Consider the following 57,671-nt stretch of genomic DNA (forward strand, 5'->3'; position numbering starts at 1 on the left):
AACCACCCTACACAGGGAAACTCATATCACCCACAAACCAGCATTTGTTGGGTAGCTTATCTTCCTGAAAAATGAAGAGTCGAATTTATTTTATCATTCGTCGGATCTGATCAAGCGATATCTCATAGTTGTTGTCTGCAGCAATTTTTTTTAAGTCTTCAAATTCAGCTTTTTCTTTTGTAACACCATATCCACAGCTTTTTTTAACCTGCACGTCACCGTAAAGGGTATGACGGTTTTCAATTTCAGAAGTAAGTTTGGCACGGTCAAACACCTGATAGCGCACGCCGCGCGTTGTGGTGTGCAAAAAGAATAAAGAGGTCATACGTTCCCGGTTCTTTGGCTCACAGATACAGGTCAGAAGAATACCGGGACGATTTTTTTTCATCTGTATCGGTATCGTGTATACATCTAAGGCACCTGCCTGTAAGAGAAGCTCTGTTGTAAATCCGACAGCCTCACCTGTCATATCATCGAGATTGCAGGAGATGGACAGTACAGAATCATCATAAGATGGCGCCGATTGGGAAGGCGCGGAGGATTCACCGAAAAATACACGTACACAGTTGGCGGCAGGAAAATCTTTTGTCCCCATGCCGTAGCCAATCTCGGTTACATTCATAGGCGGCATGGATTCAAACGATGTCACAAAATGCTTTAAAATGGCAGCGCCTGTTGGTGTGCAGAGTTCTCCTGAAATATCTCCACTGTAAAAAGGAATCCCTTTTAAAAGTTCAGCGGTAGCAGGTGCCGGAACCGGGAGTGTGCCGTGGGCACAGTGTACGAATCCACTTCCGACATGAACCGGGGAACAGAAAATAGTTTCCGGGGCAAGCATTGACAGAAGGTATGCACACCCGGTCACATCCACAAGTGCATCTATTGATCCGACTTCATGAAAATGGATCTGATCTAACGTGGAGTGGTGTACCTTTGATTCCGCTTCCCCAATCAGACGGTAGATCGCTGCAACAGAGTCTTTTACCGGTGATGGGAATGGGAGAGTGTGGATCTGATCTAAAATCTGAGTGTAACTGGTGTGTGCGTGATGATGAGGATGTTCATGTGAATGCTGTTGCATATCTTCATTATGAGTGTGTTTATGTAAATGCTGTTGCGTATCTTCATTATGAGCGTGTTCATGAAAATGCTGTTGAGCCCCCTCTTTATGGATATCCGCTTGTCCAAGTATATGCTCAGGGAGTACATCATGTGAATGTTCTTCATTTCCATCTACAGTTACTTTCATATGAGTACCACGGATACCACATTTTACCGCAGGTTCCGCAGAAAGCGTCACGCCATAAGTTGTAAAAGCGTGGTTCATGTCGGATAAAAATTTTTCTTTCTGATCGCAGAGTTCGTAAAGTGCGCCCATTAACATATCACCGGCAGCACCCATATTACATTCGATATAAAGTGATTTCATAGATAATACCTGTCCTTTTTATAAAATTCGTAGATTGATGCGGTTTGCCAGCCTCCAGGTTATGAACACCATTTGAGCGGGCGATTTATTTCATAAACAAACCAGCATTTAAGATGCCTGATGATTGATCATACTGGCAAGGTAACCTGCACCAAAACCGTTGTCGATGTTTACGACGGAAACACCACTCGCGCAGGAATTAAGCATTGATAAAAGTGCAGAGAGTCCGCCAAAACTTGCACCGTAGCCAACGCTTGTCGGAACACCGATGACAGGACAGTCTGTCAGACCACCGATGACACTCGCAAGTGCGCCTTCCATCCCGGCAACTGCAATGACTGCATTTGCTTTTGATAAAAGTTCCATATTTGAGAGCAGACGGTGCAGACCGGCAACACCGACATCATAAAGGCGGATGACATGATTGCCGAGTACTTCGGCGGTCAGTGCGGCTTCCTCTGCGACCGGGATATCACTTGTACCTCCGGTGGCAACAACGATCGTGCCGTCAGCAGAAAAATGCTCCGTGCGGTTTACGATACCGATCTTTGAGAGTTTATCGTAAAAGAGATCAAACCGCTTGGAGAGATATTCGGCAGATTCAGCAGAAAGCCTTGTGATCAGAATATTTTCTTTGCAGTGGAAGAGCAGGCTGTCTATGATGCCTTCCATCTGTTCCTTTGTTTTGGAGGCACCGTAGATCACTTCCGGTGCTCCCTGTCTGACTTCGCGGTGATGATCTACCTTGGCATAACCAAGATCCTCAAAAGGTGCCAGCTTTAGCTGGTCATAAGCATCAGAAGCAGTAAGTTTTCCTGATTCTAATTGTTCTAATATATGTTTGATATGGTCGTTTTCCATAGTATGAGTTCTCCTTCATTACAATCCACTGCCTATTATACTCACATCCTGCTATATTTGCAAAAACAAAATCTTAACGTGCCTGCATTTTATCGGAAATCCGTTACGGTTCACAGTTTACCTGCGAACTGTAACGGAAATTCCTGTTTTTTGGAAGAAATAGATAAAAAACGGAAACTATTTTTAGTAATTTAGTTTCTTGCGAACACGGAACCGGGATGATACAATATGGGAAACGGAAATAATAAAAATAGTTTCCTTGTACAAAAAAGAAACGGAGACTGTGATGGAATTAAGGGAGAGTATTTTAGAGGGAACGCTAAAGGCGTTTAATCAAAAGGGTTTAAAATTTACCATGGATGATCTGGCAGGAATCCTTGGCATGAGTAAGAAAACAATCTATACCGTATTTCGTGATAAGGAATCACTTTTTCTTGCGATGGTAGATTATTTGTTCGATTCGATCAAGGAGAGCGAGAGAAGTGTGATAGAGAATGAGAGCCTTTCCACTCTTGAGAAAATACGTGCGATCTTAGGCGTTCTGCCTGAGAGTTACAGGGAAGTTGATTTCAGACAGCTTTATCTGCTGCGGGAAAAGTACCCGAATATTTACAAACATGTGGAAGAACGGTTAGAGACAGGATGGGAGACCACTATTTCTCTGTTAGAACAGGGAATGAAAGAGGGTGTGATCAGACCGGTGCAGATTCCGATTGTAAAAATGATGTTAGAAGCAGCATTAGAGCAGTTTTTCCAGAGAGATATTCTGATTTCGAATGGAATTTCCTATCAGGATGGTCTTGATGAAGTAGTTACCATTTTAGTGCAGGGAATTGTTGCAGATGGAAAAATGTGATCAAAGGAAGTGAAAGGGACGATGGAAAAACGCATTTACTGGAATGATGGATGGAAATTTCATGAATCCTATGAAAAGCAGATGAGAGAGAATGTATATCCGGATGATGGATGGGAGAGTGTGAGACTGCCGCATACCTGCAGGGAGACACCATTTCATTATTTTGATGAGAGCAGTTATCAGATGCAGTGCTGTTACAGAAAACACTTCTTCGCACCGGAGGAATGGAAAGATCAGACTGTGATCGTAACGTTTGAAGGAATCGCACATGAGAGTGAGGTGTTTTTAAATGGAGAAAAGATCGGAGAACACCACTGCGGCTACACGGCATTTTCTATCGAACTCAGTGATAAGTTACGGATCGGGGAAGAAAATGTGCTTGCGGTTCGCGTAGATAGCAGAGAAAACCTGAATATTCCACCATTCGGATATGTGATCGATTATATGACTTATGGTGGAATTTACCGTGAAGTTTATGTGGATCTTAAAAATGAAAATTATTTAGCAGATATTTTTCTACACAGCGATATCGAAAAAAGTAAAATACAAAAAAACGGAGGGCAGATAGCAGATACTAAGCTGATCTCTGAAATAAATGTTTTTAGCAGCGGAAAAACCAACCGTCTGAAAGATCTGTTTATCCGGCAGAGCATCAGAGAGCACGGCACGGAAAACTACAGACTGCTTGGCGAGAACCCGGCAGCAGCAAAGACGCAGCTTTCCTTTCCGATATCGGACATAAAACTCTGGGATCTGGAAACACCGGTACTCTATGAAGTGAAAACAGAACTTTTGCAAAATGGAAATATTCTGGATGAGAACGTTACGCTGTTTGGATTCAGAACAGCGGTATTTTTAAAGGATGGTTTTTATTTAAACGGCAGGAAAGTAAAGCTGCGTGGTCTGAACCGCCATCAGAGCTATCCGTATGTCGGTTATGCAATGCCGGAATCCATGCAGAAGCTGGATGCAGATATATTAAAAAATGAACTGGGAGTCAATGCAGTAAGAACCTCCCATTATACGCAGAGTCAGTATTTTATGGAGAGGTGTGATGAGATCGGACTTCTTGTATTTACTGAAATACCGGGCTGGCAGCATATTGGGGATGAAAATTGGAAAAAACAGGCGGTAGAAAATGTAAAAGATATGGTGCTGCAGTACCGTAATCATCCGTCTGTGATACTGTGGGGTGTGCGGATCAATGAATCAGGTGATGATGATGCGTTTTACCGGGAGACAAACCGCATGGCACATGAACTGGATCAGACAAGACAAACCGGGGGTGTACGGGCACATAAAAAGAGCAGTTTGTTGGAGGATGTTTACACATACAATGATTTCAGCCACAACGGAACAAACCACGGATGCGAGAAGAAAAGTGCTGTTACGTCTGACAATGACAAACCGTATCTTATCAGCGAATATAACGGACATATGTATCCGACGAAAAGCTATGACTGGGAAGAACACCGTGTGTGGCATGCAATGCGCCATGCAAGTGTGCTGGATGCGGTTGCCAGGGAGGCGGATATCGCAGGAAGTTTTGGATGGTGTATGTTTGATTATAATACACATAAAGATTTTGGCAGTGGCGACCGTATCTGTTATCACGGTGTGATGGATATGTTCCGCAATCCGAAGCTGGCAGCGGCTGTCTATGCATGTCAGCAGGATAAGGAGCCTGTGCTGGAACTTAGTTCTTCCATGGATATCGGGGAACATCCTGGATGCAACCGGGGAACAATCTGGATCTTTACAAATGCAGACAGCGTGAGGATGTATAAAAATGACCGTTTTATAAAAGAGTATGACACATCCGGTTCACCATATAAAAATCTCTTGCATGGTCCGATCGTGTTGGATGATTTTATCGGGGATGCCATCGCAGAAGGGGAGCAGTTTAAACCTGCACAGGAAAGGGAAGTAAAGTATATCCTGAATGCGGCAGCACGGTATGGGCTTTCTGATCTGCCGAAAAGAGTATACCTTGCGGCACTGAAACTGATACTCATTTATCATATGAAACCGACCGATGCGGTGGCTTTATATAGCCGTTATATCGGCGACTGGGGAGGTACTTCGACGAGCTACCGGTTTGAGGCGCTAAAGGATGGAAAAGTGGTAAAAACGGTGAGAAAAGAACCGGTCACATCCATGCATTTATATGCAAAAGCGGATCATCAGAGCCTGTTTGAAGAACATACTTATGATGCCGCAGAAATCCGTATCCGTGCACTGGATCAGAATAATAATATCGTTAACTTTTATCAAGAGCCGGTTGTGTTATCCGCAGAGGGACCAATCGCAATTATCGGTCCGAAGATCATTTCCTTGCAGGGAGGCATGGGCGGTGCTTATATCAAGACGACAGGAGAAGAGGGCGTTGGTATTTTGAGGGTCAAAGCGGCTCAGATGGATGAACAGACTATTAAATTTGAAATCAAAAAAGGCAGATGACTGCCGGATATAAAAAATAACGACACAGTATGAAAAGAAAGGATAGATCGTACCATGACAGAACGATCAAAACAGATTTTTGGAAACAACATTGCACCGGGAGCTTATAAAAAAGCAGTCCGGTCAAAACAGAAATTTATTCGTAAATTCGGAGATGACAGCACAAAAATTTATCCGACCTCGATTCAGGCAAATCCGTATATCGGACCGGAGCTCGGTGTTTCAGATATCCGTGTAGGCGAAGAAGGCACAGCGGATTTTAATACGGAAAAAGGAATCATTGTCGGAAACATCCGTATGGGATTTGGTCATTACCGCATTTCCATGGCGATCGCTTCCGCAGCGCATGCGCTTGGGTATGAGCCATACTGGATGGATTTAAATTCTTATGGTCAGACAACCTGCACAAAGGTGATCAGTGCGCAGAATGATCTTTATTCCATGGGTTCCCGTTTGTCCCAGAAGAGCAGACTTTTTAACCGTCTGGTATGGGAGCCGATGAACTATGAGGGATTCCGTAAACTGACTTATAATGCCGCTGACCAGAAAAATGCGGAACTGATGGCTCCGGTGTATGCAAATATCCCAAAAGATATCCCGGTTGTCGCAACGCATGTATGGCCGGCACAGGCAGCACTTCACGCCGGAATGAAATATGTGGTCAATGCAATTCCTGACAACTGGCAGATGGCACTTCATCTGGCAGAAGGCAGTATCCACACAGTGCAGACACATTATGCATATCAGGGATACCGTATTTTAAACGGCATGCAGGAAAATGATGTGTTAAGTCCGATGCCGGAAGATGCACTTTTTTACACGGGACATTACATCGACCATGAGCTTGTAAGCAATATTGAAACAGACTGTGCTGCAAGAAAAAAGAGAAAAGAAGAAGGAAAGCCGATGCGTTTCCTTTTAACCATCGGCGGTGCAGGTGCACAGAAAGAGATTTTTGCAGAAATCATCCGTTATTTACTGCCACAGATCAAGGAAAAGAAAGCAGCACTTTATGTAAATGTCGGTGATTACCGCAATGTATGGGAAGAACTTTTAAAAGAGATCCCGGAGATGAAACATTATGCGAAGGAACATTTCAATGACTGGGAAGATACGAAAAAGTTTGCAGAGGATGCACTTACGGATGATGTTATTGGAATCCACGGTTTCTGGCATGAAAATATTTTTGAGGCAGTGTACTGCACGAATCTTCTGATGCGAAGCTGTGATGTGCTTGTCACAAAGCCAAGCGAACTTTCATTTTATCCGGTACCAAAACTTTTTATCAAACGTGTTGGCGGTCATGAACAGTGGGGTGCTATCCATTCAGCAGAGATCGGGGATGGCACATTAGAGTGCAGGGATATTCCACACACACTTCAGATGATGAAGCTGTTTTTAGAGGAAAAAACAATGTTCTGTGATATGTGTGACAACATTGTAAAAAATAAAGAAGCCGGAATCTATGACGGGGCGTATAAGGTCGTGGAACTTGCATTTTCGATGAAGCAGAAAAAATTTTAGGAAGGAAAAAAATCCTCTGCTCGCCAGAGGACTCGCATTTTCCTTCGGAAAACAAGGGAGGAAAATCCTCTGCTCGCCAGAGGGCTCGCATTTTTCTCCGAAAAACAAGGAGGATTTATGAAATTAACAGGAAAAGAGAAAGTCTCATACGGACTTGGGGCAGTCGGAAAAGATATGGTTTATATGTTTTCGGCAAGTTATGTTTTATATTATTATCAGGATGTTTTAGGGGTCAGTGCGATCGCGATGGGAATCATTCTTATGGCGGCACGTGTGTTTGATGCCTTTAACGATCCGATTATGGGTGTGGTGGTTGCTAAAACGCGTACAAAATGGGGGAAATTCCGTCCGTGGCTGTTTGTCGGAACACTGACAAATGCAGTGATCTTATATCTGATGTTTTCTGCTCCGCCAAAATTTGATGGAAACGGATTAGTGGCATATGCAGCAGTGACCTATATTTTATGGGGCGTCACATATACCATGATGGACATTCCGTACTGGTCTATGATCCCGGCTTTCACGGAGGGCGGAAAAGAGAGAGAAGGACTTTCCACACTTGCGCGTTCCTGTGCCGGAGTTGGTTCTGCGATCGTGACGATCATTACGATGAAGTGTGTCTATGTCTTAGGACAGGGAAATGAGCGAGTCGGTTTCAAATGGTTTGCACTTGTGCTTGCAGTTTTATTTTTCCTGCTTATCCTGATCACATGCTTAAATATCAAGGAAAAGTCTACTGTGGATGTGGAAGCACCATCGGTTGGTCAGATGTTCCGTTCCCTGCTGCAGAATGATCAGGCAATGACCGTTGTTGTAACGATCGTTCTGATCAACTGTTCGATTTACATTACATCAAATCTTGTTATTTATTTCTTCAAGTATGATTTTGGCGGTGACGGCTGGTACAACGCTTATACATTATTTAATACATTTGGCGGGGCAATGCAGATTCTTGCAATGATGCTGTTTTTCCCGTTACTGCGTAAATTTTTGGGAACGATCCAGGTATTTTATGCAAGTTTTGTGATGGCGATTTTAGGATATGCGGTTCTTCTGATTTTAATGTTTGTCAATATGTCAAACCTGTACTTGCTTTTCCTGCCGGCATTTTTTATCTTTTCCGCAAACGGAATGTTATCTGTACTTACAACAGTATTTCTTGCCAATACGGTCGACTATGGTGAGTGGAAGAATCAAAGAAGAGATGAGAGCGTGATCTTTTCCATGCAGACATTTGTTGTAAAACTTGCTTCCGGTGTGGCTGCTCTTGTTGCATCCATCTGCCTGACTGTCTGCAATTTAAGTCAGAATACGGAAGGGGCGGCAGTTGCAGCGGCAGGAAGCTCTGTGGCAGGGCTGCGTCTGACGATGACAGTATTCCCGATCGCAGGTTTACTTGTTGCAGTATTTTATTTTCATAAGAAATATATTTTAAGTGAGCAGAAAGTAGAAGAAATCGCAAAAGAGATCAAGGAGAGGAAAAAAGCATGATCAAAGTTGACAATCAGTTATTTTCCCTGCATACAAGGCACACTTCCTATTTGTTCCGCGTGATGGAAACCGGACATTTAGAGCATTTATATTATGGAAGAAAAATACATTCTGCAATAGATGGACTGACAGAGCAGCATGCATTTGCTCCGGGCAATACCAATATTTATGACAGCAGGCATCCTGAGTTTTCCTTAGAGGATGTCTGTCTGGAGATGTCTTCTTTCGGGAAAGGTGATATCAGGGAACCGTTTGTGGAACTTACGCTTTCAGATGGAAGCATGACATCTGATTTCCTGTTTGAAAAATTTGAGCAGGGAACCGGAAAGGATGAATTTGAGACGCTCCCGGGATCGTATGATGAAACGGGCGAAGTGGAGTGGCTTTGTGTAACACTGCGTGATAAAAACAGCGGCGCTGTATTAGAACTTCATTATTATGTTTATGAGGACTGCGATGTGATCACAAGATGTGCTAAACTGATCAATGAGAGTGAAGATACAGTAAAGTTAAACCGTCTCATGAGTTTACAGCTTGATTTAGAGCCTGCCGACTATATATTTACATCATTTCATGGAGCATGGGCACGTGAGATGGGGCATACAGATGTAAAACTGGTGCCGGGAAAATATGTAAATTCTTCTTATACGGGAACATCGTCAAGCCGTGCGAATCCATTTGTGATGCTTGGAACGGAACATACCACAGAGAACGAGGGAGAATGTTTTGGATTTAACCTGATCTACAGTGGCAACCACTATGAGGCTGCTGAGGTAGGAAGTTTTGGAAAAGTAAGAATTGTATCCGGAATCAATCCGCAGTCTTTCTGCTTTACGCTTGAAGCAGGGGAAAGCTTCGAAGCACCGGAGGCAGTGATGACCTATGCATGGAAAGGCTATAATGTCATGAGCCAGAATATGCACCGGTTCGTGCGGGAGCACATTGTAAGAGGTGTCTGGAAGAAAAAAGAGCGTCCGGTACTCTTAAACAGCTGGGAGGCTGCCTATTTTGACATCAATGAAAGAAAACTGCTCTCACTTGCAAAAGCAGGAAAAGAAGCAGGCATTGAGCTGTTTGTCATGGATGACGGCTGGTTTGCAAAACGTGATGATGATACAAAGTCGCTTGGTGACTGGCAGGCAAATTCTAAAAAGCTGCCGGGTGGTTTGAAAGGGATCGCGGATAAGATAAAGGCACTGGGCATGGATTTTGGTATCTGGGTGGAACCGGAGATGGTCAATACAGACAGTGATCTTTACCGCAGTCATCCGGACTGGGTGATTGAAATTCCGGGAAAGGCACATTCGGAAGGAAGAAATCAGAGAATACTTGATCTGACCAAAAAAGAAGTGCAGGATCATATCATTGAAGAGATGAGCCGTGTTTTTTCCTCCGCAGACATTTCCTATGTAAAATGGGATATGAACCGCACATTTTCAGACTATTTTTCCCAGAGTATCAGTCCGGAGAGGCAAGGAGAGACAGCTCACCGCTATGTGATGGGGCTTTACCGCTGTATGAAAGAACTGACGGCAAGATTTCCTGATATTTTATTTGAGGGCTGTGCAGCAGGCGGTAACCGCTTTGATCTCGGTATCTTATGTTATTTTCCACAGATCTGGGCAAGTGATGATACGGATGCACTCTGCCGTGCCGAGATTCAGACTGGTTACAGTTACGGTTACCCAATGTCGGTAGTCAGCGCACATGTCTCAGGCTGCCCGAACCATCAGACACTGCGCACAACGCCGCTTGAGACAAGATTTGCAGTGGCTGCATTCGGTGTGCTTGGATATGAGTGTAATTTCTGCGATCTGAAAAAAGAAGACTTAGAAGCTGTTAAAGCGCAGATAACTCTCTATAAAAAATGGCGCAGCGTACTGCAGCAGGGAACTTTTTACCGTGGCAGAAGTTTTACGGGAAATGGCAGTGCAGATACATTTGGAAAAAACAGCGTGCTATGGAATGATGACGGCAATGTGACGGAATGGACATGCGTTTCATCAGATCAGTCAAAGGCAGCCGGTTTTGTCATGCAGAAACTTGTCGTGCCAAACACGCAGTATGGATATTATAAACCACAGGGACTCTGCGAAGAAAAAGAGTATCATTTTTACAACCGTCCCCTGAAATATAATGTCAAAGATTTTGGAGATCTGGTCAATACCGTTTCACCGGTTCATATCAGACAGGATTCCATAGCACACAATCTGGTTGCAAAGTTTGTGAAAATGGATGGAGAGACAGAGAATATCACAGCATACGGAGATACCCTGATGTATGGAGGTGTGAAGCTGAAACCGGCATTTTCCGGCAATGGATATAATGAAAATGTGAGGTATTTTCAGGATTTCGGGGCACGGATGTATTTTATGGAAGAGGCTTTTGAAGAGAATCTGGAAGAGTAGCAGAGTTTTAAAAGGACAGCGGATCAGAATGTGAGTTCTGCAATTCATACGGCGATCGTTGTAGCGGTCACGAGCGGGCTTTTTGTTATGATCTTCGGTCAGTTTATTGCAAAACCGGTGTTACTTCGGATGGGAACCATGGAAGATGTGATCGAACTGGCAGTGCTTTATCTGCGGATCTATCTGCTTGGCATGTCGTTTATCATGCTCTATGATTTTGGTTCGTCGATCTTAAGGAGTATCGGGGACAGTGAGCACCCGCTTTACAGCCTGATCGCTGCGGTATGTAAGAGAGTGCACGAATTCTGGGTGCTGATGATCATTTACCCGATTTCGTGGGTTGTGACGGGAATTGCGATGATGATCGCGTATACGTTGCTGCGGAGAAAGATTTTGGCAAAAAGTAGTGTAAATCAGCTTGAATAAAAAAATGTAAGGGGAAAAAATGTCTTATATCATATCCTACGTCGGAGCCGGCGGAAAGACCAGCAGCATTTATCAGGATGCTGCAGCGTTTGTAAACGAGGGGAAAAAAGTCATGATCACAACTACAACGCATATGTATGTGCCAAAAGACCGGGTGTTCATTGATGGCAGGGAGAAAAGTTGTGAGAAGCTGCGAGAGGAAGTAGCTGGGATTTTGAAAAAAAACGGGCTCTGTGTGTGTGGCACAATTTTAAGTGATAATAAAAAAACAGAGATTTATGCGGTTGGAAAATGTGCCGGGAACGATGCTGTTGAAGAACAGCAGAAGATGGAACTGGAGAAGTTTAAAACTTTAAGCGTTAAACAGCTTACAGCAGTATGCAAAGAGGCAGATGTTGTCCTGATCGAGGCAGACGGCGCTGCACATAAGGCGGCAAAAGCGCCGGAAGCATGGGAGCCGGCGGTGTATGCACAGAGCAATAAAGTTGTGATCGTCATGGGACTTCACGCAGTCGGAGAAAGTGTGGATGAAGTGTGCCACAGACCAGAGTGCGTAAAGGAAGCATTAAACTGCGACGGAGCGCATCTTTTGACGCGTACGGATTTGGATGTACTGATGGCTGTCTATGAAAAAAAGATCGGACAGCAGTTTCCGGGGATGGAGACGGAGCGGAGATATTTTATAAAAAGTTCTTGACACTACCGCTTTACCATGCTAAAATCAAAACAATAAAAAAAACAAAGAAACAAAGAAACGTTAAATCGTTGAGCAAAGAGAGTACTTCATAGGATATCTCACAGAGAGTCCGTGGCTGGTGGAAACGGACAGATGAATATGAAAGGAATGGGTTTGCGAGAGCAAAGCGAACAGCGTACCAGATGGTATGGTCAGTAGCGGATGCCGTGTCCTCACGTTACAGAGGTAAGATATCGGACAGTAAAGAAAGATGGCTGTTTGTGTGTCGGATGAGGTCAGACATGATTGGTGGCGGATATTTCCAGTTTCTGGAAATATCCGTTTTTTCATTCATAGGAAATTACGTCCTATGAATGAAAAAGCCCTCCGGGTGGGACGCGCACCTTGCGGAGATGAAGTTTGCTGTAAACAGCACCGCTCGGGCGCGAAAGAGTCGCAAGCGACTCTTTGTCCTACATGGAATCATGAGGTCTGGCGAAACAGGGTGGCACCGCGTGAAAACGCCCCTGACTGGAAAAAAATTCCGGTCAGGGGCGTTTTTTAACAATAAAATTCGCCCAGAGTGTGAACTTTATTGTTTTGATAACATGGTTTTGCAACAGGTGATTCGAGAATGGAGATTGGGATGAAAAGAATTTACAGAGTTTACAAAAAGACAGTCAGTATTGTAAATGAGACAGCAAACGGGATGTACCGGAATCTGGTGGGAAAGAAAAAAGGATTTTTGTTAGAGAGTTATGACAAGAATTATGACCGCTATACATTTTTCGGCGTAGAACCGGAAGAGATCATTTCCTCGAAGGGACAGTCACTGGTGATTACAAAAAAAGATGGTACCGAGGATGTCAGGGAGGGAAATCCGCTTACATTATTAAAAGAATATTATAACGAATTTGAAATCCGGAAGGATAATGAGGAACTGAATTTTTCGGGAGGTCTTGTGGGAAGTGTCGGTTATGACTTCGTGAGATACAGTGAGGTACTGCCGGAAGAAAACCCAGATGAGATCGGGATTGAGACGGTTCAGCTTATGCTGATGAAAGAATTCATTGTGGTTGATCATGTGGCAGAAACACTGACCGCGGTGATCTTAGAATCCGATGATGAGACAGGAAAAGAAACGGCAGCGAAAAAAGCAGCAGAATTGATCAAAACTGCCATGCAGGAACAGAAAGAATCAGAAGTAAGACTGATTCCGGATGGAGTGATCACGAAAAAGTCAGATACTTTAGAGGAATACAGTGAAAAGGTAAATAAGATCAAACAGTATATCCGTGATGGACATATTTTCCAGACCGTGTTATCACAGCGCTGGACGATCGAGACGGGACAGGATGGATTTGATCTGTACTGCGAACTCCGTGAGCTAAACCCATCTCCATATCTTTATTATTTTAATTTTGGAGATTTTGAAGTGATTGGAAGTTCCCCGGAGATGCTGGTCAAACAACAGGGAAATAGGGTATTTACCTGCCCGATCGCCGGAACAAGACCAAGGGGAAAGACAAAGGAAGAAGATGACAGACTGCACAGGGAATTGCTTGCCGATGAAAAAGAACGTGCCGAACATGTCATGTTAGTTGATCTGGCCCGCAATGATATGGGACGCATCTCAGAGTTTGGTACGGTAAAAGTTACAGACTTTATGAGCGTAAAAAATTATTCACATGTCATGCATATCGTCTCGATGGTCGAGGGACGCAAGAAAGGCAGTTTTCACCCGTTTGATCTGCTGGCATCCTTCCTCCCGGCAGGAACTTTGAGCGGAGCACCAAAGATCAGGGCGATGGAGATTATCGAAGAACTAGAGAGTGTGAGAAGAGGCCTTTACGGTGGTGCAACCGGATATGTGGATTTTTCCGGCGATATGGATTTCTGTATCACGATCCGTACGATGATCAAAAAAGGAAAAAATGTTTATTTACAGGCAGGAGCCGGAATCGTTGCAGATTCTGTTCCGGAAAATGAATACAAAGAATGTTGTAACAAGGTCATGGCTCTGGCAAAAACCCTTGTGGAGGAGGAAAACTTATGATATTGCTGATCGATAACTACGATTCATTTACGTTTAATCTGTATCAATATATTGGAACTTTCACGCAGGATATCAAAGTTGTCCGTAATGATAAAATTACGATCGATGAGATAAAAGAGATGCATCCGGAAAAGATCGTTCTCTCACCAGGACCGAAAAGTCCGAAGGAGGCAGGAATCTGTATGGATGTGGTAAAAGAATTTTATAAAGAGATCCCAATTCTCGGTATCTGTCTCGGACATCAGTGTATCGGCGAGGCATTTGGAGGAACCGTGACATACGCAAAAGCATTGTTCCATGGAAAGCAGTCGGAGATCACACATACCGGAACCGGAATCTTTGCAGGAATTACATCGCCGGTTAAAGTGGCAAGATATCACTCCTTAGCAGTGCAGATGGATGATCTGCCGGAGTGTCTTACGGTTACGGCGCAGACAAAAGATGGCGAGATCGTGGCAATGCAGCATAAAGAATATCCGGTGATCGGTTTACAGTTCCATCCGGAATCGATTTATACGGAACATGGAAAACGAATGGTGGAAAATTTCATCAATGGAATCAGTTAAGAGGAGGAAGTCATGATACTGGATGTCATCGTAGAGGATAAAAAGAAACGTCTGCCGGAGCACAAAAAGAATATCAGTGAGATAAAAATGCGTGAGCTGGCAGAAATATATGAAGGGAAAAAACACAGTTTCCATGATGCGTTAAGTAAGAGCGGGATCTCCATTATCGGAGAATTTAAAAACGCATCTCCAAGTCTTGGTAAAATAAAAAGTAAGATAAATTTACTGGACCGGATTGATGAATACAATGAATCAGTGGATGCGATTTCCTGTCTGACAGAGGAAGATCATTTTGATGGAAACGTGGATTATCTGAAAAAAATTAGAACGATCACGGAGCTTCCGATTTTAAGAAAAGATTTTATGATCGATCCTTATCAGTTTTATGAGGCAAAGGCAATCGGTGCGGATGCGGTGCTTTTGATCGCAGCGATTCTGGATGATGCACAGATGAAAGATTTTTATCAGCTTTCGAAAGAACTGGAACTGGATGCACTGGTAGAAGTGCATGATGAGGCGGAACTGGAGCGGGCGCTGAAGATGGATGCGGATATCATTGGTGTCAACAACCGGAATTTAAAAGATTTTACGATCAGCCTTGACACGACAGTGCGGCTTTCAAAGCTGGTACCAGAGGATAAAGTGTTAGTGGCAGAGAGCGGCATCTTAGAGGATGCGGATGTAGAGCTTTTAAAGGAGTGTGGTGTGGATGCATTTCTGATCGGCAGGGCGCTGATGGAGGCAGAGCATCCAAAGGAGGTTGCAAAGCGCTGGAAGGCATGAACAATATCCTTGCTGGAAGATACAAATCTGAAGTGGTTTTGAAATGGAGATTAAAATAAGCTGCATTTTAGAAAAGAGGGGGTGCGTGATGCCGGAACAAAAAAGTGTGCAGATTAAGATCTGTGGGATCACAGGAAAAGAAGAAATTAGATGGCTGAATGAGGAAGATGTTTCTTATGCCGGATTTGTCCTGTATGAGAAAAGCAGCCGGTATGTTCCGATTCGTAAAGTAAGTGAGCTGTTTGAGGAATTAAATGAAAATATAAAAAAAGTTGCCGTCACGGTAAGTCCGGATGTAAAGCTGGTAGAACAGATCATGGATGCAGGATTTGATATCTTGCAGGTACATGGAAGTCTGACAGAAGAAGTCCTTACAGCGGCAGAAATTCCAGTCTGGCAGGCAGTCAATATGACGGATGAAGGTATATTTGAAAAAATTGCACGGGAATATACGAATCTGTCTTTGAATAGAAAAAGTCCTTTCACGCAGGAAAAAAAACTGATGGGGAAAGAAAAGATTACAGCGCTTCTTATGGATGCAAAAGAATTTGGAAGCGGAAAAACGTTTGGATGGGATGCCTTTTTGCAGGGAGAAGGAGAAGAAAAATTCAGATATTTCCGGCAGATACTTAAGGCATGGAATATCCAGTTTGTACTTGCGGGAGGACTGAACCCGGATAATGTCAGCCGTGGAATCCATATTTTTGCACCGGATATCGTGGATGTAAGTTCTGGTGTGGAAAAAGAACCTGGGACAGGAAACGGTAAGGATAAAGAAAAAATACAGAAATTTGTACAAAAGGTGCAAAGTGTTATATAAAGCAGATCAATCTAAGAAAGGAAATAAAACTATGAACCAGAAAGCATATTATGGAGAATTTGGAGGACAGTATGTAGCAGAGTCTCTGATGAATACATTAGAGGAATTAGACAAAGCATTTGAGGAGGCAATCCATGATCCAGAGTTTATGAAACAGTATTACTATTATTTAAAACAGTATGTGGGACGCGAGACACCTCTTTATTTTGCAGAACGTCTCAGTGAAAAATATGGCACAAAGATCTATTTAAAACGTGAAGATTTAAACCACACCGGGGCACATAAGATCAACAATGTCATCGGACAGATATTACTTGCAAAACGAATGGGAAAAAAGAAGGTAATTGCAGAGACCGGTGCAGGACAGCATGGTGTGGCAACAGCGACAGGTGCAGCTTTGTTTGATATGGAATGTACGGTTTATATGGGTGAGGAAGACATTAAGCGTCAGGCATTAAATGTTATGAGAATGGAAATGTTAGGCGCAAAGGTCGTCAGCGTCCGTTCCGGCAGCAATACATTAAAGGATGCCACCAATGAGGCAATCCGTACCTGGGCAAAGACAGCCGAAGATACATTTTATATCATCGGTTCTGCGGTAGGTCCATATCCATATCCGAAGATGGTCAAGGAATTTCAGAGCGTGATCAGTAAAGAGGCGAAAAAACAGTTCCTGGAAGTAGAACATAAACTGCCGGATGCTGTGATGGCATGTGTGGGAGGCGGTTCTAACTCCATCGGAATGTTTGCAGATTTTATTGAGGAGCCATCGGTAAAGCTGATCGGTGTCGAAGCAGCCGGAAAAGGAATCGAGACAGGGGAGCACGCTTCTGCAATGGCACTTGGTGAGCCGGGAGTTTTACACGGAATGCGTTCTTATCTCCTGCAGGATGAAGATGGAAATGTAAAACTGGCACATTCCATCTCCGCAGGACTTGATTATCCGGGTGTCGGACCGGAACACGCTTATCTCAGGGACACAGGAAGGGCAGAATATGTATCTGTAACCGATACAGAGGCAATGGATGCGTTAATGGAACTCTGTAAATTAGAGGGTATCATTCCTGCGATCGAGAGTGCGCATGCCGTAGCTTATGCATGTAAATATGCGAAAGAGCTTACCGAAAAACTGGGAGCAGAGGAAGCAAAGAATAAGACAATGATCATCTGTCTGTCAGGACGTGGAGATAAAGATGTCAATACGATCGCTGATTATCTTGCTGGAAAAGGCTACCTGAACTGATATAAAAATAGTAAATAATAGAATGTACGATTCGCAGACATTCTATTGTCATGGATCAGAGCGGAAATATAGAAACATGGTTTCAGAAAAGAAAGGAAAATAGCAGATATGAATCGTATTGAAGCAAAAATGAAAGCCTTACAGGAAAAAGGAGAAAAGGCATTTATTACCTATATCACAGCGGGACTTCCGGATCTGGAGGGCACAAAGAAACTTTTAAAAGCGCAGGAGAAGGCAGGACTTGATGTGGTGGAACTCGGAATCCCATTTTCCGATCCTGTGGCAGACGGCCCGGTTATCCAGGATGCGTCCTATAAAGCAATCTGTAACGGTATTAATCTGAAAAAGGTATTTGTGACGGTAGAAGAGTTAAGAAAAGAAGGCTCTGAACTTCCAATCGTTTTTATGATGTATTACAACACGGTACTGCATTACGGAGTAGAGGCGTTTGTAAAAAAATGTAATGAGGTTGGTGTAGATGGACTGATCATCCCGGATCTTCCTTTCGAGGAGCAGGAAGAAATAAACCAATATTTAAAACAGGATGATACGACGATATTAATTCAGCTTGTTTCACCTGTTTCAGGCGATCGTATTCCAAAGATATTAGACGGTGCAAAAGGATTTGTATACTGTGTGTCATCCATGGGAGTGACAGGTCAGGGAGCAGACTTTCATAAGGAGGTTTTAAGTTATCTTAAGAGAGTTAAGGAGGCATCAAAGATCCCGGTTATGATGGGATTTGGCATCCGTACGGCAGAGGATGTGAAGCCGATGAAGGATACGATCGATGGTGCGATCGTCGGAAGCCATTTTATCCGTCTGATGGAGGAAAATGATTACAGCACAAAAGTGGCAGCAGAATATTGCAGCACATTTAAGAAAGAATTAAATCAGCTTTAAAGAATAAAAAAATAAGAAGCATAAATGAAGGATGTACAAAGAATAGTGTCAAAACGAATTTGTCATGTCTGAAAAACAGGCAGAAATGGAGGATCATCATGAAAGAATACATAGCAAAAGTTGTAGATGGAAAAGATTTAACTGAAGAAGAAGCAAAAAAAGCAATGGAGATCATGCTCAGTGGAGAGGCGACACAGGCACAGATCGCAGCATTTTTAACAGCGTTGCGTATGAAAGGGGAAACATTAGAGGAACTGATCGGTCTTGCATCGGTATTGCGGGATAAAGCCGAGACGATCACACCAAAGGCAGAAAACTATGTGGATCTGGTCGGAACAGGTGGAGACTGTACCTATACATTTAATATTTCAACAACATCTGCCTTCGTTGTTGCAGCGGCAGGACTTCCGGTCGCAAAGCATGGAAACCGTTCGATTTCCTCGAAATCCGGTGCCGGGGATGTGCTTGAGGCACTTGGAGTCAATATCATGGCAGAACCTGCACTGGTTCAGAAATGTGTTGATGAAGTTGGCATCGGTTTCATGTTTGCCCAGCTTTTCAATAAATCCATGAAGTATGTCGGTCAGGCGAGAAAAGAGATGCGAGTCCGTACCGTATTTAATATTTTAGGACCGTTAGCGAATCCATCGCGTGCAAAAAATATGGTCGTTGGTGTATACAGTCCGGCATTGACGGAAAAAATAGCAAAAGCAATGAGTAAACTTGGTGTAGAGCGCGGATTTGTCATCAGTGGAAATGACAATATGGATGAATTTACATTAAGCGGCACGACTACCGTATCCGAGATCAATGGCGATGATGTTAAAACTTATGAAGTAACCCCGGAACAGTTTGGATTAAAGAGGGTTTCCTTAGAAGAACTGCGCGGTGGGGATGGTGTGCAGAATGCAGCCATTACGAAAGCAATTTTAAGTGGAGAAGAAAAAGGAGCGAAAAGAGATATCGTTCTTTTGAATGCCGGAGCTACTCTTTATATCGGAGGGGTTGCAGATTCCATAGAATCTGGTGTAAAATTAGCTGCAGAAACGATCGACTCCGGAAAAGCAATGAAAAAACTTGAGGAATTAGTCAGAGTTTCAAATTCATAATGAAACAGGAGAGAAGCAATGATACGATTTAACAGCGATTATACGGAAGGCTGCCATCCGGCAATTTTAAAAAAACTCGAAGAGACAAACATGGAGCAGACAGCAGGATATGGAGAGGATGAATATTGCAGAGAGGCGGCAGAACGGATAAAAGCTGTCTGCCTTGCACCGGATGCAGATGTGCATTTTCTGGTGGGAGGAACACAGACGAATGTTACAGTCATTGCATCCGCATTAAAATCATATCAGGGAGCCATCACGGCGACAACCGGACATATCAATGTACATGAAACAGGTGCACTTGAAGCGTGCGGACACAAATGTCTGACAATCGAGACGCCGGATGGCAAACTGACAGCAGAACAGGTTTTAAAATATACAAAAGCGCATTTTGCAGATGAGAGTTTTGAACATACAGTGCAGCCCAAAATGGTATATATTTCCAATCCTACAGAACTTGGTACTATTTATAAAAAGGCAGAACTTGAGACATTATACCGTGTGTGCAGGGAAAATGACCTGTATTTGTTTTTGGATGGTGCAAGACTCGGTTACGGTCTTGCATGCAGGGAAAATGATCTGACGATGGCTGACATTGCAGCGAATACGGATGTTTTCTATATTGGAGGAACCAAAGTAGGCGCATTATTCGGAGAAGCTGTTGTGATCACCAATCCGGAGTTAAAAAAGGATTTCCGGTATAACATCAAACAGCGTGGCGGTATGTTAGCAAAGGGAAGACTGCTGGGCATCCAGTTCCTGACTTTATTTGAAGAAAACCGTTATTTTGAGATATCGGCACATGCAGCACATCTGGCAGAAAAATTAAAAGATGAACTGACAAAAATGGGGGTAACATTTTATATTGATTCCCCGACAAACCAGCAGTTTCCGGTCTTGCCGGATGATGTGTTAGAGAAACTGGGAGAAAAATACAGTTTTGCATATCAGGCAAGAGTGGATGAAACACACAGTGCAGTCCGTTTTTGTACCTGCTGGGCAACGAAAGAAGAAAATATCGATGCACTTCTTGCTGACATAAGAGCGATCATATAGGAATGGAGACAGATAAAATGCCGGCAAAGAAAAAGATATTATTACTTGCAACAGGAGGTACGATTGCTTCTAAAAAATCTGAAAATGGTTTAAAACCGCAGATCACACCGGAAGAATTATTAGAGTACATTCCACAGGTAAAAGAATTCTGTGAGGTATCCGCGATACAGTTATTAAATCTTGACAGTTCTAATATGGAGCCAAAGCACTGGAAAAAGATCGTGCATGCGATCCGGGAATATTATGATGCTTATGATGGATTTGTAATTGCCCATGGCACAGATACGATGGCGTATACAGCAGCAGCGTTATCATATATGATCCAGAATTCAACGAAGCCGATCGTGATCACGGGAGCACAGAAACCGATTGATCTTGAGATCACGGATGCAAAGTCAAATCTGATTGATAGTTTTTTGTATGCGTCAGATGAAAAATCACAGGGTGTGCAGATCGTTTTTGATGGTAAAGTTATCGCCGGAACGCGTGCAAAGAAGGTCAGATCCAAAAGTTATAATGCGTTTTCGAGTATTGATTTTCCGTCACTGGCAGTCATTCAGGATGGGAATATTATGCGTTATCTGCCGATGCTCCCTTATGAGGATGAAGTACGGTTTTATGAAGAACTTGATGAAAATATTTTTTTGATGAAACTGATCCCTGGCATCAGACCTAGAGTTTTACAGAGTATTTTTGAAAATTATGACTGTATCATTGTGGAAAGTTTTGGTGTGGGCGGCATACCAAAATCAATAGCTGATGAATTTTACCGGTTATGCAGGCAGTACCCTGACAAACTGGTTGTTATGGCGACGCAGGTGGCTCATGAGGGAAGCGATATGACGGTATACGAGGTCGGTCATGATATGAAGAAGTACTGCCGTTTTTTAGAGTCCTATGATATGACATTAGAATCTGTGATCGCAAAAACGATGTGGATGCTTGGAAATTTTGATCTTTACAGCGTAGATCCGAACGATATTTTTTATAAAAATATTAATTATGATGTGATCTTTGGAAAAAACAGGAAGTGCTGAAGCTGTTTTTGCTGTGATCTGGTAAAATATAGTCTTTGGAGTATAGCTTGACAGCGATTGAACAGTGACCTGCAAATAATGAAATGTAAACAATGTATATGAAAAGGTTGACAATGAAAGAGAATCGGAATAGACTGTAAAGAAACAAAAGCGGAAAATGTTTTGTCCGCAGAAAAGAGGAGAAACATGAAAATTTCAACAAAAACAATCGTTACCGTTGGAATGTTTACTGCGGTTCTTGCAGTTCTTTCCATTCTTCAGATTCCGATGCCGACAGGTGTTCCAATCACGCTGCAGACATTTGCAATGGCGTTATGTGGGTATGTGTTAGGATGGCAGCTTGGAATTTCAGCAACATTGCTTTATATTGTACTGGGAACTGTTGGTGTTCCGATCTTTGCAGGAATGAGTGCAGGACCGGGCGTGTTATTTGGCTATACAGGTGGATTTATCTTTGGATTTATCTTTCTGACTTTATTATGTGGTATTTCTGTGAACAGAAAAAATGCAGCAGTAAAGATTGTCCTTGGATTGGCAGGACTGATCATCTGTCATCTGCTTGGTGCGATCCAGTATGCAGTTTTGGCGAAGATTACCCTTGGTGCATCTTTGGTTGCTGTGTCACTGCCGTATCTTGTAAAAGATGTGATTTCCGTGGTTGGTGCTTATCTGGTTGCGATCGCTGTGCGTAAGGCACTTCACGCAGGAAATATTTTGCAGGATGCAAAAGCAGCTTAAAGGCGACATATCTATGAAAAAGTTTCGCGTTCACCATATTTTATGCACCGTTCTTTACCAGGGGGAAGGGTATAGTGGGGCATTTTGTGATAATATGACACAGAAAGTGCATGAACTGAAAGATAATTTAGATGGAGCACTCATTCTTGTGACAGATCCTGATATGATCTGTGCGCGCTGCCCGAACCGGACACCGGATGATACATGTCTTGATGAAAAAAATCATGTGAAGATCAAAGATCTGGAGCTGTTAAAGTTATTCGGATGGGAAGAAAATAAAAGCTATTCTTATTACGAATTATTACTGGATGCAGCCGGAAAAATGGATGCAAAAGAGTTTACGAGAAGTTGTGGAAAATGTAGATGGTATAAGGAAGGATTATGTAGTTATGAAATGTGGCGGAAAAATGCAGAAGAAATATTACGCAAAAAATAGGCAGACGAGGTTCTGCCTGTTTTTGCGCTAGGCTATGGCATGGGCACTGATCGTTATGCTTGTTGTTTCCGGAATGGTGGGATGGCAGACAGAGAAAGTGCAGGCTGCAATCAGGAAACCGGTCAAAATTACATTAAGTAAAAAAGCGGTCAGTACTACGGTTGGAAGCAAAGTAAGACTGAAAGTAAAGAGTGTCATTCCCCAAAAAGCATCTAAAAATGTTACATGGAAAAGTTCAGATAAAAAATTGCGATCGTAACATCAAAAGGAGCCGTAAAAGCAAAAAAGCAAGGAACTGTTACGATTACCGCAACAATGGACTCTTGGATATAAGGCTTATATTACTTACAAGTGATCAATATACTTTAAAAATATTCTATATCGTCAATAAAAAAGGCAGATCAATTTTTCCAATGGATTGATCTGCCTTTTAAATATAGCGTTATTCCGTCCGCTTATTGATATAATTGGTCTTATATTTTGAATAAATGATCTTCTGGCTGTGATACAGTCCGAAATAGCCGGAAAGCATATAACTGAAAGCAACTGCAAGTAAAAAATATGGCATTCCATCATAACCAAACAGCTCAAAACTGATCAGAAGAGAGGTGATCGGGCAGTTGGTCACACCGCAGAAAACAGCGGCCATACCGACGGCTGTGCATAGAGTGGGTGAAAAACCAAGCAGGTTTCCAAACAGGCATCCAAAAGCTGCACCAGTGAAGAAGGAAGGCACGATCTCACCGCCTTTATAGCCGGCACCAAGTGTGGCGGCTGTAAAGATCATTTTCAGTAAAAACGCTTCCGGGCGTACGGTGCCGTCAATGCACTGTGCGATGATATTGACACCGGTGCCGTTGTAATTCTGGTTACCGACAAGCAATGTCAGCACGATCACGATACATCCACCAACGAAAACCCTTACATAAGGATTCTTGAAAAAATGTTTATAAAGAGCTTCGGACTGGTGCAGCATCACGCAGAACAGGATACTGATACCGGCGCAGAGAATTGCCAGCACGGAGATGCGGACGGCGTTGCCGATTCCGAAGGAAGGAATCGAATCAATGAGAAAAAGTTCCTGCGAAATCCCAAAAGAAACGGCAATCCCATGCGCAACAAGGGAAGAGATCACGCATGGAACCAGTGCAGCGTAATACATGATGCCGACACTTACAACTTCCATGGAGAAAATAGCAGCAGCCATAGGTGTGCCAAACAATGCGGAGAAACAGGCACTCATGCCGCACATGATCATAATATGTTTGTCCTTGTCGTCAAAATGAAACAGTTTACCAATTCCGTTACCGATGCTTCCGCCAAGCTGCAGAGCAGCACCCTCACGGCCTGCAGAACCACCGAACAGATGTGTGATCAGTGTGGAGATAAAAATTAACGGTGCCATTTTAAGCGGCAGATTATCGTCAGAATGGATCGCAGAGATTACGAGATTTGTTCCTGTGTCATGTTCGTCATGCAGCAGACGGTAACAGCCAACGATCACGAGACCTCCAAATGGAAGCAGAAAAATAAGCCATGGATGTTTGATGCGGATGAGTGTAACTAATGTCATACCAAAATAAAATAATGTTCCTGCACCGCCGGCAACAACACCGGAGATGATCGCAAATAAAACCCATTTAATAGAAGTTTCGATTCGTTTTAAATTATGCTTTATCTTATGTCTGATGATTTCTTTCATAGCTGTAAACTCCATTTTCTTTCAATGATTTAACAAAATCTTAACATTTTCCTTCCTTTTTTACAATATAAAACAATAACAAGTGCAATATGCACAAAAACAGGATGCAATATTTATATAAAACATTGAAAATGTCAAAATGGTATTGCGTTTTTTTGAATAGCGTCCTATAATCTGACTATCAAATGAAAACGTTACCGGAAGCATTACCGCAAACAATACCGGAAACGTTTCACGAGATATCATACACAATTTCAGGAGGGTAAAAAAGATGAAAAGAAAAGTTTTATCAGTGATGTTAGCATCCGCTATGTTAGCAACTATGTTTGCAGGATGTGGTAACGGAAATACGGGAGATGCTTCCGGAACAGCAAATGCGGGAAACAAGACAGAAGAGGCTGCAAAGACAACCGAGGCATCTGATGCAGAAAAGACTGCAGACAGTGCATCAGGAAGCGGTTCTGTATATTATCTGAACTTTAAACCGGAGCAGGATCAGGCATGGCAGGATTTAGCAGGTATCTATACAGAGCAGACGGGTGTGCCGGTAACAGTTATCACCGCAGCAGACGGTACATATGAGCAGACATTAAAATCTGAAATGGCAAAGAGCGAAGCTCCTACATTATTTCAGGTAAATGGACCGGTAGGACTTGCAAACTGGAAAGATTACTGCTATGACTTATCTGACAGCGAGATCTGCAAACAGCTTTCAAGTGAAGATTTTGCATTAAAGAATGATGCCGGCGAGGTTTCCGGTGTCGCATATGTGCTCGAGACATACGGTATCATTTACAATAAGAAGATTTTAAATGATTACTGTACCATGGATAACGCAGTGATTTCTTCTCCGGATGAGATCAACAGCTTTGACAAATTAAAAGCAGTGGCAGATGATATTCAGGCGAGAAAAGATGAGATCAACAGCCAGTTCGGATACGATCTTCAGGGTGCATTCACATCCGCAGGTATGGATGGATCTTCTGACTGGAGATTTAAGACACATCTTGCAAATCTTCCAATTTACTATGAATACAAAGACAAAGGCATCACAAGCACAGATGCGATCGAGGGAACATACCTTGATAATTACAAACAGATCTGGGATTTATACATCACAGATTCTACCTGTGAGCCGGGCGTCCTTTCAAGCAAAACAGGTGATGAAGCTGAGTCAGAGTTCGGTATGGAAGAAGCAGTATTCTATCAGAATGGTACATGGGAGTATGGCAATCTGACAAACGAGGATAATGGATATTTAGTAACAGCAGATGATATGGGCATGATGCCAATTTACATTGGTGCTCCTGGTGAAGAAAATCAGGGACTCTGCACAGGTTCCGAAAACTACTGGTGTGTAAACAAACAGGCTTCGGAGGAAGATATTCAGGCAACACTTGATTTCTTAAGCTGGGTAATTAATTCGGATGAAGGACGTGACTCCATGGCGCATGTAATGGGATTTACAACACCATTCTTAACATTTACCGGTGACTATGTAGCTGACAACGTATTCATTCAGGATGCAAACCAGTATATTGCAGATGGCAAGACTCCTGTTTCATGGAACTTCTCAACCATTCCTTCTGAGACATGGAAAGATGGTGTTGGTTCTGCATTACTTGAGTATGCACAGGGTACCGGTGACTGGGATGCAGTTGTAAGTGCATTCGTAGACGGCTGGGCAACTGAGTATGCAGCAGCAAACGGACAGTAAATAATAACTCCTCTTTTAGAAAATAGTAAATTTGTGGTTACTGTTCACTCGCAAGCTTGACACTTGCTGTCAAGCTGTGCGCCAAAGACTATAATATGCCAGATTACAGCCCCATGCATCGAAGATGCATTTAAAATGGGCTGTAATCGTTACTGCTCACACAGTATGTGTGAACAGTAACAATTTGTGCGGTATCTGTGCCGATACCGCACAAATCATATATAACAGAAATTTTCTGAAAGAACTGAATTTAGAGATTGAACGGATTTATGAGAGGTTAAAGACTATGGAGAAATCAATAAAAAAATATTTTCCAATTTTTGCGCTCCCGACTTTAGTGGCATTTACCATAGGTTTTATAGTTCCTTTTCTTATGGGTATCTATTTATCATTTTGTGAATTTACCACAGTAACGGATGCGTCATTTGTCGGACTGAAAAATTACCTACGTGTATTTACCGATCCAACATTTGTACATGCGCTGTGGTATACCGCATTATTTACGGTGGTATCAGTGCTTACGATCAATGTATTTGCATTTACCATAGCGATGCTTTTAACAAAGGGAATTAAGGGAACAAATGTGTTCCGAACTGTATTTTTTATGCCGAACCTGATCGGAGGTATCGTTTTAGGATATATCTGGCAGATCCTTTTAAACGGAATTCTGGCAAACTTCGGAAAAACATTGACCTATTCTTCCTCATATGGTTTCTGGGGACTGATCGTTTTGATGAACTGGCAGCAGATCGGTTATATGATGATCATTTATATTGCAGGTATCCAGAACATTCCGGGTGAACTGATCGAGGCAGCAAAGATGGATGGTGCAAACAGCTGGCAGCTGTTAAAGAAAGTAACAATTCCGATGGTTATGCCATCCATCACGATCTGTACATTCCTGACACTGACGAACTCCTTTAAGCTGTTCGACCAGAACCTTGCATTGACAGCAGGAGAACCGTCAAACAATTCACAGATGCTTGCGTTAAATATTTTTGATACATTTTATGGAAGAAATGGATGGGAAGGTGTCGGACAGGCGAAAGCGGTGATCTTCTTTATCATAGTGGCAGTTATCGCACTGGCGCAGAACCGTCTGACCAGAAGTAAGGAGGTACAGCAGTAATGGCAAAACAGACAGACAATCAGGTAAGTGCAGTAAGGCGTGCAAAACACGGATGGATACTGACACTGTTTTTCAGCATTTTAGCTGTATTTTATCTGTATCCGATTTTTTTGGTGTTGATCAACTCGTTAAAGAAAAAAGGATTTATTATGAAAAGTCCTTTTGCACTTCCGGATGAGCGTTCTTTCTTCGGTATGACAAACTTTGTAAAGGGAATTGAGAAGACGAATTTCTTTGCAGCGTTCGGTAACTCGGTTATTATCACGGTAGGTTCCGTGGCAGTGATCATATTCTGCACATCCATGTGTGCATGGTTTATCACCAGAGTACATAATAAATTTACCATGGCACTTTACATGTTATGTCTTTTCTCCATGATCGTGCCGTTCCAGATGGTAATGTTCCCGTTATCTAAGCTGGCAAACATGATGCATTTGAGCAACCCGATCGGTATTATATTAGTATATCTGGGATTTGGAGCAGGGCTTGCGGTATTTATGTTCTGTGGATTTGTAAAGAGCATTCCGTTAGAGATCGAGGAGGCCGCCATGATCGATGGCTGTACACCCATCCAGACCTTCTTCCAGGTCGTATTCCCAATCATGAAACCAACGGTTATCACGGTTGCAATCTTACAGGCAATGTGGATCTGGAATGATTATCTGTTGCCGTATCTGGTACTTGACCTGAAAAAATATAAGACGATCCCGATTGTAATCCAGTATTTAAAAGGCGGTTACGGTGCGGTAGACTGGGGTACCATGATGGCGATGCTGGTACTCGCAATCATCCCGATCATCATTTTTTATGGAATCTGTCAGAAATATATTATTGAAGGAGTAGTTGCAGGAGCGGTAAAAGGCTGATATATTATTAAGAAATGTATATTTTTTGTTGAAATTTGACAAAAATTCAAATTTTACGAAAAAATACGAAAAAATAGTAGACAGGAATGAAAAATATGGTTACGATAAAAGACATAGCCAGGGAATCAGGATATTCCGTCAGTACCGTGTCACGTGTGCTGAATCACAGAAATGATGTCAGTCCGGATGCAAAAAAGAAAATCGAAAAAGTAGTCGCAGCGTATAATTTTGTGCCAAACAATAACGCGAAACATCTAAAACAGAGTAATTCCAAATCCATTGGTGTGCTGGTAAAAGGTATCCAAAATATGCTTTTTGCCAGCATCGTCGAGGAAATCCAGCGGATGATCGAAAATACAGACTATACGCTGATCGTTTCCTATCTGGATGAAGATGCAGATGAGGTGGAGCAGGCAGTCCTGCTCTGCAGGGAGAGGAAGCCTCTTGGGTTGCTCTTTTTAGGAGGTAACCCTGAGTACTTTAAAAAAGAATTTGCACAGGTGGATGTACCGAGTGTACTTGTAACAAACCTTGCAGATCAGATGAACTTCCCGAATCTTTCTTCTGTTGCGACAGATGATATTGCTGCTGCAAAATGTGCAGTGGATGCATTATTTGATGCAGGGCATACAAAAATCGGTATTTTAGGTGGTGATATTGAAAAATCATACACCAGTCATCAGCGGTTTATTGGCTGTCAGCAGAGCTTTCTTGAGCATGATATGGTGTTTGTGCCAGAGAAAAGTTACGAAAAAGCACGATTTTCCTATGACAGTGCATATCGTGCGATGAAACGTCTGATTGCACGATGCCCGGATATCACAGCGGTGTTTGCTATGTCAGATGTCATGGCAATCGGTGCGATCCGGGCATTGCGGGATTTAGAATACCGTGTGCCGGAGGATGTGTCGGTTATCGGATTTGACGGAACTGCACTGGCAGAATATTACAATCCAAAACTTGCAACGATCAAACAGCAGTATCAGACGCTTGCAACCAGAAGTGTTGAGATCCTGTTTGGACAGATTGAGTTAAAAAGGAGTCAGATCCATGAGATCGTCTCGTTTGAACTGGCGAGTGGAGAGAGTATTCAAAAAATCAGGTAACACATATAGATAGTAGGAGGAACAAATATTATGAGGACCAGCGGTGTGCTGATGCACATATCTTCCCTGCCGTCTCCTTACGGAATCGGTACTATGGGAAAAGAAGCAAGAAAATTTGCAGATTTTTTGAAAAAGGCAGGTCAGAAATACTGGCAGATCCTGCCAATCTGTCCGACCAGCTACGGAGATTCCCCGTATCAGTCTTTTTCCAGCTTTGCAGGTAATCCTTATTTTATTGATTTAGAATATCTTTGCAAAGAAAAATTACTGACAAAAAAAGAATGTGAATCATTTTCGTGGGGAACCAATCCGCAGTATGTGGATTATGGTCAGATGTATGTCTCACGTTATCCTTTGTTAAAGAAAGCATATGACAGGTTCAGGAAAAATGAGCCGGAAGATTTTGCAGCATTCTGCAAGGATGAAGCAGAGTGGTTGGATGAATATGCACTTTTTATGGCATTAAAAGATGCTAACGGCGGTGTTGCATGGTTTGAGTGGGAAAAAGACTTAAAAACCAGAAAAACGGAAGCCTTAAAAGAAGCGCGGGTTACCTATGCAGAAGATATTGCGTTTTATAAAATGTTACAGTATCTGTTCTTTAAACAGTGGTGGGATTTAAAAGCGTATGTCAATGATCTTGGCATTGAGATCATCGGTGACGTGCCGATCTATGTTGCCGGAGACAGTGCTGATGTCTGGGCAAATCCGGGACAGTTTTATCTTGATGAGGAGTTAAATCCGATCGATGTGGCAGGATGCCCGCCGGACGCATTTTCCGCAGACGGACAGCTCTGGGGCAATCCGTTATTCCGCTGGGATGCTATGAAAAAAGACGGTTACAGCTGGTGGACGAAGCGTGTAAAAGCGATGTCAAAATTATACGATATCGTCCGTATCGATCATTTCCGCGGTTTCGATTCTTACTATGCGATCCCGGCAAAAGATGATACGGCGAGAAATGGTGAGTGGAGAAAAGGTCCTGGCATGGATCTGTTCCGTACGATGGAGAAAAAACTCGGAAAGTTAAATATCATCGTGGAGGATCTTGGTTTCCTTACACCTTCCGTTTTAAAACTGGTAAAAGATTCCGGATTCCCGGGAATGAAAGTCATCCAGTTTGCATTTGACTCGAGAGAGGGCAGCGACTATCTGCCGCACAATTATGAGAAACACTGTGTTGTTTATACCGGAACACATGACAATGATACGTTGATGGGTTGGATGAAGACGGCTCCGAAGGCAAGTGTCAAATTTGCAAAAGAGTACTTGAATCTCACGGAAGAAGAAGGGTTTAACTGGGGTATGATGCGCGGTGCATGGGCATCAGTCGGAGATATGGCGATCGTTCCGATGCAGGATCTGATCGGAATCGGTTCCGAGGGACGTATGAATACACCGTCCACACTCGGCGGTAACTGGGAGTGGAGAGCAACTTCAGACCAGATCACCGGAAAACTTGCAAAACGTCTCTATAAATATATGGAAATGTATGGACGACTGAACAAGGAGCCGGAAGAAGAGGCAGATGAAGCAGAAGTGCCTGCAGTGGAAAAATAATAAATCAAAATGTTTATAAGTGAAAAAGGTTTTTGGGGATCTCAGCATGTAGCAGGCTGTGATCCCCTTTTTATATTGTGGGTTCCTTTTTGTCGGAAAATGTTTTAAAATAACATTCATAAAGGCAGAAAATGCCATAAAAATATTATACGTGGGGGCTACATGCTGTATTTTATTGTCAATGAAAAGTCAAAGAGTGGAAATGCAAAGCAGATCTGGAAAGATATAGAGGAAGTGCTTAAGGTAAGAAATGTTTCTTATCAGGTATTTGTATCCGAGTACCGTGGACATGCCGGAAAACTTGCGGGCGAGATATGTGCCATGGATGATGACGATATCTGTCTGGTTGCAGTCGGTGGAGACGGAACGGCAAATGAGGTGATCAATGGGATCACAGATTTTGAAAAAGTACGTTTCGGAGTGATACCGACCGGTTCCGGCAATGATCTTGCCAGAGGATTAGCACTTTCGAAAGATCCGAAAAACGGAATTGTACATATTTTAAATGCAATGAAAAAAACACGTGAGGATACCTGGTGTATGGATTTAGGTGAGGTAATCTTTGGTGATGAAAAAAGACTGTTTGCCATCAGTTCAGGAATCGGGCTTGATGCCTTAGTCTGTAAAAAAGCATTAAAATCAACGATTAAAGATATTTTAAACAAAATCCGGCTTGGAAAGCTGACATATCTGGTTTTGACAGTACAGTCTTTATTTACGATGCAGACCGCAGATATGGAAATTGTTTTTGACAAAGAGGAAAGCATACAGAAAAAAAGAATGATATTTACCGCGGCAATGAATTTTAAGGCCGAGGGAGGCGGTGTGCCAATGGCACCGGCAGCATCTGCCTGTGATGGGAAACTGTCATTCTGTGAAGCAGCAGGAATCCCGAAATGGAGAACGTTTCTCTGCCTGCCATTTCTGGTGGCAGCGAAACATACCTCTATTCATGGGTTTTCAGTGACGGATGCAAAAGACTGCACGATACACTTAAGCCGTCCGATGGTTGTGCATGCAGATGGGGAATACTGTGGTGAAGTTGCGGAAGTCCATTTCCGTTGCCTGCCGGGAAAACTTTGCGTGCTCAAATAACGGGATTTGGTATGCTGCCGTCATAAACAGGCATTCTTCTTCATAAAATGTTACAACATATGGAGGAGAATATCTGATGGAACATTTCAGTGATAACAGAGAATTTGACTTATACCGGGATATCAATACCCGTACCAATGGAGAAATTTACATAGGAGTTGTAGGTCCGGTGCGAACCGGAAAATCCACGTTCATTAAGCGTTTTATGGATCTGATGGTACTTCCTTTTATGGAAGATGAACATGCGAAAGAGCGTACCATGGATGAGCTGCCACAGTCCGCAGCAGGAAAAACAATCATGACGACGGAACCGAAATTTATTCCACAGGAAGCAGCAGAGATTGTTTTGCCGGAACTGTCATCCGGCAGCACCGGCATGTCACAGCCGGCACTTCCACAGTCTGTACTGCAGGGGGCTGCAATACAGGGAGCTGCCGCACAGACGAAGATAAAGGTACGTCTGATCGACTGCGTCGGGTTTATGGTGGAAGGTGCATCCGGGCATATGGAGGGAAATGAAAGCCGCATGGTAAAAACGCCATGGTCAGAGCAGGAGATTCCTTTTACAACAGCGGCATCAATCGGTACCCAGAAAGTGATCCGGGATCATGCAACGATCGGAATTGTTGTGACAACCGATGGCTCGATCGGGGAACTGCCACGCAGTGCGTATGTGAAAGCGGAAGAACAGACAATAGATGAGCTGAATGCGATTGCAAAGCCGTATGTCATTCTGTTAAATTCGCAGAAACCGTACAGTGATGAGACAATGGAACTGGCATCAGGTCTGAAAGAAAAATATCAGACTGCTGTTTTACCTGTGAACTGTGAACAACTGCGGAAAGATGATATTGTCCGTATTTTAGAGAATATCCTCTGTGAGTTCCCGGTGACACGTGTCGAATTTTTTATTCCGAAATGGACAGAAATGTTAAAGCCGGAGCACCCGATGAAAGCGGAGATCATTAAAACTGCCACAGGGATTTTAGACAGCATGCATAAGACGGGAGATGTAAGGGCACTTACGTTTACGCCGGAGCAGTATGTATCACAGATCAAGATCGACGAGACGGATCTTGCAACCGGGCGGGTGACGGTGCGGATGGACTTAGACGATAAATATTACTATGAAAATATGAGTGAACTGACCGGTGTGCCGATCGCAGGCGAATACGAGCTGATTTCTATGATAAGAGAAATGGCAGGACAGAAAGAGGCTTATGAAAAAGTGTCAGATGCTTTTAAATCAGTACAGGTAAAAGGCTATGGGGTTGTCAGTCCGGGACTTTCCGATATTCAAATGGAAGAGCCGGTTCTGATCCGGCATGGCAATAAATTTGGTGTAAAAATGAAAGCGGTATCACCATCGATCCATATGATACGTGCCAATATTGAAACTGAGATCGCACCGATCGTCGGAAGTGAGGAGCAGGCAAATGATCTGATATCCTATATTAAACAAGGGCAGCAGAGTAAAGAGGGCGCATGGGAAACAAATATTTTCGGTAAATCGGTCGGAGAACTGATGGAAGATGGCATCCGCAATAAAATTGCAATGATGGATGATGAATGTCAGATGAAATTGCAGGATACTATGCAGAAAATTGTCAATGATAATAATGGTGGCATGGTATGCATCATCATTTGATGCGGTATTATTATTCATGATCGTAGAATGTTCATGGAGTGTACATTATATAGACGAAAAATAAGAGAGAAAAGAGAAGAACAGATGAAAAAATTCATTCAGGGAATGTATCAGAAAAAGAATTTTGGACTAAGACTGACAGCGGTGGTCTTAGCAGTGATTGTAATGGGATTTTCCTTGTCATTGCTGGTACTTGTGGATCTGGGAACAGATCCGTGTACCAGCATGAATCTTGCCATTTCTGAAAAACTGGGGATGGGAATCGGAAACTGGCAGGCATTGCTTAATACGGTCATATTTATTTTTGTCATTTTTTTAGGCAGGGAAAATATCGGATTTGGAACACTTGCGAATATGTTTCTGGTCGGCTATTCGCTGCAGTTTTTTTCCTGGGTATGGGAAAAGACATTGCCGGTGGGATTGTTTGACTCGATGGCAGTGCGCATTTTAGTACTGATTCCGGCATTGGCGATATTTGTTGTGGCGGCAGCAGTGTATATGGATGTGAAATTAGGAACAGCACCGTATGATGCGATTGCATTTATCATTGCAAAATGGGTGCCGAAGGTGCCGTTTCGGCTAGTGCGGATGGCATTTGACTTTACTATCATCGTGATTGCATTTTTATTTGGTGGCAAGATCGGAATCGTAACGATCCTGATGGGATTTACCCTTGGACCGGTCATCGGTGCTGTCGGTGAAAAGATCAGCCGGTTTATTGAGTGTGACTAAAGGATCAGATTTATTATCATCGGATGATTTTTGCGGGAGATGCTGGTATTTCCCGCTTTTTTGAAATTCGTTGTAGGCATCCTGATAAGCGGCGACAATGTATTCTTTCATGGGATCATTGTCACTCACCATCGACATGGTATCTGAAAATACTTTGGCAGCCTCTTCCTTGCTTTTACAGTGTTCTAACTGCTGTTCAAGAGAGTCGCGCATCGCCTGGATTCTGGCTGCCTGCATATAGAGCTGGGGATCTACTGCCTGAAGAAAACGCATTTCTTCTTCGGTCAGTTTTTTCCCGCTTTTTAATTTTGCCTGGATCCTTGCTAATTCTGCCTGCTTTTCCTCGTCGGTCATGCCGCAGGCGGGGCTTAAAAGCTCGGAGATGTTCTGTGTCAGGTCAAAGGCATCCATGCCGGAAACACTGCCTGCATTTAAAATATTATCACCGGAAGAAAGACCGATGGAAGATTTTGATAAACGGTCTGTGATCTGGTCGACCACATTTCTTTTGCCGGAAGATGGGTTTAAAATCTTTTTTAAGCCGGAAAGATTGAGCTGAGTCATAAATTTTCTCCATTCCTATGTTATTTTCTTACAAAATATATCGGGGAAAATCAGCTTTTGTTTAGGATGGAGATTGGATTTTATGATTTCTTCTGTTATAATCGAAAATGACAGTGTTGCGAACAACAAAAAGAAAAATGGGAAGAATATAATGAATCCTGAGTTGACAGAAAATAGAGGGCAGGCAGAAGAATGGAGGTATTATGAATCCTGTATATGAAAAATTATTAAAATGCTATGATAGTTATAAGTCAAAAATTGATTTCACTCCAAAGGTGGCATTGATCTTAGGTTCCGGTCTTGGCGATTATGCGGATGATATCCGCGTGGTGGACACGTTAGATTATCGTGATATCGAAGGCTTCCCGGTGTCGACGGTTCCGGGGCATAAGGGCAGATTTATCTTCGGATATGTGGATGATGTTCCGGTTGTGTGCATGCAGGGGCGTGTGCATTATTATGAGGGATATGAGATGAGTGATGTTGTACTGCCGGTACGTCTGATGAAAATGATGGGCGCAGAAGTACTGCTCCTTACGAATGCTGCAGGCGGTATCCAGCTTGGCATGCGTGCCGGAGATTTCATGCTGATCAAAGACCAGATCGCAAGTTTTGTACCGTCACCGCTCAGGGGAGCCAATATTGAGGAACTCGGTGTGCGTTTCCCGGATATGAGCCAGATCTATGACTTAGATCTGCAGGAGACTGTAAAACATACAGCGGCAGCACTTGATATCCAGATCAAAGAGGGGACTTATATCCAGCTTTCCGGACCGCAGTTTGAGACACCGCATGAAGTCGCTATGTGCCGCACATTAGGTGCCGATGCAGTCGGCATGAGCACTGCCTGTGAGGCGGTCGCAGCAAAACATATGGGAATGAAAGTGCTTGGAATTTCCTGCATTTCCAACCTTGCAAGCGGGATCTCGGCAATTCCATTATCCCACGCGGAAGTCCAGGAGACAGCGGATGCCGTTGCTCCGAAATTCAAGGCACTTGTGACCGGGACGATCAAAGCAATCGGGGCACAGCAGAATTAAAGTTACTACGATTCAGCAGATCAAAAGATATGATCCGTTGAACAAAGACAATAAGAAAAGAGGAAAAAATGAACATACGTTTCTACAATGCAAAAATATTAGTACCGGCAGAAAACCACAAATTTCAGATCACAGAGGGCGAACTCTGGGTAAAAGGAAAAGAGATCTGCTACATCGGAGACGGTAAGACCGGCATCGATGCAGTCTGCCAGAATGGTGAGGCTTTCGTATGGGAGCGTGAGATCGACGCAAAAGGCAATCTTTTGATGCCTGGATTTAAAGATGCACATACGCATACAGCGATGACATTTTTACGTTCCTATGCAGATGACCTGCCGCTGCAGGACTGGCTGAACAAACAGGTATTTCCGAAAGAGGGACAGCTTACGGAGGATGATGTATACTGGCTCAATATCCTTGGAATCATGGAATACTTAACCAGCGGTATCACGTCCAACTTTGATATGTACTTCTTCCCGCCGGTCGATGCAAAGGCATCGGTAGATACTGGATTCCGTACCGTTCAGACCAGCGGATTGAACAACTTTGGCGGCACGGTAGAGTTGATGGAGGAAAATTATCACATTGTCAATGAGATGAGTGACCTGACAAGCTTTATCGTGGGATTTCATGCAGAATACACGACATCAAAAGAACTGATGGAGGGCGTGGCAAAACTGGCACAGAAATTAAAATCCCCGGTATGGCTGCACAATTCCGAAACAAAACTGGAAGTGGCAGAGTGCAAAGAGCGCTGGGGTATGACACCGACACAGCTTACGGATGCACTTGGTATGTACGAGTACGGCGGCGGCGGTTACCACTGTGTATGGTTTGAGGATGCTGATTTTGAAATTTACAAGAAGAAAAAACTGACAGCAGTGACAAACCCGGCTTCCAACTTAAAACTTGCTTCCGGTATCTGTCCGACCAGACGTTTTGTGGATGAGGGAATCTCCATGGCGATCGGAACCGATGGCCCGGCAAGCAACAACTGCTTAGATATGTTCCGTGAGATGTTTTTGACTTCTGCACTTGCAAAGGTGCGTGAAATGGATGCAGAGTGTGTCAGTGCAGATGAAATTTTATACATGGCAACCACAGGCGGTGCACATGCCATGCAGTTATTTGACTGTGACAGTCTTGCGGTTGGCAAGAAAGCAGACCTTGTCATGATCGATCTGAACCAGCCGAACATGCAGCCGGAAAACAATATCGTGAAAAACCTTGTATATAGCGGAAGCAAGCAGAATGTAAAACTGACCATGGTAAATGGAAAAGTTTTATATGAAGACCAGAAATTTGACATCGGCTTTGACCCGGCAGATATTTACCGCCGTGCAAATGAGATCATCCGCCGGATGAAATAAAAATACATGCTTTGCAGATATTCGGTTGCTATGAATAAAAAGTCAGAAGGAGAAATATGCAGGTAATATTTATACATCACAGCTGTTTCCTTGTTGAAGTAGATGAAAAAGTACTGATCTTTGACTGGTTTGCAGGAGACAGGATCAAAGGATACACATTTCATGGAGTGATACCGGAATATGAACCGGACACGCCGATTTATGTGTTTGCAAGCCACAAGCATCAGGATCATTTTGATATGGATGTGCTGCACTGGGCAGAAAAATATAAAAATATTCATTATATTTTTTCGAAAGACTGCAAAATGAGTCCGCATTTTTTACAGAAACATGGATTTTTGGAAAATATCAGAGAGAAGATCACCTATGTTTCTGCAGGGGAAAAATACCAGGTAGATGATGTGAAGATTGAGACATTGCGCTCAACAGATGCAGGAGTTGCATTTTATGTAGAGACACACGGTGCTACATTTTTCCATGCAGGTGATTTAAACGACTGGACATGGGAAGGGGCGGGAGATCTGATCAACGGCAGGATGAGAAGAGAATACCGGACACAGATCAAAAAACTGGCGGGAAAACCGATCAATCTTGCATTTGTTCCGATGGATCCGAGACAGGGTGCAGATCAGGAACTCGGCATGGACTACTTTTTAGAGACAACGTCAGCAGAATATGTGTTCCCGATGCATATGTGGCAGGATTATTCACATATCCCGGTTTATAAAAAGAAAATATGGAATCCGGGGATGGCGGAGCGTGTGGTGGAAATCACACATGAAAATCAGGTTTTCCTGATTGAGGAACAGTAGTGTTAACGCTACTGTTCACAGGCAGGCATTTTCTGAACTGAAAATGCCGTATGATACAGTGGTGGCAGCAGATTTTGCCGATTTGGAATGCGAAGCATCGGCAAAATCCGTTACTGGAACGAGGTACGAGTGAATAGTAACATGTTAACGCTTGACGCATAGGAAAAAAGTGCGTTATACTGAATAAGTTATAGAAGATAGAAAGGCAGGGGTATCTATGGCAGTATTTGGATGGTTTGTACATTATGTGTTAATCATGGTAATTCTTGCAGCTGTTGCAGTTGCTGGAGTATTTGCCGGCAGAAAGTGGGCAGAGAAAAGCAAAGCGAAAAAAGAAGCTGCAGCTTCCGGAAATGCCGGAAAAGAGTAATGCCGTCGTGACCTTGTAAAAACAGGGCATGAAATAATTTATACAACGTTGGAGGAACTTGTCGTGAAGAAGTTTTACGGAGAAAATGAATTGCGCAGAATGTATCTTGAGTTTTTTGAGAGCAAGGGACATCTTGCGATGAAGAGTTTTTCATTGGTACCACACAATGATAACAGTTTACTATTGATCAATGCAGGTATGGCACCGCTTAAGCCATATTTCACAGGTCAGGAAATACCGCCGAGAAGAAGGGTAACCACATGTCAGAAGTGTATCCGTACCGGCGATATTGAGAATGTCGGTAAGACAGCACGTCACCTGACATTTTTTGAGATGCTTGGTAATTTCTCGTTTGGTGATTACTTTAAACATGATGCGATACACTGGTCATGGGAGTTTTTAACCCAGGTTCTTGGACTTGAGGAGGACAGACTTTATCCGTCTATTTACGGGGAAGATGATGAGGCATTCGAAATCTGGAACAAAGAAGTAGGTGTGCCGGCAGAGAAGATCACCAGATTTTACCGTGATCCGGAGACCGGAGAATGTGATAACTTCTGGGAGCATGGTGCCGGTCCTTGCGGTCCTTGTTCTGAGATTTATTATGACCGTGGAGAAAAATATGGCTGTGGCAAACCGGACTGTAAGGTAGGATGTGACTGCGACCGTTTCATGGAAGTATGGAACAACGTATTCACCCAGTTTGAGGGTGACGGTAAGGGCGGTTATACTGAACTTGCACAGAAAAACATTGATACCGGTATGGGATTAGAGCGTTTAGCTGTTGTTATGCAGGATGTGGATTCTGTATTTGATATCGATACCATGAAAGCAATCCGTGACAAGGTATGTGAGCTGTCCGGTAAAAAATATCAGGTGGATGCGTTGGATGATGTATCTATCCGACTGATCACTGACCATATCCGTTCTGCAACATTTATGATCTCTGACGGTATTATGCCATCAAATGAGGGACGTGGATATGTACTGCGCCGTATCATCCGCCGTGCAGCAAGACACGGAAGAATGCTTGGTATAGATGGCATCTTTATGGCAAAACTGGCTGCTACCGTAATCAATGAGAGTAAAGATGGTTATCCGGAACTTGAAGAGAAAAAAGATTTTATCTTTAAAGTATTATCTCAGGAAGAAGAAAAATTTGGAAAAACAATCGATCAGGGACTTTCCATCCTTTCTGATATGGAAAAACAGATGGAAGCAGACGGCGTAAAGGTTCTTTCCGGTGAGAATGCATTTAAACTTTATGATACTTATGGATTCCCGATGGATCTGACACAGGAGATCCTCGAAGAAAAAGGATTTTCTGTCGATGAAGAGGGATTCAAAAAGGCGATGGAAGTACAGCGTACCACAGCGAGAAAAGCCCGCAAAGTGACAAACTACATGGGCGCTGATGAGACAGTATATGAGTCTGTCGATCCTTCTGTTACCACAGAGTTTGTAGGCTATGATTCCTTAAACTGCAAGTCAAAAATTACCGTACTTACCACAGAGACGGAGATCGTTGAGGCATTATCTGATGGAGAGGTTGGAACCGTGATCGTAGAACAGACTCCATTCTATGCTACCATGGGTGGACAGCAGGGAGATAAGGGTATCATCCGCACTGCAACCGGAGAATTCCAGGTAGAGGATACGATCAAATTACTTGGCGGAAAAGTAGGACATGTCGGAAAGATGATTTCCGGTATGATGAAAACAGGAGATGAGGCAGATCTTTCGGTAGATGCAGCACTTCGTGCAAAGATCTGTAAGAACCATTCCGCAACACATTTACTGCAGAAAGCATTGCGTGAAGTATTAGGAACCCACGTAGAGCAGGCAGGTTCCTATCAGGATGGCGAGCGTACCCGTTTCGATTTCAGTCATTTTGCAGCCATGACACCGGAGGAACTTGAAAAAGTAGAAAAGATCGTCAATGATAAGATCGCAGAGGCAATTCCGGTACGCACAGATGTGATGACTGTAGATGAGGCGAAAAAGACAGGAGCCATGGCGTTATTTGGCGAAAAATACGGTGAGACTGTCCGTGTGGTATCCATGGGAGATTTTTCCAAAGAATTCTGTGGTGGTACTCATGTAAAGAATACATCCGAAATAGCAGCATTCAAGATCATCTCTGAAAATGGTGTCGCAGCAGGCGTCCGCAGAATCGAGGCACTGACCGGAGACAACGTATTTGCTTACTATCGCAATTTAGAGAAAGAACTTTTAGAGGCAGCGAAAGCGGCAAAGGCAACACCGGCGACATTAACAGAGAAAATCGAGCATATGCAGGCAGAGATCAAAGCACTGACCAGCGAAAACGAGTCCTTAAAGAGCAAAGCAGCAAAAGAGGCGCTTGGAGATGTCATGGATCAGATTGTGGAAGTAAAAGGTGTGAAATTACTTGCTTCTGCCGTAGACGGTGTAGATATGAACGGTCTGCGTGATCTTGGAGACCAGTTAAAAGAACAGCTTGGTGAAGGTGTGATCGTACTTGCTTCTTCCTGTGAAGGAAAAGTAAATCTGATCGTTATGGCAACTGATGCAGCAATGAAACAGGGAGCTCATGCAGGAAACCTGATCAAGAGCATTGCCGGCAAAGTCGGCGGTGGCGGCGGCGGACGTCCAAATATGGCACAGGCGGGAGGCAAAAATCCGGCTGGTATTTTGGAGGCGATCGCAGAGGCAAAAACAGCACTTGAGGCACAGCTTTCCTAAAAGCTGTTTAGCATGATTGTCCCGCAACTGAAGAATCACGGAAGATGACAGCTTTTTAGCTATGGAGGCAAAAGATGGATAAAGAAATGGAGTTTAAAAATAAGAGTATTAAAGAAAAGGTAAACGGAAGCTTTGAAATGATCATAGTTTTATATGTGGTCAGCGTGGCGTTTGCAGTATTTTTAATGTTTGCAGTAAAAATTGTTCCGTCTGCAACAGAGTATTTTGTGCTTGCCGGAGGTATTGTTGTGCTTGCGATTATAACGGTCTGCAGTATTCTGGCAACATTGAAACGGGCTAAGATGCTGATACACTATATTGTAGAACCGGTCAGGGAACTAAGCAGTGTGGCAGAAAAAATCTCTGGTGGAGAACTTGATATTGAAATTGCTTATCAGTCGGAGGATGAGATCGGAGAACTTGCAGAAGATTTTCGCAAAACAGCAACTACGCTGCAACGGATTATAGGAGATCTTAATCATATTCTGGATGCATTTGCAAAAGGTGATTATACGGTAAAATCCGGATGCAGGGATGCTTATGTGGGAGAATTTGATACGGTGCATGCAAAACTGATTGCAACAACAGAACATGTTAGTGATGCTTTAAAATCAATCCGTGAATCTTCGAATCAGGTGGCACAGGGATCCGACCAGCTTGCAGTCAGCGCACAGGATCTTGCCAAAAATGCAACGGATCAGGCAGTGGCCGTTGATTCTTTAGCACAGAGCGTTTCAGAAATCACAGAACAGATTCTTGGAACAAGTAAGTCGATTGATATTGTACATGATAAAGCGAAAGACGTTGGAACAACAGCAGCGGTAAGCCAGCAGAAGATGACAGAACTGACAGAGGCAATGGAGCGTATTTCCGTGACATCCAAGGAAATCGGACAGGTTATCGAAGAAATTGAGAGTATTGCATCACAGACAAATCTGTTGTCCTTAAATGCATCTATTGAGGCAGCAAGAGCCGGTGAGGCAGGAAAAGGATTTGCAGTTGTTGCAGAGCAGATCCGTATGCTTGCTGAGAGCAGTGCAAATTCTGCAGATACGTCAAAACAGCTTTTGACAGAGAACCAGAATGAAGTAGAACACGGTAATCAGGTGACACAGCAGACGGCAGAATCTCTGACGGATGTTCTGAACGAACTGGATGCTATTGTGGGTGAGGTAGCAACGATCCGTACGGCATCTGATCGTGAGGCAGCCTTTGTAAAAGAGATCGAAGACAGCACGAAACAGATCAGCGACGCAATCCAGAGCAACTCTGCAGCATCGGAAGAAACATCTGCTACCAGTGAAGAACTTTCTGCAGAAGCAGATTCCTTAGAGGGCCTTGTAGAGCGTTTTAAACTGCGTTAAATGTTTGTTTAATACAGAGGAGAGAAAATGCAGATGAAAATAAAGGAAAAGATGATTGCTGTGGTTATGGCATTTGCAATGATGTTTACGTTTATTTTTGCAGGTGAAAGCAGTGAAGTAATCGCTGCTGCGAAAACAAAAGCATTAGAGATAAATGTTGATTTTGCCAGGAATGCAGCAAGTGGAGATGACAGCGGGATATATGTAAAGAGCCTGATTTCCAATAAAAAAATTACTTTTGGAAAGACTTATGTATTTCAGACAAAAATTTATGTGCCAGCCGTTTATATGAAAACTGGAAGAATATGGGTAAAACCTGCAGTTAATTTTTTTACAGGCAAAAATGGCGATACATATGCCGGAATGGCACAGTCTTCGAAAGAAGGATATTCTTATGATAAGAATTCGAAAGAAGTAAAAAAATATGGTGATTTTTATGTTGTCAATGTGAAAATACCATTGGATAACTGTGACAGGATTTCTGCATCAAAAGGAAGTGTGTATGGACATCTGTTCATCTCTGGTTTTAATAAGGCATATAAAGGAAGTATTTATGTTGATGATGTGACACTTACTGTAGATAAGAAATCAGTTGTAAAGCAAAATTATGAGAATGAAAAAAACGGTGGATGCTGGTATTATCTTAACAGGTCAGAAAAGGAATATACACCTGCTGTTGTTTCATTTTCTGGAAAGACATTGGATGTGACTAAGACATCGCTTACTATAAAAAAGGGTAAAAGAGCGACGATCAAAGCCACTGCAATGCCAAAAACAAAAATAACATATCAGTCTAAGAACAAGAAAGTCGCTACAGTAAACAGTAAAGGTGTTGTCCGGGGCATTCGGAAAGGAAAGACAACCATTCTTGTCACAGCGAATGGGAAAACTGTTAAAGTTCAGATTACCGTAAAATAATTTCAAATAAAAATCTGAAATTATTTCAAAAATAGGTTGACGAACCGGGAAAATATGTTATAATGCTATATAGTGCAATAAATATTACCCAAACAGTTGAATATGCACAATACGCAACTGGAGGGAGGTTAGGTGTGAGATAATGTCTAGTGTAATTGTAAAAGAAAACGAGACTTTAGATAGCGCTTTACGTCGTTTCAAGAGAAACTGCGCAAAAGCAGGTATCCAGCAGGAGATTCGTAAAAGAGAACACTACGAGAAACCAAGCGTAAAACGTAAGAAAAAATCTGAAGCAGCTAGAAAAAGAAAATACAACTAATAATTAGTTGTAGTGCAAAAAGACTACCGCATGTGTGGTAGTCTTTTTTTTCTCTGAGTGAGGTTATTTACCAGATATATTTTATTGCGATAATAAGTCTATTCGTAAGGTGGATAATCTTTAGAAATATCGTGGAGCAAAGGGCATGGTATTGCAGAAATGCATAAATATGTTTATAATATAAGAAAAGATGCATGAAATACGAATTTAAGATAGAGACAGAATATACGAAATGAGTAGAATGGAGATGATATTTTATGATTAATTTAAAAAACTGCCGGGTAATTATCCGTGAACAGAAAAAAAACAGTGTACTTGCAGACACGGTAATTCTTGGTCATAATCTGCTGACAAATATCATCAAAGTGCGGGCGAGTGCGATGGCATATCGCCCGAAAGAACCAGTGGGACTGCTTGTTTTTCTGGAGAACAAAATATATTCTTATTTAGGTACCGTACAGGGGGCGGTGATCGCAAACGAAATGTCGATTGCGCTATACGATGAAGAACAGAAAAAAGGCAGAAAATTTGAGCGTTATGAGATTGAAGCATCTGGCAAGATCGAAGGTGTCAGGATAAAAAATAACATGATAACGCTCCATAAGCCGATACCGGTTACCATCAAAAATATGAGCGCAAATGGTGTACTGTTTAAAGGAATTTCCGGCTGTCTGGACGTTGGAATGCAGCTACAGCTTTATATGGATGTAACTGATTCAGGAATGCGTTATGAGTATAAAGTGGTTCGTAAGCAGAACAGCAATCCGGAGACCGAAGAGTATGGTTGTAAAATGGTTGCAAAAAAGAAATGACAGAGATGAAAAAAGGAACTGTGAAATATTAAAAAGTAATAGCTCAACTTTCATATTTTCACAGCTCCTTTTTAAGTTCATGATATAATAAGACTGCCGAGCGAAGCGAGTGTAGATCACGATCATGTGCTGCTTTTGCACATGATATATTCTATTATTTAGATCAGGTATTTAATAGCCGAAAGTATCTCCGATCAGCAGTACTTTGATACGCCCTTTGATACCGCTTCTTCTGGTGATAACAACCTGGTTGCAGATACAGTCAGGTGAAAGGCAGTCGGCACATGTACCTGTCGTGGAACAAGGTGTCTTTTTATTAAGACGGATGCAGTTCTGTGGTGTGGCAACATTATGAATACGGCTTAAGGCTTCTTCTACATTAGCAGCCACCTTATTCATGCCGGTCAAAATAATAACGGTTTCCGGACCATAGATCAGTGCAGCAACACGGTTTCCGGTTCCATCGATATTCACAAGTTCACCGTTGGCTGTGATCGCATTGGTACTCATGAAATAAACATCACTGGAAAGTGCATCATGATACATTTTTTTTGTTTCCTCCGGTGTTTTTGCAGTAGAACGGTCGATTAAATGGATTGATGGATCGTGGCGGAGAGCCGTTAACATTCCGGTTTCCTCTAAAGTCATGGAGCCGCCGAAAGATACACTCTGTCCGTCTTTTAAGAAAGAAAATGCAAGTTTTTCCGCATCTTCCACAGTTGGACAGTAGTAACCTTCCATCTGGCGTTTTTCAAGATTTTTGATGATTGTTGCAGCAAGTGTTTCGTGGTATTTACTTTTGATTGTATCCATACATGTACTCCTTTTTATCATATTTGACAATGGATATATTTCAGCCGGACATTGGCAGTTATTGCGATAAATTCATTGTCACTGTGTGCTTCTTTTAGTATAGCACATATTCTTGACTTTTGGGACAGGATAGATAAAATAAAAGAATATGTGTTCCGTAAATAATGAATCATTACGAATGAAAAGAGACTGAAATGGAGGAACTTTATGAGTGAAAATCTGAAAAAGATGATTTCATATTATAAACCATATCTTGGAGTATTCTGGGCAGATATGTTTTTTGCTACGGTATCTGCAGCGGTTGCCCTTGTGATCCCGCTTGTGATCCGCTATGTGACTTCCACATTGATCTATTTAGAGCCGCAGGAGATATTAGGACAGATCCGGTGGATCGCTGTTATGCTGTTTGCACTTGTAGCGATAGACTGTTACAGCCGTTTTTTTATTGCAAACCAGGGGCATGTGATGGGCGCTAAGATCGAATATGATATGCGGGCAGAAATTTTTGCGCATTTTCAGAAACTGTCATTTTCCTTTTACGATGACCAGAAAGTCGGACAGCTGATGTCCCGTATTACGACGGATCTCTTTGATATCACGGAGCTGATGCATCATGGACCGGAAAATATTATTCTGTCACTGATAAAGATTATCGGTGCATTTATAATTTTAATGAGTATTAAACCGGCGCTGGCACTTGCTGCGTTTGCGGTGCTGCCGTTTATGTTTCTGTTTGCCTATTACATGAATGGAAAAATGCGTCGTGCGTTTCGCAGTAATCGTGAACGGATTGCAGATATCAATGCACAGATCGAGGATAACTTATCCGGTATCCGTGTGGTAAAGTCTTTTGCCAATGAGGATATTGAAAAAGAAAAATTCCGTCAGGGAAATGAAGGGTTTTTACGTGCAAAAAAGAACAGCTATTATTATATGGGAAGTTTTTCAGCGGGACTTGGCACTTTTACTACCCTGATCCAGGTCAATGTTATACTTGCAGGTGTGATTCTGATCGCAAAGGGAAGCGTGGATATCAGTGATCTGGTTACATTTTTACTTTATATCAGTGTGTTTACAGATCCGGTGAGAACCCTGATCGATTTTACGGAACAGTTTCAGAATGGTTATACCGGTTTTGAGCGTTTTCAGGAAATTATGGCGGTCGAACCCGATATTGCAGATAAACCGGATGCAAAAGAACTGGTCAATGTAAAAGGAAATATCAGTTTTGAGGATGTTTCTTTTAAGTATGAGGAAAATACAGAATGTGTATTAAACCATATTAATCTGAATGTTCCGTCAGGGGCATATATGGCACTTGTGGGATCATCGGGGGCTGGAAAGAGTACGCTGTGTTCTTTGATCCCAAGATTTTATGACGTGACGGCAGGGGCAGTAAAGATCGATGGATGTGATGTCAGGGATATCAGATTAAAGAGCCTGCGTGACCAGATCGGTATCGTACAGCAGGACGTATATCTGTTTGTTGGAACAGTTTTTGACAATATCCGCTATGGAAAGCCGGATGCGACACGTGAGGAAGTCATTGAAGCAGCAAAAAATGCCAATGCACATGATTTTATCATGTCGCTGCCGAATGGGTATGATACCGATATAGGGCAGAGGGGAATCAAACTTTCCGGTGGACAGAAACAGCGTCTTTCCATTGCAAGAGTATTTTTGAAAAATCCGCCGATCCTGATTTTTGATGAAGCAACGAGTGCTCTTGATAATGAGAGTGAGAAAGTTGTACAGGATTCTTTAGAGAAACTGGCGAAAAACCGGACAACATTTGTGATCGCACACAGACTTTCAACAATTAAAAATGCACAGCGTATACTTGTTTTGACGGAAGAGGGGATTGCCGAGGAAGGAACGCATGAAGAATTGCTGGCAAAAGGTGGAGTGTATGAGAAACTGTATCAGATGCAGTTTCATAAGTAAGGGTTATTGCAACAGGTTATCCGGAACTATGGATCAGTGAAAAACAGGGAGCACCGTGCCAAATATAAAAGTTTCATGAAATCTGTGCAAAAAATTGCAAAAGAAGAAAAACTAGAGTAAAATAGTAGTGTTTGTGAAGGGAGAGATAAGACAATGACAAAGATTGATATTATATCTGGTTTCCTTGGAGCCGGAAAAACAACATTTATTAAAAAAATGATCGAGGAAGTTTTTAAGGGCGAGAAGATCGTTCTGATTGAGAATGAGTTTGGTGAAGTCGGTATCGACGGAGGATTTTTAAAGGATGCCGGAATTGAGATTACAGAGATGAACTCCGGTTGTATCTGCTGTTCTTTAGTAGGTGATTTCGGTAAGAATTTACATGAAGTTATCGAGAAGTTCCATCCGGACCGTATTTTGATCGAGCCGTCCGGTGTCGGTAAATTATCTGATGTTATGAAATCTGTGATCGACGTGGAAAAAGATGAGGATGTCAAATTAAACGGACTGATCACAGTTGTCAATGCATTAAAGGCAAGCAAGCAGATGAAAGCATTTGGCGAGTTCTTTAATAACCAGATCGAATATGCGACGACTGTTGTTTTAAGCAGAAGCCAGAAGGCAACACCAGAGCAGTTAGAGCTTTGTGTAAAACAGATTCAGGCATTGAATCCAAAAGCTGCTGTTATCACTACTCCATGGGATGAGATCAAAGGTGAGCAGATCTTAAAAGTAGTAGAGGGACAGGATTCTCTGGAAGTAAAACTTCTTGCAGAGCAGCATGCAAAGGAAGAAGCAGAGGAACATGAGCATGAGCACCATCATGACCATGATCATGACGAGCATGAACATCACCACGATCACGACCATGATCATGAAGAGGACGAACACCATCATGACCATGATCATGACGAACATGAACATCATCATGACCACGATCACGACGAGCATGAACACCATCATGACCATGATCACGACGAGCATGAGCATCATCACGAACATGATGAGAACTGCACCTGTGGCTGTCATGACCATGAACACCATCACCATCATCATGCAGATGAGATATTTACAAGCTGGGGCAAAGAGACTCCTCATAAATTTACAAAAGAGCAGATCGAGGAAGTATTAAAGACGCTTTGTGAGACAGACGATTACGGTGAGATCCTCCGTGCAAAAGGTATGGTTGCAGATGTAAATGGTTCCTGGATCTACTTTGATATGGTTCCGGGTGAGTATGAGATCCGTGAGGGAGAGCCGGATTATACCGGAAGACTCTGTGTGATCGGTACACATATTGACGAACACAGATTAGAGGAGCTGTTTGGAATCGCGTAAAAGCGGAAGATCGGAGACTAGTGTGAAAAATAACATTTTTCACACGCAAGATTTGTGCTTACGCACAAACTTGAGATGCGCTGGATGGCAGCGAAAGAATGGAGATTTATATGAACGAGATACCAGTATATTTATTTACCGGTTTTATGGACAGTGGAAAGACGACTCTTGTAAAAGAGACGCTGTTTGATGATGGATTTACCGAGGGCGGAAGAAGCGTCGTGATCTGCTGCGAGGACGGAGATATCGAATATGATGAGGCAGAGTTAAAAAAGATCAATGCAAGACTCGTCATGGTAGAAAACGAAGAAGATTTTACAGAAGAATTTTTAAACAAGGTTCAGGCGGAATATCTGCCGGAGCAGGTGTTTATCGAATACAACGGTACCTGGGGCATGGGAACGCTGATGGATATGGAGCTTCCGAAACACTGGGTGATCGTACAGCAGTTAGCAACCGTGGATGCAACAACATTTGATATGTATCTTGCAAATATGCGTACTATGGTAATGGAACAGTTATTCCAGGCGGATGTTGTGATCTTTAACCGTTGTGATGACAGTACGGATAAAGGAAAATGCCGTCGTAATGTTAAGGCACAGAATCGTAAGGCACAGCTTGTTTTCGAACGCGAGGATGGCAGCTTAGATGAGCGCCCGGAGGAACTTCCGTTTGATCTTTCCGCGGATGTTATCGAAGTTACAGATGCAGATTATGCGATCTGGTACATGGACTGCATGGACAACCCTAAGAAATATGAAGGCAAAAAAGTATCTTTTCTTGCTCTGGTATATAATCCGGAAAAACTCAAAAAAGGTGTGTTTGTACCGGGGCGTTTTGCAATGACATGCTGCATTGAGGATGTGACATTTATCGGATTTAAGTGTAAATATGCGGATGAGGACAAGATTCCGCACAAATCCTGGATCAATATCACAGCGGAAGTGCATGTGGAATTTGCGAGGGAATACAAAGGAAAAGGACCGGTGCTTTATCCGGTATCGATTGAACCGGCAGAAAAACCGGAAGATGAGCTGGTTTATTTCTCGTAAACTGAAGATGCATTGAATAGGTGCGATGTGATGTATAAGATGGAACTTTAAATGTAACCTATGCAATATTAATGTATATATTTTAATAAGGACAGGTATTGGATGATCATTTCGTTTCCAATACCTGTCCTTATGTTTTTAGAAAATCGTAAGATCAACTGCTGGTATTTGCAGCTATTCTTCTTTGATGCCATGTTCTCTCATGTATTCGCCAATTTTTTTGTCGGAACCTAAAATGTGATTAATGAGCCATCCGGCTAAAAACTGGATCAGATCGATCAGATATTCCTGCTGGTTGTCATCCATATCGTCTAACTCGGTCAGATCAATTTCTACAAGACGTTCCACAAAAGCAGTATGTGCACGCTTCTGGGCATCAAGCTCCGGATACTGTATACGTTCCATCAGAGCTTCTTCATCATGAAAATGAATTTCGGTATAATCCTTTAATTCAGCAAGCAGACGCATGATCTCGTCATACTTGTCATGCAGAAGTTCTGCGTGGATCAGATCATTGGTATCATGGATGATCTCAAACAGGCGGCGATGTTCATTATCAACTAAATCAATACCGGTATGGTATTTTTCTGTAAAAGCAAATGGATCTTCCTCATTTGCAGAAATAGAAGACATCTTACCGATCATGATATCGCTGCTTAAAATATGGCGGTACAGCCAGCGTACCAGATAGGTAAGCAGTTCGTCGAAAGATTTTTTTGTTGCTTCCGGTGAGGAAGTGTCCAGGGAGAAACTGTTGACGGTTTTCGTAAAATCTTCATGTTCTTTTTTCTGAATCGGAAGTTCCGGATCATGAATACGTTCCATATAGGCCTCTTCATGGGCAAAATGCGTTGCTGCGTAATCCTTTAAGCCAGGAAGCAGATTTTTGGTAATGGCAGATACATCCATATTTTCTTTAGAAAGATCAATCGCTTCATTGATCATGTGGAATAATCTGCGGTGCTCGTTGTCTATTTCTTCAATGCCGATCAGGCAGTCATCTGTAAATTTGTACATGATAGAATCCTCCGTTGTTATTATAGTATAATACTTCAGGGTGCAGTGCACTGTTCATTGCTTACGCACATTATAGCATGAATCCGTGACAGAAAAAAGAAATAAAAAAGAAAATAAAAAAGAAAATAACATATTGACAAAGCCGCTTTAATGTATTAAAGTATACCCATAAAGAAAAACCGTTGAGAAAGAGTAGTAAGCGATTTTTGATATCACAGAGAGCTGCAGGCGGTGGGATTGCAGTATGGATGGATTTGCTGAATGGACTTTTGAGGGCGGCCTGAACAGATACAGTAGGCGTCGCCGGGAACCGGACCCGTTACCCATCCGGCATGTATGGTTGTACATGAAGCGAGTGGACTTTTCAGTCAATATGAGTGGTACCGCGATAATAGATACTATTACCGTCTCAGGCAAGAACCTGAGGCGGTTTTTTGTGTAATAAAAAAGTATTTTTTGTTACGCTGCATGACGAATTCCACCTCTCAAAACGGATTTTCCAAATTTAAAATCTGGAGGAAAAAATAATGAAGAGAAAAATGATGGCAGTAGTATTAATGATGGCAATGACAGCAGGTGTGCTTGGTGGATGCGGAAATAACGCAGGAAGTAATGCAAATGCAGATGAAAATGCACAGAATAATGCAGATACTGCAGAGATAAAAGAGGATGCGGACGGAAATGTGACAGAAGCTGCAAATGCAGATGGAACAGTTTATAAAGTAGGTATCGTCCAGTATGTAGATGATGCATCTTTAAATCAGATTGAGAAAGCAATTGAGGCAGAGCTTGATGCAAAAGGTGCAGAACTTGGTGTGACATTCGATTATGCAGATTATACCTATAACGGTCAGGCAGATTCTTCCACATTAAATCAGATCGCAACAGATCTTGTGGCAGAGAAAGTGGATGTGATCATTCCGATTGCAACTCCGGCAGCCATGATCATGCAGAACGCAACAGAGGATAACCAGATCCCGGTTGTATTTTCCGCAGTATCAGATCCGGTCAGTGCAGGGCTTGTTGCAGACTTAGAGGCACCGGGAGCAAATATCACAGGTACATCCGATGCACTTGACACCACGGCAGTCATGAAGCTGATCATGGCAGCCAACCCGGATGTTAAAAAGATCGGACTGTTATATGATAAGAGCCAGGATTCTTCTAAGGTACCGGTTGCAGATGCGATTTCTTTCTGTGAGGAAAATGGTATTGAGTACATTGAAAAGACAGGAACCACCAATGCAGAAGTATCCGCAGCGGCAGATGCACTTGTGGCAGAAGGAGTGGATGCAGTATTTACTCCAACCGATAATACGATCATGACAGCAGAACTTGCGATTTTTGAAAAATTTGCAGATGCAAAGATTCCTCATTATACAGGAGCAGATTCTTTTGCATTAAACGGTGCATTCCTAGGCTATGGAGTTAATTACACAGAACTTGGAACTGCAACAGCAGATATGGCAGCAGATGTTCTTGTAAATGGTGCGGATCCTGCAACAACAGCAGTCCGTACCTTAGACAGCGGTATTGTGACTGTCAATACAGAGACAGCGGCAGCCGTTGGTATTGATGATGGCGTGTTCAAAGATATGTGTGAGGAATTAAAAGAAGTTACGACTGCAGAAGAATTTGAATAAAAGCGGAATATAAGAAAAAATGAGCCGGAGGGGATTATGGGTTCAATCATTACACTTTCCATTGTACAGAGTGCGTTGGAACTTGGTTTTATCTATGCACTTGTTGCATTGGCATTATTTGTATCATTTTCCATATTGGATATTGCGGATCTGTCAACAGACGGCTGTTTCACGTTGGGCTGTGCGGTCTGTGCGACAGTGACGCTTGCCGGACATCCGGTGTTAGGATTGTTTGCGGCAGCCGCAGCAGGTGTGCTGTCTGGATTTGTTACCGCATTTTTACAGACCAGAATGGGCATTCAGTCAATCTTAGCCGGAATTATTGTAAATACCGGACTGTATACGATCAATATTGCAGTCATGGGGTTTGCATCCAATCTCAATCTTTTTTCCTGCGATACGGTATTTTCATGGGCGAAAGACCACATCGGAGGAACCTGGTATAAACTCATTGTCGCAGCAGTATTTGTTATGATTGTAGGCGTGATACTGGCATGGTTTTTAAATACGAGACTGGGACTTTCCATCCGTGCGACCGGTGATAACCCGGATATGGTAAGGGCATCAAGTATCAATACCGGACTTATGATCACGATCGGTCTTTGTGTGGCAAATGCCATGACAGGACTCTCCGGCGGACTGCTTGCACAGTATCAGAAATCCTGCGATATCAATCTTGGAACAGGAATGGTGACGATCGCTCTTGCGAGCCTGATCATCGGAGAATCGATCATTGGAAAAGGCGGAGTGTTAAAGCGTGTGGTCGGTGTAGTGCTAGGAAGCTGTCTGTATCGTTTTATCGTAGCGATCGCGTTAAGATTAAATGTTCCGGCAGAATGTTTAAAACTGGTATCATCACTCATCGTTGCGTTTGCGATCGCATTGCCTTATCTTAAGAAGCAGGCTGCGTTTGTGAAACAACGCCGCCAGGCAAAGGCTGAAAACCAGTTATATATGCAGCAGATCCAGAAACAGAACCAGAAGAAGGAGGAACCGTGATGTTAATTATGAAAAATGTCAGCAAGACCTTCAATCCGGGAACTGTCAATGAAAAATGCGCATTAAAAAATCTGAATCTGGAATTGAAGGATGGCGACTTTGCAACAATTATCGGAAGCAATGGAGCAGGTAAATCTACATTATTTAATGCGATCACCGGAGCATTTTTTATCGACCGGGGACTGATTGTGTTAGATGGGGAGGATATTACTTACCAGAAAGAACATGTGCGGAGCAAGGTGATTGGTCATCTGTTCCAGGATCCTTTAAAAGGAACTGCACCGCACATGACAATCGAAGAAAATATGGCACTTGCGTATCTGCGTGCAAAAACTTCAAAAAATGCCTACTTCAGCCGTATCAATGCGGCGGATAAAGCAAAATTCAGGGAGCACCTTGCACTGCTTGATATGGGGTTAGAGGATCGCATGAAGCAGCCGGTAGGACTTCTTTCCGGAGGACAGCGCCAGGCACTGACGCTTCTTATGGCGACGATGGTCACACCAAAGATCCTGCTGTTAGATGAGCATACGGCGGCATTGGATCCGGCAACCGCAAAAAAAGTGCTCGACCTGACCAGACAGATCGTTGCAGAGAGAAAGATCACCTGCCTTATGGTAACCCACAATATGCACCAGGCATTAGAACTTGGAAACCGCACGCTTATGATGGATTCCGGAAATATTATTCTGGATGTGAGCGGGGAAAAACGGGCAGGCATGACTGTGGAGGATCTGTTAGAACAGTTTGCGGTCTGTGCCGGAAAGCGTTTAGATAACGACCGTATCCTGTTTTCACAGGCGCAATAGTGTTTAAAATAAAGAAAATGGAATTTTTTGCAGGATCTGGCAGTAATAATTTAAGAAAAAACAGAAGTAATTGAGAAAAATGGAGGAAAGCCGTTGAAATTTAGCGTGTTTTCCTTTATTATGTTAAAGTATGAAAATAAATACTTTGACGGGCATGTTGATGTATATAAAAATGTTAGGAGGAGAATATGTATCCAATCGTAAGAAGAGAAAAACTGGCAGATAAGATTTATCTTATGGATGTCAAAGCACCTCGTGTGGCACAGTACTGTGAGCCGGGGCAGTTTGTAATTGTAAAGATTGATGAGGAGGGCGAGCGTATTCCGCTTACCATTTGTGATTATGACAGAGAGGCAGGTACGATCACAATCGTATTCCAGACTGTCGGAGCATCTACAGAGCGTATGGCATATTTACAGGAAGGAGACGCATTCCAGGATTTTGTAGGTCCGCTTGGATGTGCGTCTGACCTGATTGACGAAGATATTGAAGAATTAAAGAAAAAGAAGATCCTTTTCGTTGCCGGAGGTGTTGGTACAGCACCGGTATATCCGCAGGTAAAATGGCTGCATGAGCACGGTGTGGACTGTGATGTTATCATGGGATCTAAGACAAAAGATCTGTTAATCTTAGTAGATCAGATGAAGGAAGTTGCGACAAATCTCTATGTGACGACCGATGATGGTTCTTATGGATTCCACGGTATGGGAACTAATCAGTTACAGGAACTCTGGGATGCAGGAAAACGCTATGATCACTGTGTAGCGATCGGACCGATGATCATGATGAAATTCGTATGTAAGCTGACAAAAGAGCTTGGAATCCCGACCGTTGTTTCCATGAACCCGATCATGGTAGACGGAACCGGAATGTGTGGCGCATGCCGTCTGATGGTAGGCGGGGAAGTAAAATTTGCATGCGTGGACGGACCGGAGTTTGACGGACATCAGGTTGATTTTGACCAGGCGATGAAACGTCAGGCACAGTACAAAACAGAAGAGGGAAGAGCGATGTTAAAGCTGCAGGAAGGTGATACACATCACGGCGGCTGTGGCAACTGTCAGTAGGGTTGAGCGTTTGAAAAGGAGATAGAGAGAATGGACGTATTAAATAGAGTACCGGTTCGCGAGCAGGAACCACAGGTTCGTGCGGCTAACTTTGAAGAGGTATGTTTAGGATATAACGAGGAAGAGGCAAAAGCTGAGGCAGCACGCTGCTTAAACTGTAAAAATGCGCAGTGTATGAAGGGCTGTCCGGTATCTATCAATATCCCGGCATTTATCGCACAGGTAAAGGAAGGAAACTTTGAGGAGGCATATCACATTATCAGTCAGTCTTCCGCACTTCCGGCAGTCTGCGGACGTGTCTGCCCACAGGAGAGCCAGTGTGAAGGAAAATGTATCCGCGCAATCAAGGGTGAACCGGTTGCAATCGGTAAATTAGAACGTTTTGTTGCCGACTGGGCAAGAGAAAATGGTATTAAACCGAAAAAAGCAGAGAAATTAAACGGACATAAGGTTGCAGTCATCGGTTCCGGCCCTGCAGGTTTAACCTGTGCCGGTGATCTGGCAAAACTTGGTTACGATGTAACGATCTTTGAAGCACTTCATGAGGCAGGCGGTGTATTGATCTATGGTATTCCGGAATTCCGTCTTCCGAAACAGAAGGTTGTTGCAGCAGAGGTTGAAAATGTAAAAGCACTCGGTGTTAAGATCGAGACAAACGTTGTCATCGGTAAATCTGTTACGATCGATGAACTGATGGAAAATGAAGGGTTTGAGGCTGTATTTATCGGTTCTGGTGCCGGACTTCCAAGATTTATGGGTATTCCTGGAGAACAGGCAATGGGTGTATTTTCTGCAAATGAGTTTCTGACCAGAAATAACCTGATGAAAGCATTTAAGGATGAGTATGATACACCGATCAAAGCCGGCAAGAAAGTCATTGTTGTCGGTGGTGGTAACGTTGCTATGGATGCTGCAAGAACGGCAAAGAGACTTGGGGCAGAGGTACACATTGTATACCGTCGTGGTGAGGAAGAACTTCCGGCGCGTGTTGAGGAAGTACATCATGCAAAAGAAGAGGGAGTGATCTTTGATCTGCTCCAGAACCCGACAGAGATCCTTGTAGATGAGAATGGCTGGGTTAAAGGTGCGAAGGTCATTAAGATGGAACTCGGTGAGCCGGATGCATCAGGAAGAAGAAGTCCGGTAGAGATTCCTGGATCTGAATATGAGATCGAGGCAGATACCGTGATCATGTCACTTGGAACTTCCCCGAACCCGCTTATTTCTTCTACTACAAAAGGTCTTGAAATCAACCGCAGAAAATGTATCATCGCAGAAGAAGAAAATGGTGCTACTTCAAAGGCAGGTGTATTTGCCGGTGGTGATGCTGTAACAGGAGCTGCAACTGTAATTCTTGCCATGGGTGCAGGAAAAGCTGCCGCAAAAGGTATTGATGAATATTTAAGCAATAAATAAAAATAACTGCGAAGAAAGATATATTTAAGAAAAATGCCGGAATCAGTGATAAAAAGCTGATATCCGGTACTTTTTTGTTAGAAATTGTATCAGATATCTAATTTTTTTATAAATGTTTCTTAACACATCTAAAATATTCATTAAATCTTACCTAAAACCCACTTTTTTTCAAAATAATGGTTATACTTGTAAGCAAAGTTATGATGAATTGTAAATGCGCCAGAGCGATAGTGAGTAAATACTAAGAGGTATGGCTATATGGAGGAAAACGTGAACCAGACAGAGAAAGAAATGGCAGAAAACGAGAAGCAGAAACAGGCAGAAAAAGCAGTGACAGAAAACAAAAATCAGAAACAGGCAGAAACAATCCGGGGACTGACCGCACAGCAGGTGGCAGAGCGAATGGAAAAAGGTCTCTGGAATAAAAAAGCAGAGTCGGCTACAAAGACGACAAAAGAAATTATAAAATCAAATGTATTTACATATTTTAACCTGATATTTTTAGTGATCGCGTTATTGTTAATCGGCGTTGGTGCTTTCCGTGACCTGACTTTTCTTCCGATCATCATTGCAAATACATTGATCGGTATTGTGCAGGAAATCCGTTCTAAAAAAGTACTGGATGATCTTTCTATTTTAAACAGTCCTAAAACAAGGGTGATCCGGGATGGCAGTAAAAAGGAGATTCCCGCGGATGAACTGGTACTGGATGATATTGTGGAGCTTTCTGCGGGCGGACAGATACCAGCGGATGCGGTTGTGTTAAACGGACAGTTAAATGTCAATGAATCACTTCTTACCGGTGAGTCAGATGAGATCGTAAAGAAAAGCGGGGACGAACTTCTGT

The 57,671-nt window shown here is 42.8% G+C and carries 51 protein-coding genes and 1 other annotated feature (1 of these 52 running past the window's edge); of the genes, 45 read left to right on the forward strand and 6 right to left on the reverse strand.

Annotation, left to right across the window (positions count from 1 at the left end; all coding sequences use genetic code 11):
- Positions 1 to 85: 85 nt before the first annotated feature.
- On the reverse strand, positions 86 to 1,429 hold the full coding sequence (gene larC / locus DXA60_RS01975; protein WP_117919044.1) for a nickel pincer cofactor biosynthesis protein LarC: 1,344 nt from the start codon (positions 1,427 to 1,429) through the stop codon (positions 86 to 88).
- Between the two features lie 108 nt (positions 1,430 to 1,537).
- Complete coding sequence (gene larB / locus DXA60_RS01980) at positions 1,538 to 2,290, reverse strand: nickel pincer cofactor biosynthesis protein LarB (RefSeq protein WP_117919046.1); 753 nt, start codon at positions 2,288 to 2,290, stop codon at positions 1,538 to 1,540.
- Positions 2,291 to 2,576: 286 nt separating this feature from the next.
- Between larB and DXA60_RS01985 the strand changes: the two genes are divergently transcribed.
- From DXA60_RS01985 to DXA60_RS02080, 19 genes are all read left to right on the forward strand, one after another.
- Positions 2,577 to 3,146, forward strand: a complete 570-nt coding sequence (locus DXA60_RS01985; protein WP_117919048.1) for a TetR/AcrR family transcriptional regulator — start codon at positions 2,577 to 2,579, stop codon at positions 3,144 to 3,146.
- A 21-nt stretch (positions 3,147 to 3,167) separates the two neighbouring features.
- The gene (locus DXA60_RS01990) at positions 3,168 to 5,606 is read left to right on the forward strand and encodes a glycoside hydrolase family 2 protein (RefSeq protein ID WP_117919050.1); all 2,439 of its coding nucleotides are present in this window, start codon (positions 3,168 to 3,170) and stop codon (positions 5,604 to 5,606) included.
- 54 nt (positions 5,607 to 5,660) lie between these two features.
- On the forward strand, positions 5,661 to 7,130 hold the full coding sequence (locus DXA60_RS01995; RefSeq protein ID WP_199536173.1) for a DUF6937 domain-containing protein: 1,470 nt from the start codon (positions 5,661 to 5,663) through the stop codon (positions 7,128 to 7,130).
- Between the two features lie 117 nt (positions 7,131 to 7,247).
- The gene (locus DXA60_RS02000) at positions 7,248 to 8,621 is read left to right on the forward strand and encodes a glycoside-pentoside-hexuronide (GPH):cation symporter (RefSeq protein ID WP_117919053.1); all 1,374 of its coding nucleotides are present in this window, start codon (positions 7,248 to 7,250) and stop codon (positions 8,619 to 8,621) included.
- Positions 8,618 to 11,029: an alpha-galactosidase gene (locus tag DXA60_RS02005; protein ID WP_117919054.1), complete on the forward strand. Its 2,412-nt coding sequence runs from the start codon at positions 8,618 to 8,620 to the stop codon at positions 11,027 to 11,029. The genes DXA60_RS02000 and DXA60_RS02005 overlap by 4 nt, the downstream gene beginning before the upstream one ends.
- A 30-nt stretch (positions 11,030 to 11,059) precedes the next feature.
- The gene (locus tag DXA60_RS02010) at positions 11,060 to 11,455 is read left to right on the forward strand and encodes an MATE family efflux transporter (protein WP_186899523.1); all 396 of its coding nucleotides are present in this window, start codon (positions 11,060 to 11,062) and stop codon (positions 11,453 to 11,455) included.
- A gap of 19 nt (positions 11,456 to 11,474) precedes the next feature.
- A complete protein-coding gene (gene yqeC / locus DXA60_RS02015; protein ID WP_117919056.1) occupies positions 11,475 to 12,152 on the forward strand; it encodes a selenium cofactor biosynthesis protein YqeC in 678 nt (225 codons plus the stop codon).
- A gap of 613 nt (positions 12,153 to 12,765) precedes the next feature.
- Positions 12,766 to 14,187, forward strand: coding sequence for an anthranilate synthase component I (gene trpE / locus DXA60_RS02025; protein ID WP_117919058.1), 1,422 nt, complete (start codon positions 12,766 to 12,768; stop codon positions 14,185 to 14,187).
- Positions 14,184 to 14,753, forward strand: coding sequence for an anthranilate synthase component II (locus DXA60_RS02030; protein WP_117919060.1), 570 nt, complete (start codon positions 14,184 to 14,186; stop codon positions 14,751 to 14,753). Before trpE ends, DXA60_RS02030 begins: the two co-directional genes overlap by 4 nt.
- A 12-nt stretch (positions 14,754 to 14,765) precedes the next feature.
- Entirely contained in the window at positions 14,766 to 15,536 is a 771-nt protein-coding gene (trpC, locus tag DXA60_RS02035; RefSeq protein ID WP_117919062.1) for an indole-3-glycerol phosphate synthase TrpC, read from the forward strand.
- An 88-nt stretch (positions 15,537 to 15,624) separates the two neighbouring features.
- Positions 15,625 to 16,356, forward strand: coding sequence for a phosphoribosylanthranilate isomerase (locus tag DXA60_RS02040; RefSeq protein WP_158570857.1), 732 nt, complete (start codon positions 15,625 to 15,627; stop codon positions 16,354 to 16,356).
- A gap of 31 nt (positions 16,357 to 16,387) precedes the next feature.
- Complete coding sequence (trpB, locus tag DXA60_RS02045; RefSeq protein ID WP_117919066.1) at positions 16,388 to 17,599, forward strand: tryptophan synthase subunit beta; 1,212 nt, start codon at positions 16,388 to 16,390, stop codon at positions 17,597 to 17,599.
- Positions 17,600 to 17,707: 108 nt separating this feature from the next.
- Complete coding sequence (trpA, locus tag DXA60_RS02050) at positions 17,708 to 18,502, forward strand: tryptophan synthase subunit alpha (protein WP_117919067.1); 795 nt, start codon at positions 17,708 to 17,710, stop codon at positions 18,500 to 18,502.
- 98 nt (positions 18,503 to 18,600) lie between these two features.
- Positions 18,601 to 19,611 (forward strand): anthranilate phosphoribosyltransferase, encoded by a 1,011-nt coding sequence (gene trpD, locus DXA60_RS02055; protein WP_117919069.1) that lies wholly within the window; start codon positions 18,601 to 18,603, stop codon positions 19,609 to 19,611.
- An 18-nt stretch (positions 19,612 to 19,629) separates the two neighbouring features.
- Positions 19,630 to 20,667, forward strand: a complete 1,038-nt coding sequence (locus DXA60_RS02060; protein WP_117919071.1) for a threonine aldolase family protein — start codon at positions 19,630 to 19,632, stop codon at positions 20,665 to 20,667.
- 17 nt (positions 20,668 to 20,684) lie between these two features.
- Positions 20,685 to 21,704: an asparaginase gene (locus DXA60_RS02065; RefSeq protein ID WP_117919290.1), complete on the forward strand. Its 1,020-nt coding sequence runs from the start codon at positions 20,685 to 20,687 to the stop codon at positions 21,702 to 21,704.
- Between the two features lie 186 nt (positions 21,705 to 21,890).
- Positions 21,891 to 22,442, forward strand: coding sequence for a biotin transporter BioY (locus DXA60_RS02070; protein ID WP_117919073.1), 552 nt, complete (start codon positions 21,891 to 21,893; stop codon positions 22,440 to 22,442).
- 13 nt (positions 22,443 to 22,455) lie between these two features.
- Positions 22,456 to 22,878 (forward strand): DUF1284 domain-containing protein, encoded by a 423-nt coding sequence (locus tag DXA60_RS02075; RefSeq protein ID WP_117919292.1) that lies wholly within the window; start codon positions 22,456 to 22,458, stop codon positions 22,876 to 22,878.
- A 34-nt stretch (positions 22,879 to 22,912) separates the two neighbouring features.
- A complete protein-coding gene (locus tag DXA60_RS02080; RefSeq protein WP_117919075.1) occupies positions 22,913 to 23,137 on the forward strand; it encodes a hypothetical protein in 225 nt (74 codons plus the stop codon).
- Between the two features lie 183 nt (positions 23,138 to 23,320).
- Here DXA60_RS02080 and DXA60_RS02085 read toward each other — a convergent pair whose 3' ends face one another.
- The gene (locus DXA60_RS02085; RefSeq protein ID WP_117919077.1) at positions 23,321 to 24,580 is read right to left on the reverse strand and encodes a chloride channel protein; all 1,260 of its coding nucleotides are present in this window, start codon (positions 24,578 to 24,580) and stop codon (positions 23,321 to 23,323) included.
- 271 nt (positions 24,581 to 24,851) lie between these two features.
- On the opposite strand from DXA60_RS02085, the gene DXA60_RS02090 reads away from it, so the two are divergent.
- The 8 genes from DXA60_RS02090 (at position 24,852) to DXA60_RS02125 (ending at position 34,433) form a co-directional block, all read left to right on the forward strand.
- Complete coding sequence (locus tag DXA60_RS02090) at positions 24,852 to 26,297, forward strand: ABC transporter substrate-binding protein (protein ID WP_117919079.1); 1,446 nt, start codon at positions 24,852 to 24,854, stop codon at positions 26,295 to 26,297.
- A gap of 286 nt (positions 26,298 to 26,583) precedes the next feature.
- The gene (locus DXA60_RS02095; RefSeq protein ID WP_117919294.1) at positions 26,584 to 27,426 is read left to right on the forward strand and encodes a carbohydrate ABC transporter permease; all 843 of its coding nucleotides are present in this window, start codon (positions 26,584 to 26,586) and stop codon (positions 27,424 to 27,426) included.
- Positions 27,426 to 28,292 (forward strand): carbohydrate ABC transporter permease, encoded by an 867-nt coding sequence (locus DXA60_RS02100; protein WP_015520530.1) that lies wholly within the window; start codon positions 27,426 to 27,428, stop codon positions 28,290 to 28,292. The genes DXA60_RS02095 and DXA60_RS02100 overlap by 1 nt, the downstream gene beginning before the upstream one ends.
- Positions 28,293 to 28,378: 86 nt before the next feature.
- On the forward strand, positions 28,379 to 29,398 hold the full coding sequence (locus DXA60_RS02105; RefSeq protein ID WP_117919081.1) for a LacI family DNA-binding transcriptional regulator: 1,020 nt from the start codon (positions 28,379 to 28,381) through the stop codon (positions 29,396 to 29,398).
- Between the two features lie 30 nt (positions 29,399 to 29,428).
- Positions 29,429 to 30,958, forward strand: coding sequence for a 4-alpha-glucanotransferase (malQ, locus tag DXA60_RS02110; protein ID WP_117919083.1), 1,530 nt, complete (start codon positions 29,429 to 29,431; stop codon positions 30,956 to 30,958).
- Positions 30,959 to 31,120: 162 nt separating this feature from the next.
- A complete protein-coding gene (locus tag DXA60_RS02115; RefSeq protein ID WP_117919085.1) occupies positions 31,121 to 32,053 on the forward strand; it encodes a diacylglycerol/lipid kinase family protein in 933 nt (310 codons plus the stop codon).
- 76 nt (positions 32,054 to 32,129) lie between these two features.
- Complete coding sequence (locus DXA60_RS02120; RefSeq protein ID WP_117919087.1) at positions 32,130 to 33,701, forward strand: stage IV sporulation protein A; 1,572 nt, start codon at positions 32,130 to 32,132, stop codon at positions 33,699 to 33,701.
- A gap of 84 nt (positions 33,702 to 33,785) precedes the next feature.
- The gene (locus DXA60_RS02125; RefSeq protein ID WP_117919089.1) at positions 33,786 to 34,433 is read left to right on the forward strand and encodes a YczE/YyaS/YitT family protein; all 648 of its coding nucleotides are present in this window, start codon (positions 33,786 to 33,788) and stop codon (positions 34,431 to 34,433) included.
- Here the strand turns inward: DXA60_RS02125 and DXA60_RS02130 are convergent.
- Entirely contained in the window at positions 34,326 to 34,997 is a 672-nt protein-coding gene (locus DXA60_RS02130; protein WP_117919091.1) for a hypothetical protein, read from the reverse strand. The genes DXA60_RS02125 and DXA60_RS02130 overlap by 108 nt on opposite strands.
- Positions 34,998 to 35,200: 203 nt before the next feature.
- Between DXA60_RS02130 and DXA60_RS02135 the strand changes: the two genes are divergently transcribed.
- From DXA60_RS02135 to DXA60_RS02175, 9 genes are all read left to right on the forward strand, one after another.
- The gene (locus DXA60_RS02135; protein ID WP_117919093.1) at positions 35,201 to 36,037 is read left to right on the forward strand and encodes a purine-nucleoside phosphorylase; all 837 of its coding nucleotides are present in this window, start codon (positions 35,201 to 35,203) and stop codon (positions 36,035 to 36,037) included.
- Between the two features lie 68 nt (positions 36,038 to 36,105).
- A complete protein-coding gene (locus tag DXA60_RS02140; protein ID WP_117919095.1) occupies positions 36,106 to 37,407 on the forward strand; it encodes an amidohydrolase family protein in 1,302 nt (433 codons plus the stop codon).
- Between the two features lie 56 nt (positions 37,408 to 37,463).
- Positions 37,464 to 38,219 (forward strand): MBL fold metallo-hydrolase, encoded by a 756-nt coding sequence (locus DXA60_RS02145; protein WP_117919097.1) that lies wholly within the window; start codon positions 37,464 to 37,466, stop codon positions 38,217 to 38,219.
- Between the two features lie 217 nt (positions 38,220 to 38,436).
- Positions 38,437 to 38,589 carry a vanadium nitrogenase gene (locus DXA60_RS02150; RefSeq protein ID WP_117919099.1) on the forward strand — a complete coding sequence of 51 codons (153 nt, stop codon included), beginning with the start codon at positions 38,437 to 38,439 and terminating at the stop codon, positions 38,587 to 38,589.
- Between the two features lie 63 nt (positions 38,590 to 38,652).
- On the forward strand, positions 38,653 to 41,313 hold the full coding sequence (gene alaS, locus DXA60_RS02155) for an alanine--tRNA ligase (protein ID WP_117919101.1): 2,661 nt from the start codon (positions 38,653 to 38,655) through the stop codon (positions 41,311 to 41,313).
- A 74-nt stretch (positions 41,314 to 41,387) separates the two neighbouring features.
- A complete protein-coding gene (locus DXA60_RS02160; RefSeq protein WP_006856187.1) occupies positions 41,388 to 42,677 on the forward strand; it encodes a methyl-accepting chemotaxis protein in 1,290 nt (429 codons plus the stop codon).
- Positions 42,678 to 42,710: 33 nt separating this feature from the next.
- Positions 42,711 to 43,595, forward strand: coding sequence for an Ig-like domain-containing protein (locus DXA60_RS02165; RefSeq protein ID WP_243006721.1), 885 nt, complete (start codon positions 42,711 to 42,713; stop codon positions 43,593 to 43,595).
- Between the two features lie 142 nt (positions 43,596 to 43,737).
- Entirely contained in the window at positions 43,738 to 43,914 is a 177-nt protein-coding gene (gene rpsU, locus DXA60_RS02170) for a 30S ribosomal protein S21 (protein WP_006856185.1), read from the forward strand.
- Positions 43,915 to 44,171: 257 nt separating this feature from the next.
- Complete coding sequence (locus DXA60_RS02175; protein ID WP_006856184.1) at positions 44,172 to 44,726, forward strand: PilZ domain-containing protein; 555 nt, start codon at positions 44,172 to 44,174, stop codon at positions 44,724 to 44,726.
- A gap of 171 nt (positions 44,727 to 44,897) precedes the next feature.
- Here DXA60_RS02175 and DXA60_RS02180 read toward each other — a convergent pair whose 3' ends face one another.
- Entirely contained in the window at positions 44,898 to 45,539 is a 642-nt protein-coding gene (locus DXA60_RS02180) for a lactate utilization protein (RefSeq protein WP_117919105.1), read from the reverse strand.
- A gap of 207 nt (positions 45,540 to 45,746) precedes the next feature.
- On the opposite strand from DXA60_RS02180, the gene DXA60_RS02185 reads away from it, so the two are divergent.
- From DXA60_RS02185 to DXA60_RS02200, 3 genes are all read left to right on the forward strand, one after another.
- Entirely contained in the window at positions 45,747 to 47,483 is a 1,737-nt protein-coding gene (locus tag DXA60_RS02185) for an ABC transporter ATP-binding protein (protein ID WP_117919107.1), read from the forward strand.
- 153 nt (positions 47,484 to 47,636) lie between these two features.
- A complete protein-coding gene (locus DXA60_RS02190; protein WP_117919109.1) occupies positions 47,637 to 48,821 on the forward strand; it encodes a CobW family GTP-binding protein in 1,185 nt (394 codons plus the stop codon).
- A gap of 110 nt (positions 48,822 to 48,931) precedes the next feature.
- A complete protein-coding gene (locus tag DXA60_RS02200) occupies positions 48,932 to 49,873 on the forward strand; it encodes a TIGR03943 family putative permease subunit (protein WP_241070966.1) in 942 nt (313 codons plus the stop codon).
- A 174-nt stretch (positions 49,874 to 50,047) separates the two neighbouring features.
- Here the strand turns inward: DXA60_RS02200 and DXA60_RS02205 are convergent, their stop codons facing one another.
- A complete protein-coding gene (locus tag DXA60_RS02205) occupies positions 50,048 to 50,890 on the reverse strand; it encodes a bacteriohemerythrin (protein WP_117919115.1) in 843 nt (280 codons plus the stop codon).
- A gap of 173 nt (positions 50,891 to 51,063) precedes the next feature.
- Positions 51,064 to 51,305, forward strand: a binding site (T-box leader).
- A gap of 112 nt (positions 51,306 to 51,417) precedes the next feature.
- Between DXA60_RS02205 and DXA60_RS02210 the strand changes: the two genes are divergently transcribed.
- The 6 genes from DXA60_RS02210 to DXA60_RS02235 all read left to right on the forward strand — a co-directional run.
- On the forward strand, positions 51,418 to 52,533 hold the full coding sequence (locus DXA60_RS02210) for an ABC transporter substrate-binding protein (RefSeq protein WP_117919117.1): 1,116 nt from the start codon (positions 51,418 to 51,420) through the stop codon (positions 52,531 to 52,533).
- Positions 52,534 to 52,569: 36 nt separating this feature from the next.
- The gene (locus tag DXA60_RS02215; protein ID WP_117919119.1) at positions 52,570 to 53,532 is read left to right on the forward strand and encodes an ABC transporter permease; all 963 of its coding nucleotides are present in this window, start codon (positions 52,570 to 52,572) and stop codon (positions 53,530 to 53,532) included.
- The gene (locus tag DXA60_RS02220) at positions 53,532 to 54,341 is read left to right on the forward strand and encodes an ABC transporter ATP-binding protein (RefSeq protein WP_117919121.1); all 810 of its coding nucleotides are present in this window, start codon (positions 53,532 to 53,534) and stop codon (positions 54,339 to 54,341) included. Before DXA60_RS02215 ends, DXA60_RS02220 begins: the two co-directional genes overlap by 1 nt.
- A 188-nt stretch (positions 54,342 to 54,529) precedes the next feature.
- Complete coding sequence (locus DXA60_RS02225) at positions 54,530 to 55,408, forward strand: sulfide/dihydroorotate dehydrogenase-like FAD/NAD-binding protein (protein ID WP_117919123.1); 879 nt, start codon at positions 54,530 to 54,532, stop codon at positions 55,406 to 55,408.
- Between the two features lie 30 nt (positions 55,409 to 55,438).
- Positions 55,439 to 56,824, forward strand: coding sequence for an NADPH-dependent glutamate synthase (gltA, locus tag DXA60_RS02230; protein WP_117919125.1), 1,386 nt, complete (start codon positions 55,439 to 55,441; stop codon positions 56,822 to 56,824).
- A gap of 258 nt (positions 56,825 to 57,082) precedes the next feature.
- Positions 57,083 to 57,671: the start of a cation-translocating P-type ATPase gene (locus DXA60_RS02235; protein ID WP_117919127.1), read on the forward strand. 1,949 nt of this gene lie beyond the right edge of the window; the window shows 589 of its 2,538 coding nt (coding positions 1-589); the start codon lies at positions 57,083 to 57,085; the stop codon falls past the right edge of the window.

Origin of the sequence: Roseburia sp. OF03-24, assembly GCF_003463035.1 — a bacterium.
Lineage (GTDB): Bacteria > Bacillota > Clostridia > Lachnospirales > Lachnospiraceae > Roseburia > Roseburia rectibacter.

What these genes read in the sequence shown, in the direction of transcription:
- DXA60_RS02220 (WP_117919121.1), top strand. Translation starts at nt 53,532, where the DNA reads ATGTTAATTATGAAAAATGTCAGCAAGACCTTCAATCCGGGAACTGTC.
- trpA (WP_117919067.1), top strand. Translation starts at nt 17,708, where the DNA reads ATGAATCGTATTGAAGCAAAAATGAAAGCCTTACAGGAAAAAGGAGAA.
- DXA60_RS02000 (WP_117919053.1), top strand. Translation starts at nt 7,248, where the DNA reads ATGAAATTAACAGGAAAAGAGAAAGTCTCATACGGACTTGGGGCAGTC.
- DXA60_RS02180 (WP_117919105.1), bottom strand. Translation starts at nt 45,539, where the DNA reads ATGGATACAATCAAAAGTAAATACCACGAAACACTTGCTGCAACAATC.
- DXA60_RS01995 (WP_199536173.1), top strand. Translation starts at nt 5,661, where the DNA reads ATGACAGAACGATCAAAACAGATTTTTGGAAACAACATTGCACCGGGA.
- DXA60_RS01990 (WP_117919050.1), top strand. Translation starts at nt 3,168, where the DNA reads ATGGAAAAACGCATTTACTGGAATGATGGATGGAAATTTCATGAATCC.
- DXA60_RS02005 (WP_117919054.1), top strand. Translation starts at nt 8,618, where the DNA reads ATGATCAAAGTTGACAATCAGTTATTTTCCCTGCATACAAGGCACACT.
- trpE (WP_117919058.1), top strand. Translation starts at nt 12,766, where the DNA reads ATGGAGATTGGGATGAAAAGAATTTACAGAGTTTACAAAAAGACAGTC.
- DXA60_RS02150 (WP_117919099.1), top strand. Translation starts at nt 38,437, where the DNA reads ATGGCAGTATTTGGATGGTTTGTACATTATGTGTTAATCATGGTAATT.
- DXA60_RS02190 (WP_117919109.1), top strand. Translation starts at nt 47,637, where the DNA reads ATGACAAAGATTGATATTATATCTGGTTTCCTTGGAGCCGGAAAAACA.
- DXA60_RS02030 (WP_117919060.1), top strand. Translation starts at nt 14,184, where the DNA reads ATGATATTGCTGATCGATAACTACGATTCATTTACGTTTAATCTGTAT.
- DXA60_RS02070 (WP_117919073.1), top strand. Translation starts at nt 21,891, where the DNA reads ATGAAAATTTCAACAAAAACAATCGTTACCGTTGGAATGTTTACTGCG.
- trpC (WP_117919062.1), top strand. Translation starts at nt 14,766, where the DNA reads ATGATACTGGATGTCATCGTAGAGGATAAAAAGAAACGTCTGCCGGAG.
- DXA60_RS02125 (WP_117919089.1), top strand. Translation starts at nt 33,786, where the DNA reads ATGAAAAAATTCATTCAGGGAATGTATCAGAAAAAGAATTTTGGACTA.
- DXA60_RS02135 (WP_117919093.1), top strand. Translation starts at nt 35,201, where the DNA reads ATGAATCCTGTATATGAAAAATTATTAAAATGCTATGATAGTTATAAG.
- DXA60_RS02120 (WP_117919087.1), top strand. Translation starts at nt 32,130, where the DNA reads ATGGAACATTTCAGTGATAACAGAGAATTTGACTTATACCGGGATATC.
- DXA60_RS02065 (WP_117919290.1), top strand. Translation starts at nt 20,685, where the DNA reads ATGCCGGCAAAGAAAAAGATATTATTACTTGCAACAGGAGGTACGATT.
- DXA60_RS02165 (WP_243006721.1), top strand. Translation starts at nt 42,711, where the DNA reads ATGAAAATAAAGGAAAAGATGATTGCTGTGGTTATGGCATTTGCAATG.
- larC (WP_117919044.1), bottom strand. Translation starts at nt 1,429, where the DNA reads ATGAAATCACTTTATATCGAATGTAATATGGGTGCTGCCGGTGATATG.
- DXA60_RS02225 (WP_117919123.1), top strand. Translation starts at nt 54,530, where the DNA reads ATGTATCCAATCGTAAGAAGAGAAAAACTGGCAGATAAGATTTATCTT.
- malQ (WP_117919083.1), top strand. Translation starts at nt 29,429, where the DNA reads ATGAGGACCAGCGGTGTGCTGATGCACATATCTTCCCTGCCGTCTCCT.
- DXA60_RS01985 (WP_117919048.1), top strand. Translation starts at nt 2,577, where the DNA reads ATGGAATTAAGGGAGAGTATTTTAGAGGGAACGCTAAAGGCGTTTAAT.
- DXA60_RS02175 (WP_006856184.1), top strand. Translation starts at nt 44,172, where the DNA reads ATGATTAATTTAAAAAACTGCCGGGTAATTATCCGTGAACAGAAAAAA.
- DXA60_RS02205 (WP_117919115.1), bottom strand. Translation starts at nt 50,890, where the DNA reads ATGTACAAATTTACAGATGACTGCCTGATCGGCATTGAAGAAATAGAC.
- DXA60_RS02090 (WP_117919079.1), top strand. Translation starts at nt 24,852, where the DNA reads ATGAAAAGAAAAGTTTTATCAGTGATGTTAGCATCCGCTATGTTAGCA.
- DXA60_RS02115 (WP_117919085.1), top strand. Translation starts at nt 31,121, where the DNA reads ATGCTGTATTTTATTGTCAATGAAAAGTCAAAGAGTGGAAATGCAAAG.
- DXA60_RS02160 (WP_006856187.1), top strand. Translation starts at nt 41,388, where the DNA reads ATGGATAAAGAAATGGAGTTTAAAAATAAGAGTATTAAAGAAAAGGTA.
- DXA60_RS02100 (WP_015520530.1), top strand. Translation starts at nt 27,426, where the DNA reads ATGGCAAAACAGACAGACAATCAGGTAAGTGCAGTAAGGCGTGCAAAA.
- DXA60_RS02080 (WP_117919075.1), top strand. Translation starts at nt 22,913, where the DNA reads ATGGCATGGGCACTGATCGTTATGCTTGTTGTTTCCGGAATGGTGGGA.
- yqeC (WP_117919056.1), top strand. Translation starts at nt 11,475, where the DNA reads ATGTCTTATATCATATCCTACGTCGGAGCCGGCGGAAAGACCAGCAGC.
- DXA60_RS02140 (WP_117919095.1), top strand. Translation starts at nt 36,106, where the DNA reads ATGAACATACGTTTCTACAATGCAAAAATATTAGTACCGGCAGAAAAC.
- DXA60_RS02085 (WP_117919077.1), bottom strand. Translation starts at nt 24,580, where the DNA reads ATGAAAGAAATCATCAGACATAAGATAAAGCATAATTTAAAACGAATC.
- DXA60_RS02215 (WP_117919119.1), top strand. Translation starts at nt 52,570, where the DNA reads ATGGGTTCAATCATTACACTTTCCATTGTACAGAGTGCGTTGGAACTT.
- trpD (WP_117919069.1), top strand. Translation starts at nt 18,601, where the DNA reads ATGAAAGAATACATAGCAAAAGTTGTAGATGGAAAAGATTTAACTGAA.
- DXA60_RS02075 (WP_117919292.1), top strand. Translation starts at nt 22,456, where the DNA reads ATGAAAAAGTTTCGCGTTCACCATATTTTATGCACCGTTCTTTACCAG.
- DXA60_RS02185 (WP_117919107.1), top strand. Translation starts at nt 45,747, where the DNA reads ATGAGTGAAAATCTGAAAAAGATGATTTCATATTATAAACCATATCTT.
- rpsU (WP_006856185.1), top strand. Translation starts at nt 43,738, where the DNA reads ATGTCTAGTGTAATTGTAAAAGAAAACGAGACTTTAGATAGCGCTTTA.
- DXA60_RS02105 (WP_117919081.1), top strand. Translation starts at nt 28,379, where the DNA reads ATGAAAAATATGGTTACGATAAAAGACATAGCCAGGGAATCAGGATAT.
- DXA60_RS02145 (WP_117919097.1), top strand. Translation starts at nt 37,464, where the DNA reads ATGCAGGTAATATTTATACATCACAGCTGTTTCCTTGTTGAAGTAGAT.
- DXA60_RS02210 (WP_117919117.1), top strand. Translation starts at nt 51,418, where the DNA reads ATGAAGAGAAAAATGATGGCAGTAGTATTAATGATGGCAATGACAGCA.
- DXA60_RS02095 (WP_117919294.1), top strand. Translation starts at nt 26,584, where the DNA reads ATGGAGAAATCAATAAAAAAATATTTTCCAATTTTTGCGCTCCCGACT.
- DXA60_RS02200 (WP_241070966.1), top strand. Translation starts at nt 48,932, where the DNA reads ATGAACGAGATACCAGTATATTTATTTACCGGTTTTATGGACAGTGGA.
- DXA60_RS02130 (WP_117919091.1), bottom strand. Translation starts at nt 34,997, where the DNA reads ATGACTCAGCTCAATCTTTCCGGCTTAAAAAAGATTTTAAACCCATCT.
- DXA60_RS02040 (WP_158570857.1), top strand. Translation starts at nt 15,625, where the DNA reads ATGCCGGAACAAAAAAGTGTGCAGATTAAGATCTGTGGGATCACAGGA.
- larB (WP_117919046.1), bottom strand. Translation starts at nt 2,290, where the DNA reads ATGGAAAACGACCATATCAAACATATATTAGAACAATTAGAATCAGGA.
- DXA60_RS02060 (WP_117919071.1), top strand. Translation starts at nt 19,630, where the DNA reads ATGATACGATTTAACAGCGATTATACGGAAGGCTGCCATCCGGCAATT.
- gltA (WP_117919125.1), top strand. Translation starts at nt 55,439, where the DNA reads ATGGACGTATTAAATAGAGTACCGGTTCGCGAGCAGGAACCACAGGTT.
- trpB (WP_117919066.1), top strand. Translation starts at nt 16,388, where the DNA reads ATGAACCAGAAAGCATATTATGGAGAATTTGGAGGACAGTATGTAGCA.